This window comes from Rhodococcus aetherivorans (assembly GCF_025722975.1).
Classification (GTDB): domain Bacteria; phylum Actinomycetota; class Actinomycetes; order Mycobacteriales; family Mycobacteriaceae; genus Rhodococcus; species Rhodococcus aetherivorans.
Genome location: NZ_CP106982.1, coordinates 6,009,271 through 6,066,941 on the forward strand (window position 1 = coordinate 6,009,271; position 57,671 = coordinate 6,066,941).

At 69.3% G+C, this 57,671-nt stretch carries 49 protein-coding genes, 4 tRNA genes and 3 rRNA genes (2 of these 56 only partly in view); 27 read left to right on the forward strand and 29 right to left on the reverse strand.

Annotated elements, in window-relative coordinates; all coding sequences use genetic code 11:
• The 3 genes from OCS65_RS27505 to OCS65_RS27515 form a co-directional block, all read right to left on the reverse strand.
• Positions 1-74 carry the start of a TetR/AcrR family transcriptional regulator gene (locus OCS65_RS27505; protein ID WP_044476379.1) on the reverse strand. Its footprint begins 541 nt before the window's first position, so the window shows 74 of its 615 coding nt (coding positions 1-74); the start codon lies at positions 72-74; the stop codon falls past the left edge of the window.
• 78 nt (positions 75-152) lie between these two features.
• Positions 153-614, reverse strand: a complete 462-nt coding sequence (locus OCS65_RS27510) for an RrF2 family transcriptional regulator (RefSeq protein WP_029547065.1) — start codon at positions 612-614, stop codon at positions 153-155.
• A 116-nt stretch (positions 615-730) separates the two neighbouring features.
• Positions 731-1,729, reverse strand: a complete 999-nt coding sequence (locus OCS65_RS27515; protein ID WP_029547064.1) for a hypothetical protein — start codon at positions 1,727-1,729, stop codon at positions 731-733.
• Positions 1,730-1,824: 95 nt separating this feature from the next.
• Here OCS65_RS27515 and OCS65_RS27520 point away from each other — a divergent pair, with 95 nt between their 5' ends.
• Together OCS65_RS27520 and OCS65_RS27525 are read left to right on the forward strand one after the other, a co-directional pair.
• Entirely contained in the window at positions 1,825-2,400 is a 576-nt protein-coding gene (locus OCS65_RS27520; RefSeq protein ID WP_006944476.1) for a TetR/AcrR family transcriptional regulator, read from the forward strand.
• 87 nt (positions 2,401-2,487) lie between these two features.
• Positions 2,488-3,438, forward strand: a complete 951-nt coding sequence (locus OCS65_RS27525) for a sterol desaturase family protein (protein WP_231772125.1) — start codon at positions 2,488-2,490, stop codon at positions 3,436-3,438.
• 69 nt (positions 3,439-3,507) lie between these two features.
• Here OCS65_RS27525 and OCS65_RS27530 read toward each other — a convergent pair.
• The 3 genes from OCS65_RS27530 to OCS65_RS27540 form a co-directional block, all read right to left on the reverse strand.
• Positions 3,508-3,598, reverse strand: a tRNA-Ser gene (locus OCS65_RS27530).
• A gap of 45 nt (positions 3,599-3,643) precedes the next feature.
• On the reverse strand, positions 3,644-4,117 hold the full coding sequence (locus OCS65_RS27535) for a nucleoside deaminase (protein WP_029547062.1): 474 nt from the start codon (positions 4,115-4,117) through the stop codon (positions 3,644-3,646).
• Positions 4,118-4,657 carry a tRNA adenosine deaminase-associated protein gene (locus OCS65_RS27540; protein ID WP_029547061.1) on the reverse strand — a complete coding sequence of 180 codons (540 nt, stop codon included), beginning with the start codon at positions 4,655-4,657 and terminating at the stop codon, positions 4,118-4,120. It abuts the gene before it with no gap.
• A gap of 48 nt (positions 4,658-4,705) precedes the next feature.
• Between OCS65_RS27540 and OCS65_RS27545 the strand changes: the two genes are divergently transcribed.
• The gene (locus tag OCS65_RS27545; protein WP_044476377.1) at positions 4,706-5,668 is read left to right on the forward strand and encodes a prephenate dehydrogenase; all 963 of its coding nucleotides are present in this window, start codon (positions 4,706-4,708) and stop codon (positions 5,666-5,668) included.
• Positions 5,656-7,005, forward strand: a complete 1,350-nt coding sequence (locus tag OCS65_RS27550; RefSeq protein ID WP_231772126.1) for an amidase — start codon at positions 5,656-5,658, stop codon at positions 7,003-7,005. The genes OCS65_RS27545 and OCS65_RS27550 overlap by 13 nt, the downstream gene beginning before the upstream one ends.
• Before the next feature lie 38 nt (positions 7,006-7,043).
• Here the strand turns inward: OCS65_RS27550 and OCS65_RS27555 are convergent, their stop codons facing one another.
• On the reverse strand, positions 7,044-7,649 hold the full coding sequence (locus OCS65_RS27555) for a putative glycolipid-binding domain-containing protein (RefSeq protein WP_080688625.1): 606 nt from the start codon (positions 7,647-7,649) through the stop codon (positions 7,044-7,046).
• Positions 7,650-7,872: 223 nt separating this feature from the next.
• On the opposite strand from OCS65_RS27555, the gene OCS65_RS27560 reads away from it, so the two are divergent.
• A complete protein-coding gene (locus tag OCS65_RS27560; RefSeq protein WP_006944466.1) occupies positions 7,873-9,009 on the forward strand; it encodes a GIY-YIG nuclease family protein in 1,137 nt (378 codons plus the stop codon).
• A gap of 81 nt (positions 9,010-9,090) precedes the next feature.
• Here the strand turns inward: OCS65_RS27560 and OCS65_RS27565 are convergent, their stop codons facing one another.
• From OCS65_RS27565 to OCS65_RS27585, 5 genes are all read right to left on the reverse strand, one after another.
• Positions 9,091-9,699: a hypothetical protein gene (locus OCS65_RS27565; protein ID WP_029547057.1), complete on the reverse strand. Its 609-nt coding sequence runs from the start codon at positions 9,697-9,699 to the stop codon at positions 9,091-9,093.
• Between the two features lie 228 nt (positions 9,700-9,927).
• Positions 9,928-11,559: an IS1634 family transposase gene (locus OCS65_RS27570; protein WP_263508292.1), complete on the reverse strand. Its 1,632-nt coding sequence runs from the start codon at positions 11,557-11,559 to the stop codon at positions 9,928-9,930.
• 195 nt (positions 11,560-11,754) lie between these two features.
• Positions 11,755-11,871 (reverse strand): 5S ribosomal RNA (gene rrf / locus OCS65_RS27575).
• Between the two features lie 158 nt (positions 11,872-12,029).
• Positions 12,030-15,167 (reverse strand): 23S ribosomal RNA (locus tag OCS65_RS27580).
• Between the two features lie 298 nt (positions 15,168-15,465).
• Positions 15,466-16,987: ribosomal RNA gene (locus tag OCS65_RS27585) — 16S ribosomal RNA — on the reverse strand.
• Together the 16S, 23S and 5S rRNA genes form the textbook arrangement of a ribosomal RNA operon.
• Before the next feature lie 699 nt (positions 16,988-17,686).
• Here OCS65_RS27585 and OCS65_RS27590 point away from each other — a divergent pair.
• The 5 genes from OCS65_RS27590 to OCS65_RS27610 all read left to right on the forward strand — a co-directional run bounded on the left by OCS65_RS27590 (position 17,687) and on the right by OCS65_RS27610 (position 21,880).
• Positions 17,687-17,962: a hypothetical protein gene (locus OCS65_RS27590; protein ID WP_029547056.1), complete on the forward strand. Its 276-nt coding sequence runs from the start codon at positions 17,687-17,689 to the stop codon at positions 17,960-17,962.
• A gap of 97 nt (positions 17,963-18,059) precedes the next feature.
• Positions 18,060-19,205 (forward strand): DNA cytosine methyltransferase, encoded by a 1,146-nt coding sequence (locus OCS65_RS27595; RefSeq protein WP_029547055.1) that lies wholly within the window; start codon positions 18,060-18,062, stop codon positions 19,203-19,205.
• A 17-nt stretch (positions 19,206-19,222) separates the two neighbouring features.
• Positions 19,223-19,648: a very short patch repair endonuclease gene (locus tag OCS65_RS27600; RefSeq protein WP_006932816.1), complete on the forward strand. Its 426-nt coding sequence runs from the start codon at positions 19,223-19,225 to the stop codon at positions 19,646-19,648.
• A gap of 18 nt (positions 19,649-19,666) precedes the next feature.
• The gene (locus OCS65_RS27605; RefSeq protein WP_050034394.1) at positions 19,667-20,440 is read left to right on the forward strand and encodes a sulfite exporter TauE/SafE family protein; all 774 of its coding nucleotides are present in this window, start codon (positions 19,667-19,669) and stop codon (positions 20,438-20,440) included.
• Positions 20,441-20,527: 87 nt separating this feature from the next.
• Positions 20,528-21,880 carry an MBL fold metallo-hydrolase gene (locus tag OCS65_RS27610; protein ID WP_043796745.1) on the forward strand — a complete coding sequence of 451 codons (1,353 nt, stop codon included), beginning with the start codon at positions 20,528-20,530 and terminating at the stop codon, positions 21,878-21,880.
• Between the two features lie 79 nt (positions 21,881-21,959).
• Here OCS65_RS27610 and OCS65_RS27615 read toward each other — a convergent pair.
• The 3 genes from OCS65_RS27615 to OCS65_RS27625 form a co-directional block, all read right to left on the reverse strand.
• Positions 21,960-22,032 (reverse strand) — tRNA-Arg (locus tag OCS65_RS27615).
• 58 nt (positions 22,033-22,090) lie between these two features.
• A tRNA-Ser gene (locus OCS65_RS27620) sits at positions 22,091-22,182 on the reverse strand.
• Between the two features lie 76 nt (positions 22,183-22,258).
• Entirely contained in the window at positions 22,259-22,966 is a 708-nt protein-coding gene (locus tag OCS65_RS27625) for a dienelactone hydrolase family protein (protein WP_263508296.1), read from the reverse strand.
• Positions 22,967-23,029: 63 nt separating this feature from the next.
• Between OCS65_RS27625 and hisC the strand changes: the two genes are divergently transcribed.
• Together hisC and OCS65_RS27635 are read left to right on the forward strand one after the other, a co-directional pair.
• Complete coding sequence (hisC, locus tag OCS65_RS27630) at positions 23,030-24,115, forward strand: histidinol-phosphate transaminase (protein WP_029547050.1); 1,086 nt, start codon at positions 23,030-23,032, stop codon at positions 24,113-24,115.
• Between the two features lie 106 nt (positions 24,116-24,221).
• Entirely contained in the window at positions 24,222-25,907 is a 1,686-nt protein-coding gene (locus OCS65_RS27635) for a bifunctional metallophosphatase/5'-nucleotidase (RefSeq protein ID WP_263508299.1), read from the forward strand.
• Between the two features lie 9 nt (positions 25,908-25,916).
• Here OCS65_RS27635 and OCS65_RS27640 read toward each other — a convergent pair whose 3' ends face one another.
• The 4 genes from OCS65_RS27640 to OCS65_RS27655 all read right to left on the reverse strand — a co-directional run bounded on the left by OCS65_RS27640 (position 25,917) and on the right by OCS65_RS27655 (position 29,090).
• Positions 25,917-26,888, reverse strand: coding sequence for an alpha/beta hydrolase (locus OCS65_RS27640; RefSeq protein ID WP_043796747.1), 972 nt, complete (start codon positions 26,886-26,888; stop codon positions 25,917-25,919).
• 128 nt (positions 26,889-27,016) lie between these two features.
• Positions 27,017-28,327, reverse strand: coding sequence for a DUF1254 domain-containing protein (locus OCS65_RS27645; RefSeq protein ID WP_044475699.1), 1,311 nt, complete (start codon positions 28,325-28,327; stop codon positions 27,017-27,019).
• Between the two features lie 179 nt (positions 28,328-28,506).
• Positions 28,507-28,591 (reverse strand) — tRNA-Ser (locus OCS65_RS27650).
• 10 nt (positions 28,592-28,601) lie between these two features.
• On the reverse strand, positions 28,602-29,090 hold the full coding sequence (locus tag OCS65_RS27655) for a MarR family winged helix-turn-helix transcriptional regulator (RefSeq protein ID WP_006932792.1): 489 nt from the start codon (positions 29,088-29,090) through the stop codon (positions 28,602-28,604).
• A gap of 96 nt (positions 29,091-29,186) precedes the next feature.
• Between OCS65_RS27655 and OCS65_RS27660 the strand changes: the two genes are divergently transcribed.
• On the forward strand, positions 29,187-30,173 hold the full coding sequence (locus OCS65_RS27660; protein ID WP_006932790.1) for an NAD(P)H-quinone oxidoreductase: 987 nt from the start codon (positions 29,187-29,189) through the stop codon (positions 30,171-30,173).
• A 14-nt stretch (positions 30,174-30,187) separates the two neighbouring features.
• Here the strand turns inward: OCS65_RS27660 and OCS65_RS27665 are convergent, their stop codons facing one another.
• Positions 30,188-31,396, reverse strand: coding sequence for a cysteine desulfurase-like protein (locus OCS65_RS27665; RefSeq protein ID WP_029547046.1), 1,209 nt, complete (start codon positions 31,394-31,396; stop codon positions 30,188-30,190).
• A 155-nt stretch (positions 31,397-31,551) separates the two neighbouring features.
• Between OCS65_RS27665 and OCS65_RS27670 the strand changes: the two genes are divergently transcribed.
• The 4 genes from OCS65_RS27670 to glfT1 are packed head-to-tail and all read left to right on the forward strand — an operon-like array spanning position 31,552 to position 34,786.
• Positions 31,552-32,139: a bacterial proteasome activator family protein gene (locus OCS65_RS27670; RefSeq protein ID WP_029547045.1), complete on the forward strand. Its 588-nt coding sequence runs from the start codon at positions 31,552-31,554 to the stop codon at positions 32,137-32,139.
• 38 nt (positions 32,140-32,177) lie between these two features.
• Entirely contained in the window at positions 32,178-33,053 is an 876-nt protein-coding gene (gene wzm / locus OCS65_RS27675; RefSeq protein WP_006932781.1) for a galactan export ABC transporter permease subunit Wzm/RfbD, read from the forward strand.
• A 12-nt stretch (positions 33,054-33,065) separates the two neighbouring features.
• Positions 33,066-33,890, forward strand: coding sequence for a galactan export ABC transporter ATP-binding subunit Wzt/RfbE (gene wzt / locus OCS65_RS27680; protein ID WP_029547044.1), 825 nt, complete (start codon positions 33,066-33,068; stop codon positions 33,888-33,890).
• Positions 33,887-34,786, forward strand: a complete 900-nt coding sequence (glfT1, locus tag OCS65_RS27685) for a galactofuranosyltransferase GlfT1 (protein WP_043796752.1) — start codon at positions 33,887-33,889, stop codon at positions 34,784-34,786. The genes wzt and glfT1 overlap by 4 nt, the downstream gene beginning before the upstream one ends.
• Positions 34,787-34,834: 48 nt before the next feature.
• Here glfT1 and OCS65_RS27690 read toward each other — a convergent pair whose 3' ends face one another.
• The gene (locus tag OCS65_RS27690; protein WP_029546562.1) at positions 34,835-35,998 is read right to left on the reverse strand and encodes an IS30 family transposase; all 1,164 of its coding nucleotides are present in this window, start codon (positions 35,996-35,998) and stop codon (positions 34,835-34,837) included.
• A gap of 151 nt (positions 35,999-36,149) precedes the next feature.
• On the opposite strand from OCS65_RS27690, the gene OCS65_RS27695 reads away from it, so the two are divergent.
• Positions 36,150-37,004 (forward strand): TylF/MycF/NovP-related O-methyltransferase, encoded by an 855-nt coding sequence (locus OCS65_RS27695; protein ID WP_050034391.1) that lies wholly within the window; start codon positions 36,150-36,152, stop codon positions 37,002-37,004.
• A gap of 4 nt (positions 37,005-37,008) precedes the next feature.
• Here OCS65_RS27695 and OCS65_RS27700 read toward each other — a convergent pair whose 3' ends face one another.
• Positions 37,009-38,520: a glycosyltransferase family 39 protein gene (locus tag OCS65_RS27700; RefSeq protein ID WP_050034390.1), complete on the reverse strand. Its 1,512-nt coding sequence runs from the start codon at positions 38,518-38,520 to the stop codon at positions 37,009-37,011.
• Positions 38,521-38,523: 3 nt separating this feature from the next.
• A complete protein-coding gene (locus OCS65_RS27705; protein WP_065923188.1) occupies positions 38,524-40,425 on the reverse strand; it encodes a glycosyltransferase in 1,902 nt (633 codons plus the stop codon).
• Positions 40,426-40,630: 205 nt separating this feature from the next.
• On the opposite strand from OCS65_RS27705, the gene OCS65_RS27710 reads away from it, so the two are divergent.
• Complete coding sequence (locus OCS65_RS27710; RefSeq protein ID WP_263508307.1) at positions 40,631-42,877, forward strand: hypothetical protein; 2,247 nt, start codon at positions 40,631-40,633, stop codon at positions 42,875-42,877.
• Here the strand turns inward: OCS65_RS27710 and OCS65_RS27715 are convergent.
• Positions 42,864-43,703: a glycosyltransferase family 2 protein gene (locus OCS65_RS27715; RefSeq protein ID WP_065923189.1), complete on the reverse strand. Its 840-nt coding sequence runs from the start codon at positions 43,701-43,703 to the stop codon at positions 42,864-42,866. The two genes, OCS65_RS27710 and OCS65_RS27715, sit on opposite strands and share 14 nt — an antisense overlap.
• 165 nt (positions 43,704-43,868) lie before the next feature.
• Between OCS65_RS27715 and OCS65_RS27720 the strand changes: the two genes are divergently transcribed.
• Positions 43,869-44,870, forward strand: a complete 1,002-nt coding sequence (locus tag OCS65_RS27720; RefSeq protein WP_029547039.1) for a glycosyltransferase family 2 protein — start codon at positions 43,869-43,871, stop codon at positions 44,868-44,870.
• Positions 44,871-44,872: 2 nt separating this feature from the next.
• Complete coding sequence (locus OCS65_RS27725) at positions 44,873-45,841, forward strand: NAD-dependent epimerase/dehydratase family protein (RefSeq protein WP_029547038.1); 969 nt, start codon at positions 44,873-44,875, stop codon at positions 45,839-45,841.
• On the opposite strand, the gene rfbB is transcribed toward OCS65_RS27725, so the two are convergent.
• Complete coding sequence (rfbB, locus tag OCS65_RS27730; protein WP_006932756.1) at positions 45,799-46,815, reverse strand: dTDP-glucose 4,6-dehydratase; 1,017 nt, start codon at positions 46,813-46,815, stop codon at positions 45,799-45,801. The two genes, OCS65_RS27725 and rfbB, sit on opposite strands and share 43 nt — an antisense overlap.
• 64 nt (positions 46,816-46,879) lie before the next feature.
• On the opposite strand from rfbB, the gene rfbA reads away from it, so the two are divergent.
• The 3 genes from rfbA to OCS65_RS27745 are packed head-to-tail and all read left to right on the forward strand — an operon-like array spanning position 46,880 to position 48,824.
• Positions 46,880-47,752 (forward strand): glucose-1-phosphate thymidylyltransferase RfbA, encoded by an 873-nt coding sequence (gene rfbA / locus OCS65_RS27735; protein ID WP_006932754.1) that lies wholly within the window; start codon positions 46,880-46,882, stop codon positions 47,750-47,752.
• 2 nt (positions 47,753-47,754) lie between these two features.
• Entirely contained in the window at positions 47,755-48,342 is a 588-nt protein-coding gene (locus OCS65_RS27740) for a dTDP-4-dehydrorhamnose 3,5-epimerase family protein (protein ID WP_065923190.1), read from the forward strand.
• The gene (locus tag OCS65_RS27745) at positions 48,339-48,824 is read left to right on the forward strand and encodes a GtrA family protein (RefSeq protein WP_006932750.1); all 486 of its coding nucleotides are present in this window, start codon (positions 48,339-48,341) and stop codon (positions 48,822-48,824) included. The genes OCS65_RS27740 and OCS65_RS27745 overlap by 4 nt, the downstream gene beginning before the upstream one ends.
• A gap of 77 nt (positions 48,825-48,901) precedes the next feature.
• On the opposite strand, the gene OCS65_RS27750 is transcribed toward OCS65_RS27745, so the two are convergent.
• Positions 48,902-49,324 (reverse strand): GtrA family protein, encoded by a 423-nt coding sequence (locus OCS65_RS27750; RefSeq protein WP_006932748.1) that lies wholly within the window; start codon positions 49,322-49,324, stop codon positions 48,902-48,904.
• 206 nt (positions 49,325-49,530) lie between these two features.
• Between OCS65_RS27750 and OCS65_RS27755 the strand changes: the two genes are divergently transcribed.
• Genes OCS65_RS27755 through OCS65_RS27765 form a run of 3 tightly spaced genes read left to right on the forward strand, consistent with a single transcriptional unit; the run spans position 49,531 to position 53,705 of the window.
• On the forward strand, positions 49,531-50,955 hold the full coding sequence (locus OCS65_RS27755) for a decaprenylphosphoryl-beta-D-ribose oxidase (RefSeq protein ID WP_006932747.1): 1,425 nt from the start codon (positions 49,531-49,533) through the stop codon (positions 50,953-50,955).
• The gene (locus tag OCS65_RS27760) at positions 50,955-51,752 is read left to right on the forward strand and encodes a decaprenylphospho-beta-D-erythro-pentofuranosid-2-ulose 2-reductase (protein WP_043800442.1); all 798 of its coding nucleotides are present in this window, start codon (positions 50,955-50,957) and stop codon (positions 51,750-51,752) included. Before OCS65_RS27755 ends, OCS65_RS27760 begins: the two co-directional genes overlap by 1 nt.
• Positions 51,753-51,791: 39 nt before the next feature.
• The gene (locus OCS65_RS27765) at positions 51,792-53,705 is read left to right on the forward strand and encodes a galactan 5-O-arabinofuranosyltransferase (RefSeq protein ID WP_263510388.1); all 1,914 of its coding nucleotides are present in this window, start codon (positions 51,792-51,794) and stop codon (positions 53,703-53,705) included.
• A gap of 60 nt (positions 53,706-53,765) precedes the next feature.
• Here the strand turns inward: OCS65_RS27765 and OCS65_RS27770 are convergent, their stop codons facing one another.
• From OCS65_RS27770 to map, 3 genes are all read right to left on the reverse strand, one after another.
• Entirely contained in the window at positions 53,766-54,185 is a 420-nt protein-coding gene (locus OCS65_RS27770; protein ID WP_006933312.1) for a DoxX family protein, read from the reverse strand.
• An 82-nt stretch (positions 54,186-54,267) separates the two neighbouring features.
• Positions 54,268-57,042 (reverse strand): FAD-binding and (Fe-S)-binding domain-containing protein, encoded by a 2,775-nt coding sequence (locus OCS65_RS27775; protein WP_065923191.1) that lies wholly within the window; start codon positions 57,040-57,042, stop codon positions 54,268-54,270.
• A gap of 72 nt (positions 57,043-57,114) precedes the next feature.
• Positions 57,115-57,671 carry the 3' portion of a type I methionyl aminopeptidase gene (map, locus tag OCS65_RS27780; RefSeq protein ID WP_006933310.1) on the reverse strand. Its footprint extends 211 nt past the window's final position, so 557 of the gene's 768 nt are visible here — the last part of the coding sequence; the start codon falls outside the window, past its right edge; the stop codon is at positions 57,115-57,117.

Here is a 57,671-nt window from a genome sequence, read left to right on the forward strand (position 1 = left end):
AGCGCTGCCCGCGTGGCGGCCTTCTTGCGGTCACGCAGTCCGGGCGGATTGGTCACGTCTTCCACGGTACGCATCTTGCAGAGCCCTGCAAATTTGCAGAGAACTGCAAGAATATGCGGTTGCCCACACCGCCCCGGGCGTTGTGGCAGCGCTCACGTGCGCCGGCGTTCCCAGGCGCCCGGATCGGCGGTCAGGTCGGCCACGAACCGCGGAAGATCGTCCGCGACGACGTCGGCGAGGGTGACCTCCTCGAGGACGGCCCGCAGATTCACCCGCACCGCGATCCATACGTCGCGCAGGCGTTCGGCCGGGCCGGTGTAGACCACATCCTCGGGCCGCTCGCCGCGCACCGACGCGAGCGGGCCTTCCACGGTGCGAATGATGTCCGCGATGGAGATCTCGTCGGCCGGGCGGGCCAGCCAGTACCCCCCTTCGGGGCCGCGACGGCTGTGCACCAGTCCGCCGCGGCGCAGATCCCCGAGGACCGCCTCGAGGAACTTGTGCGGGATGCGCTGCGCCCGGGCCAGGCCCTCCGCCTTGGCGGGCGCCTCGCCGGCCGCCGCGAGTTCGAGCAGGGTGCGCACGGCATAGTCCACCCGGGCGGTGATATGCACGTCGCACTCCTCGGTTCGCGCCTGGCCGCCGGGCGCCGGCGGACACACGATTCCTACCAAACCGGAGGGAAAGCGCGCGACGCGGCCGCGGTCATGCGACGACGGTGCAACTGCGGTCATGCGACGACGGTGCGACGACGTGCCGACGCCGCGCACAGTGCGAGCCCGGCGACGACCCATGCGCTCAGCACCAGCACCGCCGTCCCGCCGCCGTGCCCGTCGAAGAAGGCCACCGAACGGACCAGCGTGCCGGCGGCGCCGGGTGGCAGCAGCTGACCGAAGGTGCCCCACCCCTGCGGCAGCCACGCTGCGGTGGTCGCGAAGCCCGACAGCGGGTTGCCGACGAACATCATCAGGACCGCCCCGGCACCGAAACCGGGCAGCCCGAAGAGCGACTCGAGGCCGAGCAGTGGCAGCGAGACGGCGGCCAGGCCCAGCGTGAGCGCTCCGGCGGTGGCCCAGTAGTTCCCGGTCAGGCTGCCGAACCCGAACTGCAGGACGGCAGTGAGGGTCAGCCCCGCGAGCACCGCGAAGCCGACCGCGCCGAACACGCGCAGGCCGACCCGCCGGGGGAACAGCCGGACGAGGGCGATCGCGGGCACCAGACCGCCCAGGACCAGCGGCAGGGCCAGCGAGTTCAGGCCGGCCCCCGCCGGGTCGTCGGCCGGCAGCGGCACGACGTCGCGCACGGGAACGGGTCGGCCGACGGCCTCCGACAGGCCGGTGGCCGTGGCGGTGAGAACCTGAGCGACGGGGGCGCCGCCGGCCCCGGCGACATACATCGCGGGCCCGTCCGGCCCGACGGCGAGGCCACCGACGACCTCGCGGTGCTCGATGGCGCTGCGCAGCGCCTCCGCGTCGGCGTACCGTTGCGGCGCGAACGCACCGGGCCGGGCACCGGAGAGGCCGGCCTCGATCTGGGCGACGGCCTGGTCCGGCCCGGCGATGCCGATCTTCAGCGCGTGCGGGCCGCTGTTCACGGCGGGCGCGGCGAATGCGAACAGCATCAGGGCGATGACGGCGGTGAGCGCGAGCACGACGCCGGCGACGCGTACCGCGTCCGGCGGGGCGTGCCGCGCCGTGGAGGTGTCCGGGGAGGAGGTCGGGGCAACCATGACGGCTCCTTGAAGTGGAGGATTGTTCTCCGTTTATGTGGAGTATATTCCTCCGGTAGGAGTGGGGTGTCAACCCGCCGAACACAGGAGATCCCATGCGCGCCGATGCCGCCCGCCGCCGCGAGGCCCTGATCCTCGCGGCCCGCGACGTGCTCGCCGAACGCGGGCACGACGCACCCCTCGATGCCATCGCCGAGCGCGCCGGCGTCGGCATCGCCACCCTCTACCGCAACTTCCCCACCCGCGACGATCTCGCGCACGCCGTGGCCCGTCGCACCCTCGACGAGGCGGGCGCGGCGGCGGATCGCGCCCTCGCCGCGATGACGTCGGACCCCGAACGTGCCTGGGCCGAATTCGTCGACACCGCCGTCCGGCTGCGGCTCGGCGCCCTGATCCCGGCTCTCATCGTCGAGAGCTACCGGGAACTGCCCGACGACGTCCTCGAGATCCGGGAGGGCACCAAGGCGCGCGTCACCGAGCTCGTCCACGCCGCACAGCAGGCCGGCCTCGTCCGCGACGACGTCCAGCCGATCGAGGTGATCATGGCGGTGGCCCGGCTGACCCGCCCCCACGTGCGGTTCGTCGACGACGTCGTGCCCGCCCTCGTGCCCCGGATGATCGCGATCTACCTCGCCGGCCTGCGTCCGGACGGGCGGCCGCTCCCGCAGTGACCGCCCGGCGGCCCCTCGCCCGCCGTAGTGACCGTCACCACATTCCGGTAGATTGGACGCCTGTTCACATCACTCCCGGAGGACCGAATGTGGGAGACCCTGACGGCGTCCTGGGCGTCGCTGCTCGAGCCCCTGCACGACCCCGTCGCGTTGGCCATCCCGGCGTTCCTGCTCTTCCTCGCCCTCGAATGGGCCGCCGCCCGCACGCTCGAGCACGTCGAACCCGGCGACGACGGGCACACCCGTCCGCCGCGCGGCGGCTACGAGGCCATCGACGCGCGCACGAGCATCTCCATGGGATTGGTCTCCATCGGCACCAGCGCCGCCTGGAAGGTGCTGGCCCTCGTCGGCTACTCGGCGATCTGGGTGTACCTCGCACCGTGGCACCTGCCGGCGGACGCCTGGTACACGTGGGCGATCCTGATCCTCGGCATCGACCTGCTCTACTACTGGTACCACCGGACAGCGCACCGGGTGCGGCTCGTGTGGGCCACCCACCAGGCACACCACTCGAGCGAGTACTTCAACTTCGCCACGGCCCTGCGCCAGAAATGGAACAACAGCGGCGAGATCCTCATGTGGCTGCCGCTGCCCTTCCTCGGCATCCCGCCGTGGATGGTGTTCGTCGGATTCTCCGTCTCGCTCGTGTACCAGTTCTTCGTGCACACCGAGCGGGTGGGCACGCTGCCCCGGCCCGTCGAGTTCGTGTTCAACACCCCCTCACACCATCGTGTGCACCACGGGTGCGACCCCGAATACCTCGACCGCAACTACGGCGGCATCCTGATCCTGTGGGACCGCCTGTTCGGTACCTTCCGCCGCGAGACCCACCGCCCCACGTACGGACTCACCAAGCCCGTCGGCACCTACAACATCTGGCGGCTGCAGACGCACGAGTACCAGGCCATCGCCCGCGACTGGCGGGCCGCCACGAGGTGGCGCGACAAGCTCGGCTATACGTTCGGCCCGCCCGGCTGGGCGCCGCAGCGACCGACCACCGTCGCGAGTGCGCAGTTGTCGTCACGACACGCCGGGTGAAGCGACCGGAACTGCGCATTCGACGAACGAAAACGGCCCCGATCCGGTCAACCGGATCGGGGCCGTTCTTGGCGGTGGCGGAGGGATTTGAACCCTCGGACGGGGGTTACCCGTCACACGCTTTCGAGGCGTGCTCCTTAGGCCGCTCGGACACGCCACCGCCCACGACTTTACCGGATTCGGTCCCGGAGTTGAAATCCGCAGGTCACCGGCGTTCGGCGAGACGCTGGGCCCGGAAGAAGCCTTCGAGCACCGCCGCGCATTCGTCCTCGAGCACGCCGCCGCGCACCTGGGGGCGGTGGGTGAGCCGACGATCACGCACCACGTCCCACAGCGACCCGACCGCACCCGTCTTCGGCTCCCATGCCCCGAATACCACGCGGTGCACCCTGGCCAGCACCAGCGCGCCCGCACACATCGTGCACGGCTCCAGCGTCACGGCCAGCGTCGTGCCCTCGAGCCGCCAGCCGTCGCCGTGCACCTTCGCCGCCGCGCGCAGCGCCAGCACCTCCGCATGAGCCGTCGGATCGCCCGTGGCCTCCCGCGAATTCGCCGCACGGGCCAGCTCGGTCCCGTCCGCATCGAACAGCACCGCACCCACCGGCACGTCGCCGGCCGGCGCCGCGGCGGCCGCCTCCAGCGCGGCCCGGATCATCGCCTCGTCGTCGCGCAGGCCCATCTAGGGGCGCAGCTTGTCCAGCGTCGTGGCGAGGACGTCGTCGAATCCCAGCCGCTGGGCGATCTCCTCGATCTGCTCGTCCGGATACAGATCGGACTCGGCGGCGATCACCGCCAGCACCGGCTCCGGCAATCCCAAGTCCGCGAGAATCCCCAGATCGCCCTCCTCCCACGGCTCGATGTCGTCGAGCTCGTCGGGGTCGATATCCGGGATTTCGATGTTCAACGCGTCGAGCACGTCGGCGGCGATGTCGTAGTCGATGGCCATGGTCGCGTCGGACAGCAGCAGACGCGTGCCCGACGGGGCGGGCCGGACGATGACGAAGAACTCGTCGTCCACGTTGAGCAACCCGAAGATCGCGCCGGTGCTGCGCAGCTCGCGCAGCTCCCGGTCGGCCACCTCGAGGCTCGTCAACACCGCCGCCGACAGTGCCTTGCACTTCCAGCGACCGTCCTCCCGCGTCACGGCGACCCCGAACCCGTCGAGGTCCTCAGTCGAACTCACGGAAGGGCTCTTGTTCCCCGCACGCTGCGCAGCCATGGGCGCAACGGTAGTCGGCGCAGTCCCGTGAATGAAGTCCAGCGGGCGATGTGCCAACCTGTTCGGGTGCCCACCTCCGCGTCCACCCCGCCCGTGTGTGTGCTCGGCCTCGGCCTGATCGGCGGATCGTTGCTGCGTGCGGCCGTCGCCGCGGGTCGCGAGGCCTGGGGATACAACAGGTCGGCGGAGCCCGTCGAGGCCGCGCGGGCCGACGGATTCGACGCCTCCACCGACCTGCCGGCCACGCTGCGGCGCGCCGCGGAATCCGACGCCCTCGTCGTCGTCGCCGTGCCCGTGCCCGCGGTGGACGCGGTGCTCGCCGCCGTCGCCGAGCACGCCCCGCACGCCGCGCTGACCGACGTGGTCAGCGTCAAGTCGCAGGTCGCCGCCGCTGTCGCCGCCCACGGGCTGTCCGCCCGCTTCGTCGGCGGCCATCCCATGGCCGGCACCGCCGAGTCCGGCTGGTCGGCGGGATTCGCGGAACTGTTCCGCGACGCGGTGTGGGTGGTCACCGTGGACGACGGCACCGACCCCGTGGTGTGGACGCAGGTCGCCGATCTCGCCCTCGACTGCGGTTCCGTCGTCGTGCCCGCCGAATCGGGTGAGCACGACGCTGCGGTCGCCCGCGTCTCGCACCTGCCGCACCTGCTCGCCGAGGCACTGGCGCTGTCCGGGGCCGCCGGAGGCGACCTGGCGCTGGGCCTGGCCGCCGGCTCGTTCCGCGACGGCACCCGCGTCGCCGGGACGGCACCCGCGCTGGTCGACGCGATGTGCGAGGGCAACGCCACGGCGCTGCTCACGACCCTCGACGAGACCCTCGAGGTGCTGCGCCTCGCCCGCGAGCGACTCGCCGACGGCAGCACCGCCGAGCTGACCGCCGCCGGTCACGCCGCCCGGCGACGATTCGAGCAGCGCGCACGGCGGCCCGTCACCGGCATCGTCCCCGGCGATGCCGACTGGATCGCCCGGCTGCGCGAGGCCGGCCGCCGCGGCGAGGTGTGGACGCGGTGACACTGCGCGACACCACGGCGGCACTCGCGAAAGGCGAACTGACCGCCACCGGCCACGTCCGGCAGGTGCTGGCCGACCTCGACGCCCTCGACGGCACACCGTGGTCGAACCTCGTGGCCGCTCGCAACGACGCCGCCGCCCTCGAGTCCGCCGCTCGCGCCGACGCCGAACTCGCGGCCGGCAACTGGATCGGCCCGCTGCACGGTGTCGCCGTCGCCGTCAAGGACAACATCGACGTCGCCGGGATGCCGACGCGGTGCGGCAGCAACGTCCTCGCCGACGCACCGCCGGCCGCACGGGACGCCAGGATCGTCGAGCGGCTCCGCGAGGCCGGCGCCGTCGTGGTGGCCAAGACGCACCTGCACGAGTTCGCGTACGGGCCGAGTGGCCTGGTCAACGCGTCCGGACCGGCCCGGCACCCGCACGATCCCACCCGGATCACCGGCGGCTCGTCCTCGGGGTCGGCGGCGCTCGTCGCCAAGGGCATCGTGCCGCTGGCGCTGGGCACCGACACCGGATGCAGTGTGCGGACCCCGGCGGCACTGTGCGGCGTCGTCGGCCTCAAGCCCACCCGCGGCGCGTTGCCGGTCGACGGGGTGTTCCCCCTGTCCACCACCTTCGACCACGTGGGCCTGCTCGCCCGCGACGTCCTCGACGCCGGACTGGCGTGGGGTGCGCTGCCCGGAATCGCACACCTGCGCACGCCCGTCTCGGGTCTGCGGGTCGGGCGGCTGCGCGGCGGCCTCTGGGACGTGCCCGACGCCACATTCGAGTCCGCGCTCGACGACGCCTGCCGCACGCTCGCCCACCTCGGTGCGGAGGTACGGGACGTGACGCTGCCGGAGACCGACGACCTGCTCGCCGTGTATCCCGTCGTCACCGGCTCGGAGGCGTACGAAACCCATCAGCGCTGGTTCGAGAACGACCCGGACCTCTACCAGCCGGCCACCGCGGCGCTGCTCGCGGCTCAGCGGGACCGTCCGGCGACGGACTACGTGCGGGCCGTGCGAACGGCCGCCCGGCTGCGCCGCGACGTCCTGCGCCGGCTACGCCGCGACGACGGGCTCGACGCCCTGATCACCGTCACCACCCCGCTGCGATCGGCCGCACTCGACAGCGACCCCGCCGCGCTCCGGGGGCCGCTATTGCAGATGTGCATCCCGTTCAGCGTGCTCGGCGTACCTGCGGTGTCGGTTCCCGCGCCGGGCGGCGGAGACTTTCCCATCGGCGTACAGGTGATCGGATTGACCACCGGGACCGGCGGGCACGGCAGTCACCCCGGAGAGTCCACGGCCCTCGCACTGGCGATGGCAATGGAGGGCAGCGCCCTCTCCTGAAACTGCGAGGGCAGCGCCCTCTCCTGAAACAGCCCGGCCTAGATCCGCCCCGCCAGACCGGGGTAGTCCACGACGAAACCGTCGCCGTCCACCGTCACCGAGGAGCTGGAGACCGGGGACAGGACGTGGATGCCGTCGGCCGCGCTGCTGTAGACGAGGGTGGCCTCCTCGATGCCGAGGTCGAGCAGGTTCACGTAGACGACCGGAACCTCGAGTTCGTCCGCGCCGGACTGCAGCCCGTAGCGGCGGATCGGCAGCGCATTGAAGAACGGGCTGAGGATGACATCGACGTCGAGTGCCCCGCCGAACGCCGAACGCTGGTGCTGGGTGCCGTTGTCGACCATCCAGATGCCCTCCTCGGACCGGCTGATCGACATGTGCCTCTCGCCGGCGGCCACGGTCGTGCGCACCGACAACCGGCGCGTCACACCGTTCTCGTCGGTCACGAGGTCGTACGACGCGCTGAACGCGGGGTGCTCCGCGCACTGCGCGCCGACGATGCGACCCGCCGCCTTGATGCGACTGCCGCTCAGTTGGACACGCACCGACTCCATCCGAGGAACGTCGTACGCCCGCCACGTCAGAATCGCGGGCCAGTTCGATGCTGGGCTCGCCGCAGACCGCGCGGCATCGGGGACTGGGATGCTCACGTGTCTACGTTAAGCGACGAGCCACCCCCAGGGAGCAGGGGTGCCGTGAATCGTGCCCTTCGTGTAGCCGACGACTATGGCGAACGTGGCGATCGTCACACCACGGGCGCGTGTCCGCGGCACCAAGACGCGGTTGCCGGGCGGTGACCACCGGCGTTGTGCAGCGCGTTTGAGCACGCAACCCGCTACCCGCAAGAGACTGGCCTACAGTCGCCTCATGCGTACCGTGTGGACAGTTCCTCAGAACATCGCCCAGATCCTCCTGGAGTCCCCCGAGATCCAGATGTTCCTGACCAGCAACGAGCTGCCCGATACCGCCGCGGACCCTCGTCAGCGCCTCGCCGAGTTCACTCGTGCGCTCGCCGCCCTGGCCCGCCACACCGGACGCGCCTTCGGCTCCGTCGATGCCGCCAACCGCGAACTGTTCGGCGGCTCCGCCGGCACCGTACCGGTCGCCTTGCGCCTCGCCGTCCTGCGCGAGATCGTCACCGACGTCGACGACCGCACCCCCACCCCGGACCCGCTGCCGGCGATGGTCGTCGAACAGCTCGGTGCCTATGTGTACGCCCTCGTCGATCCGCGCGACCACACCGTCCTGCACGTCGGACAGGGCCGCGGAAACCGCCTGTTCGCCTTGACCTGGACGGCACTCGGCGAAAACCACAAGCTCACCGCCGGCGGCGAGGCCCCGCCCGCCCACACCCCCGAAGCCGACGCGGCTGTGCACCGGATCCGTGCCGTCTACGACTCCGGCTACTCCGTGGGCCACTACGTCGTGGCCGACCGGGTGGCCCCGGCGGTCGACGCCGACCACGCCGCCGGCTTCACCGCGCAGGCCCTGGTCTCGGTGCTGGGGCTGCTCGAACCGCACGACGGCGAACTCGTGCTGACCAACCTCGTCGGCGCGACCGAGGAATCCGACCGGGTGGCCCACCCCATCGAGGAGCTGATACGTCAGTACTCCGCGGAGGCCGCACCCGAGCTGCCCACCCCGTGCGTCGTGCTGCGGATCACGGATGCGAAATCGGCTTCCCCCGAACAGGTCCGAGGACTCGCCGACCGTCCGTGGCCGGCCGGAGCCGCGGCACGCAGGGTCGACGGACTGCCCATCCTGGTGGTGGCGGACAACATCGTGCGCGGCGCCTACCGGGCCACCGGCTGGGAAGCGGCATCCCGCACCGAGGACAACGGCGGCACCATCCTCTACCGCTTCCTCGGCGACGCCGATCCCGAACTCGAGAAGCTCTTCGTCGACACCCGTCTGACGCCGGATCGGCTGGGACTCAAGCGCTGGCCGTCCCACGGCTGGGCGCCGCGGCTCACGCGGGCCCTGCCCCACCGGCCGAGGCCCTGACACTGCGGAACGGTTGACACTGCGGGGCGGTCCGGGCCGTGCCACCACGGCCCGGGCTTCCCTACTGTCGGTTGAGCCGGCTCACCTGCCACTCGGGGTGAGAATGGGCTCGTGCAGGTCGTAGTAGTGCACGTCGCCGAGCAGGCGCATCTCCTCCTCCAGAAGCGGCCGCAGATCGTCGGGAATCTCCATCCGTTCGTGGGCCCGTGCCTCCTCCTCGGACGAGAAGTACACCGTCTCGACGTACCCGTCGTCACCGTAGGTGGCGAGCGTGCCGCCGATGATCTCGGGCCGCAGCTCATGCACCCGGTCCTGACCCTCGGCGAGCAGACTCTTCATCCGCCCGAGATCGGGGCAGTGCCCCTCCATGACCTGTACGAATCCTGCAGTGTCCGAGCCACCTTCCATCCACACCTCGACGTCACGGCAGTCGTGGACGGTGATCTCCCCGTCGAAGCACTGCTCGGCCTCGGCCCACCACGCGCCCTGCTCCGGACGTTCGCTGTTGCGGCGGGCCGCCTCCTCCGACTCGAACCGCGCCACCGACACGAAGGTGCCGTCGTCGCTGAATCCCGACGTGCTACCCAGATAGCCCACTGCGCCCGGGCGCAGCTCGTCCGTCCACCGCTGCAGGCAGGCCTTCAGTCCCTGCTCGTCGCGAACCGTCCCCTGCCAGACCTGAATGAACATCACTATCGCCTCCACGTGCGGGACAAGCCCGCACCCAACGGCTTCCGTGGCCGACCCGTTGCCGTCCACCGTCGGCGTCACCCGACGGCCGGCAATCGCGACCACCGTAGATTCAATGATTCGCCTGTGCCGGAGCACGGACAAGAGGGAGCGGGACCGGAACATGCGGAAATGCCGGAAGCCCCCCAACGATGTTGGGGGGCTTCCGCCTGAGTTAGGACATTTGGCTTAGTGTCCCGATTCGAAGCCGAGACGGGTGAGAATCTCCAGTTCAGCAGCAGGGATCTGCGGCGGAAAGTCCTGGACGGCGCCGTTGATGGCGATGGTCGAGGTTCGTAGCGGCCGCAGTTGCTTGACCAGCCTCGCGATCGCCACACCGGTGTGGTCCTGGGCGCAGCGGGCGACGGCCAGAGCGGCGAACACGATGGTCAGGTGCGCCTCGATGGCGTCGCGGGTGCGGTGGAACATCGGCCGTGCCCGCAGATCGGTCTTCGACATGCGAAACGACTGCTCGACATGCCACAGGTCGTGGTACTTGCCGATCACCTCGCCCGGTTCCATGAGCGTGACCGGGATATTGGTGACGTATCCCTTCAAGCCGACCAGCGATCGAGCTCGTGCCAGCGCGGCATCATCGAGTCGCTGACCTGCGGTGGTGGTCTTGACGAAGCGCGTCGCCTTCGACTTCTGGGTGCCCTCGACCACCGCCCGCGCCCTCGCCTCCTGGGCATTGAGAGTCTGGTTGTCGCGCACGGCACGTTTGCGGGTGTACTGCCAGATCGCCCGCCACGAGGTGGGATGCCGAACCGGATCCCAGACCGGTTCGGCCCGCCTTTTCACGGTGTTGACCACGCTGCGGGCGTGCCGGGGGGTGACGGTGTCGATGATCTGCCCATCGGTGAACACATCACCGTGCCAATGGAAATGGGACGTCAGATCAGCGGGCGCCTTCGTCACCCGGGAGCCGACGATGAACTTCAGGCCGGCCTCGTCGAGAGCGGTGAGATTCGCCGCCGACAGCATGCCGGCATCGGCGGCGATGACCATCTCCACGCCCTCGAGGTCGTGCCGGGCTTGGAACTGACGCACCATGGGGACCAGGGTGTGCGTTTCGGCCTTGTTGCCCTCGAAACAGGCGATCTCCAGTGGGAACCCGGTGCGGTCGACGAGCAACCCGACCACGATTTGTGGATCGACCCGGCGCTCTTTGGAGTAGCCGACCTTGCGCAGGTCGTCTTCCTTCTCGGCCTCGAAGTACAAGGTGGTCACATCGAACAGCAGCAATCCCAACCCGCCGGTGCTGGCCGCGTACTCGAAGCAACGGCGGGCGATCCGGTCGCGGTAGTCGCCGGTGATGATCTGCGCGAGGTGGCGTTGAATCGTTTTGTACGACACCGGATCAGCGCCGAGATCGTCGAGGACGCGCAGGGCATCGATCTTCGAGGTCGGTTCGACGATCCGGGCGATGACCAGGTCTTTGAACACCGCGTCGTCGATGATGTCGAAGCCGAGCCCGTCGTAGACGAAGGTGAGCACGTCGTAGAGCAACCGGGCGCTGGTGCGCACGGTTCGTCCCGCCCCGGCGAGCTCGCCACCCTTGCTCGTCGTCGGGCCGGGCAGTTGGCCGGTCCGCCAGTCGGCAACATCGGCGATCTGCTCGACGGGCGTCGGCACATCCAGCTCCAGCACGCCTTGATCGCCGTGCAGCAGGTGTCGGGCTCGTTCGAGCAGAATGCCCAGCTCGACGTCGGTATGCGCGGACCCGACGTGAGCGAGGATCTCGTGCCGGCCGCGGTGTTTGCGCACGACCTGCACCGCTACCGCCCCGGATGCGGTGCGCACTTTCCGCACGAATGCCACGGCCCGAACCTACCTGCTTAGTGTCCCGATCCGCTTCGTCGACGTCGTGAATGCGCAGGTGGAAGCCTCGGCAGGTGTTCTACCCGCCAGTAATGTCCTAACTCAGGCCGGAGCACGGACAAGAGGGAGCGGGACCGGAACATGCGGAAATGCCGGAAGCCCCCCAACGATGTTGGGGGGCTTCCGGTAACGGGTGTTCGGCGGTGTCCTACTCTCCCACACCCTGTCGGGTGCAGTACCATCGGCGCTGGAGGGCTTAGCTTCCGGGTTCGGAATGGGACCGGGCGTTTCCCCTCCGCTATGGCCGCCGTAACTCTGCGAAACGACCCATACCCACTCGCTTCGCTCGTGAACGATCGAGTGAACGCTGTTCCCCCTTGTTCCGGGGGCTTCGCCTTCACTCGATTCACGAAAAGCGTGTGAATCGGGTGTGTTGTTTCAGATACCGCACAGTGGACGCGTAGCTTCTTTGTGGTAAGTCCTCGGCCTATTAGTACCGGTCACCTGCATGCGTTACCGCACTTCCAGTTCCGGCCTATCAACCCGGTGGTCTGCCGGGGGCCTTACCCCCTCGAGGGGGTGAGAAACCTCATCTTGGAACAGGCTTCCCGCTTAGATGCTTTCAGCGGTTATCCCTTCCGAACGTAGCCAACCAGCCGTGCCCCTGGCGGGACAACTGGCACACCAGAGGTTCGTCCGTCCCGGTCCTCTCGTACTAGGGACAGCCTTCCTCAAGTTTCTAACGCGCGCGGCGGATAGAGACCGAACTGTCTCACGACGTTCTAAACCCAGCTCGCGTGCCGCTTTAATGGGCGAACAGCCCAACCCTTGGGACCTACTCCAGCCCCAGGATGCGACGAGCCGACATCGAGGTGCCAAACCATCCCGTCGATATGGACTCTTGGGGAAGATCAGCCTGTTATCCCCGGGGTACCTTTTATCCGTTGAGCGACACCGCTTCCACATGCCGGTGCCGGATCACTAGTCCCGACTTTCGTCCCTGCTCGACCTGTCGGTCTCACAGTCAAGCTCCCTTGTGCACTTGCACTCGACACCTGATTGCCAACCAGGCTGAGGGAACCTTTGGGCGCCTCCGTTACATTTTGGGAGGCAACCGCCCCAGTTAAACTACCCACCAGGCACTGTCCCTGAACCCGATCAGGGTCCGAGGTTAGAGGTCCAATACGATCAGAGTGGTATTTCAACAACGACTCCACCCACACTGGCGTGCGGGCTTCCCAGTCTCCCACCTATCCTACACAAACCGAACCGAACACCAATACCAAGCTGTAGTGAAGGTCCCGGGGTCTTTTCGTCCTGCCGCGCGTAACGAGCATCTTTACTCGTAGTGCAATTTCGCCGAGTCTGTGGTTGAGACAGCAGAGAAGTCGTTACGCCATTCGTGCAGGTCGGAACTTACCCGACAAGGAATTTCGCTACCTTAGGATGGTTATAGTTACCACCGCCGTTTACTGGGGCTTAAATTCTCAGCTTCGCGGAGTGAACTCCGCTGACCGGTCCTCTTAACCTTCCAGCACCGGGCAGGCGTCAGTCCGTATACCTCGTCTTACGACTTCGCACGGACCTGTGTTTTTAGTAAACAGTCGCTTCTCTCTGGTCTCTGCGACCACCCCCGGCTCACGGAGCAAGTCCGGTCACCGGGACTGGTCCCCCTTCTCCCGAAGTTACGGGGGCATTTTGCCGAGTTCCTTAACCACAGTTCTCTCGATCGCCTCGGTATTCTCTACCTGACCACCTGTGTCGGTTTGGGGTACGGGCCGTGTGAAAGCTCGCTAGAGGCTTTTCTCGGCAGCATAGGATCATGGAATTCGCCTCATTCGGCTACGCATCACCTCTCAGGCTGTGTGCGACACGGATTTGCCTGTGTCACGCCCTACGGGCTTACACCGGTACAACCACTGACCGGCCCCACTACCTTCCTGCGTCACCCCATCGCTTGGCTACTACCACCGAAGGTCCCGTGCAGCAGGCTCTCGGCTCCCGAAGGAACTCGATCACCCTTTGGACGGTTAGTACCGATGATTCACCAGGGGCGCGTTCACACGGGTACGGGAATATCAACCCGTTGTCCATCGACTACGCCTGTCGGCCTCGCCTTAGGTCCCGACTCACCCTGGGCGGATTAACCTGGCCCAGGAACCCTTGGTCATTCGGCGGACGAGTTTCTCACTCGTCTTTCGCTACTCATGCCTGCATTCTCACTCGCGCAGCCTCCACACCTGGATCACTCCGGCGCTTCCCCGGCTGCACGACGCTCCCCTACCCACCCGCACCACTGCCGGACGATCCGTGGACCCTCCGGGGTGTTGTGCGAGTGCCGCGGCTTCGGCGGTGTACTTGAGCCCCGCTACATTGTCGGCGCAGAACCACTTGACCAGTGAGCTATTACGCACTCTTTCAAGGGTGGCTGCTTCTAAGCCAACCTCCTGGTTGTCTCAGCGATCCCACATCCTTTTCCACTTAGTACACGCTTAGGGGCCTTAGCCGGCGATCTGGGCTGTTTCCCTCTCGACTACGAAGCTTATCCCCCGCAGTCTCACTGCCGCGCTCTCACTCACCGGCATTCGGAGTTTGGCTGATTTCGGTAAGCTTGTGGGCCCCCTAGACCATCCAGTAGCTCTACCTCCGGTGAGAAACACGCGACGCTGCACCTAAATGCATTTCGGGGAGAACCAGCTATCACGGAGTTTGATTGGCCTTTCACCCCTACCCACAGCTCATCCCCTCAGTTTTCAACCTAAGTGGGTTCGGGCCTCCACGACGTCTTACCGTCGCTTCACCCTGGCCATGGGTAGATCACTCCGCTTCGGGTCTAGAACATGCCACTACAGACGCCCTGTTCGGACTCGCTTTCGCTACGACTACCCCACACGGGTTAACCTCGCGACATGCCACTAACTCGCAGGCTCATTCTTCAAAAGGCACGCCGTCACCCCCAGCAGACCAAACTGCTCGAAGGCTCCGACGGATTGTAAGCGCACGGTTTCAGGTACTATTTCACTCCCCTCCCGGGGTACTTTTCACCTTTCCCTCACGGTACTAGTCCGCTATCGGTCACCAGGGAGTATTCAGGCTTATCGGGTGGTCCCGACGGATTCACAGCAGATTTCACGGGCCCGCTGCTACTCGGGTATTCGAATCGACAGTCACCGCGTTTTCGTCTACGGGATTCTCACCCTCTACGACAGGCCGTTCCAGACCATTTCGACTAACACAGGCGATTTCTCACTGTCGGCCGGCGCGGCAGCACCGACACATCGAACCCCACAACCCCGAACACACAACCCCTGCCGGGTATCACATGTATCCGGTTTAGCCTCTTCCGTTTTCGCTCGCCACTACTCACGGAATCACATGTTGTTTTCTCTTCCTGTGGGTACTGAGATGTTTCACTTCCCCACGTTCCCTCCACACGCCCTATATATTCAGGCGCGGGTAACACGACATCACTCGTGCTGGGTTTCCCCATTCGGAAATCCTCGGATCACAGCTCGGTTGACAGCTCCCCGAGGCATATCGCAGCCTCCCACGTCCTTCATCGGCTCCTGGTGCCAAGGCATCCACCGTACGCTCATAAACACTTACAACAAAGATGCTCGCGTCCACTGTGCAGTTCTCAAACAACACACAACAACCCCTACCGCAAGAAAACCATGTCCTCTTGTTTCGCGGATCATCGTCGCTGACAAAACACTCGCGTGTTCTCTCAGGACCCAACAGTGCACCGATATAACCACCGCAGAAGGACACTCGGGTCCTTCCCGCGCGGTGATGACTGTCAGCGTTCCACCCATGAGCACCACCGGATTACGTGTGAATCCGAAATGGCTCTGCCTCGCTCCCCCGGCACCTGTGTGCTGGTCCGAGCAAGGAGTTGCTCCTTAGAAAGGAGGTGATCCAGCCGCACCTTCCGGTACGGCTACCTTGTTACGACTTCGTCCCAATCGCCGATCCCACCTTCGACGGCTCCCTCCCACGAGGGGTTAGGCCACCGGCTTCGGGTGTTACCGACTTTCATGACGTGACGGGCGGTGTGTACAAGGCCCGGGAACGTATTCACCGCAGCGTTGCTGATCTGCGATTACTAGCGACTCCGACTTCACGGGGTCGAGTTGCAGACCCCGATCCGAACTGAGACCGGCTTTAAGGGATTCGCTCCACCTCGCGGTATCGCAGCCCTCTGTACCGGCCATTGTAGCATGTGTGAAGCCCTGGACATAAGGGGCATGATGACTTGACGTCGTCCCCACCTTCCTCCGAGTTGACCCCGGCAGTCTCCTGCGAGTCCCCAACCGAATTGCTGGCAACACAGGACAAGGGTTGCGCTCGTTGCGGGACTTAACCCAACATCTCACGACACGAGCTGACGACAGCCATGCACCACCTGTACACCGACCACAAGGGAAACCCCATCTCTGGGGCGGTCCGGTGTATGTCAAACCCAGGTAAGGTTCTTCGCGTTGCATCGAATTAATCCACATGCTCCGCCGCTTGTGCGGGCCCCCGTCAATTCCTTTGAGTTTTAGCCTTGCGGCCGTACTCCCCAGGCGGGGCGCTTAATGCGTTAGCTACGGCACGGATCCCGTGGAAGGAAACCCACACCTAGCGCCCACCGTTTACGGCGTGGACTACCAGGGTATCTAATCCTGTTCGCTACCCACGCTTTCGCTCCTCAGCGTCAGTTACTGCCCAGAGACCCGCCTTCGCCACCGGTGTTCCTCCTGATATCTGCGCATTTCACCGCTACACCAGGAATTCCAGTCTCCCCTGCAGTACTCAAGTCTGCCCGTATCGCCTGCAAGCCCGCAGTTGAGCTGCGGGTTTTCACAGACGACGCGACAAACCGCCTACGAGCTCTTTACGCCCAGTAATTCCGGACAACGCTCGCACCCTACGTATTACCGCGGCTGCTGGCACGTAGTTGGCCGGTGCTTCTTCTGTACCTACCGTCACTCGCGCTTCGTCGGTACTGAAAGAGGTTTACAACCCGAAGGCCGTCATCCCTCACGCGGCGTCGCTGCATCAGGCTTGCGCCCATTGTGCAATATTCCCCACTGCTGCCTCCCGTAGGAGTCTGGGCCGTGTCTCAGTCCCAGTGTGGCCGGTCGCCCTCTCAGGCCGGCTACCCGTCGTCGCCTTGGTGGGCCGTTACCCCACCAACAAGCTGATAGGCCGCGGGCCCATCCTGCACCGGAAAACCTTTCCACCCCGGAACATGCATCCCGAGGTCCTATCCGGTATTAGACCCAGTTTCCCAGGCTTATCCCGAAGTGCAGGGCAGATCACCCACGTGTTACTCACCCGTTCGCCACTAATCCACCCAGCAAGCTGGGCTTCATCGTTCGACTTGCATGTGTTAAGCACGCCGCCAGCGTTCGTCCTGAGCCAGGATCAAACTCTCCGTTGAAGACTCACAATCAAACCCCGAAGGGCCGATCAGTCATAGACATCGAGCCAAATCACCAGCAAAAAACTCAAACCAGCAAAAAACACTGACCACCACAGACGGAAGAATGCGGCAGCCAGCAACGATCATCTCACGACACCTCATCGGCTTGACACCATGGTCGGCGTCTGATCTGATCGCACCAAACAAAATATTTGGCACTGACATTCATCGGCACACTGTTGAGTTCTCAAAGAACACGCGCACACCATCGCTACGCACTTTTCAGTGCTTCACTCCGGGGCAACCGTTCCAGCCTAACATCGGGGGCTTTCGGAATCAAAATCCGCGGCCGATCCGATCTCAGGAGCGATTGGAAACCCTACCAGAAGGTTTTCAATCGGGTTAATCAGGCGCCTTCGTCCAACCTCGTTTTCCCGGGCCCCTGCGGGCCGGGTCGGTGTCCGTGTCGCTCTGACCTGGAATAAGTTACGTGATCATTCGACCCCGCGCCAAATCGCCAGGTCAGGACGGGTGTTTGCCCGCGAGGACGGCTGTTTCCGCGACACGGAACCATCCCCTGTGCCACTGCGTCTCACCTTCCGAGGCGTCCGCCTCGTGGCAGTCCCCGCGCGGACCGTAGCCGGCGTGCGCACTGCGTGGCACCGTCGTTGTCGTTCCGCGGCGCGCGTCCCCGATCACGTCAGGCATAGGAGACCCATGAGTGGCTTTCCCGCAGAGATCGTCCCGCCGGGCCGGGCGGACGGACCCGGCTCGGGGTCCCCCGCGGCAGCGACGTGCGCGGCGGCCTGCCAGGACTACCTCGCCGCGCTCGACGAGCTCCTCCTCGGGATCGGCGACCGCGAGGCCGGCGACTGTGCGGGTGACGTCGCACCGAGCGTGGCCCGCCGGATCGAGGCCGTGGTCCGGATGAAGGCCGTCTTCGAGTCGATCGCGTCCCCCGAGGCACACGTCTCGCTCTTTCGGCGGACGTGATCATTGCATCTCGCGTCGCGGCACGGGCCGCCCGAATTCTCGAGTAACGTGCTCCGTGAGCAAAGCGAGAAAGGGTGCCGTGACGTCGACCGGGAACATGGTGGGTTTGTTCGCCGGTATCGGCGGACTCGAGCTCGGCCTGGCCGAGCACGGCTGGCGCACCGAACTGCTCTGCGAGATCGACGCCGGAGCCCAGGCCGTGCTCCGCGCCCGCTTCGCCGATGTACCTCTGCACACCGACGTCACCCGCCTCCGTTCCCTGCCCCAGGCAACCGAGGTCGTCACCGCGGGCTTTCCGTGCCAGGACCTGTCGCAGGCCGGCAGGACCGCCGGCATCACCGGCTCCCGGTCGGGCCTCGTCGACGAGGTGTTCCGGTTGGTGCGGCGCAAGCAGGGCCCGCGATGGCTGCTCATCGAGAACGTCCCCTTCATGCTGCAACTCGGACGCGGCGCCGCGATGCGTCACATCACCGATGCGCTCGAGGATCTCGGGTACGCGTGGGCGTACCGGGTCGTCGATGCCCGCGCGTTCGGACTCCCGCAGCGCCGGCAGCGGGTGCTCATGCTCGCCTCGCGCACCGACGACCCCCGGACGGTGTTGTTCGGCGAGGACGCCGGCGCCCCCGCGGAAGGCGATCCCGGCACCCACCCGTGCGGGTTCTACTGGACCGAAGGCGTGCGCGGTCTCGGCTGGGCGGTCAACGCCGTGCCCACGCTCAAGGGCGGCTCCACGGTGGGCATCGCGAGTCCGCCGGCAGTGCGGCTGCCGTCGGGCGAGATCGTCACTCCCGGTCTGATCGACGCCGAACGGCTGCAGGGCTTCGACCCCGACTGGACCGCACCCGCCATCCAGGCGCCCGGTGTGCGGACCGGGCATCGGTGGCGACTCGTCGGCAATGCAGTGAGCGTGCGCATGGCCGCGTGGGTCGGTGGACGGCTCGGGCGGCCGATCGACTACTCCCCCGACCACCAGACCCCGCTGCGGCCCGGCGACCCCTGGCCGAGTGCCGCCTGGGGCGCGCGGCGGCGGGCTTTCCGGGTGCACGAGTCGCACTGGCCGGTGCAGGAACCGTACGAGGATCTCGCCGGATTCCTGGAGGACGCGCGCCTGCTGTCGGCGCGGGCCACCGCCGGTTTCCTGCGGCGGGCCCGGTCCGGGAACCTGAGATTCGTGCCCGGCTTCCTCGACGACGTCGAATCCCACCTGGACCGCATGGGCGGCTTCCCCGAGGCCGCGGCCTGAGGACGGAGCCGACCCCCGTGCCCTCCACCGATCCGCAGACCAGCGCCCGGATGAGCCGGCAGCGGCGCAGGGACACCGTCCCCGAGGTGGCCCTGCGCCGGGAGTTGCATCGTCGCGGGGTGCGCTACTTCGTCGATCGTGCTCCCCTGCCGGGGATCCGTCGTCGCGCCGACCTGGTGTTCCCGCGCCGCCGCGTTGCGGTGTATGTCGACGGGTGCTTCTGGCATCGTTGCCCGCAGCACGCCACCGATCCGAAGAACAACGCCGAGTGGTGGGCCGCCAAGCTCGCCGGGAACGTGGCCCGGGACCGGGACACCGACGCGGCGCTCGCCGCGGCCGGATGGACGGCGGTGCGGATCTGGGAGCACGAGGACCCCGCGGAGGCCGCGGATCGGGTGCAGGCCGCATTGTTCGCGGCGGGACCGGGTACTGCCGATTCCTGACCGGCGAAGGAGGAAGCGGTGCAACCGGCGATCGCGCTCGTTCTCGGAGCGGTCATCGGGGTCCTGCTCGGCCTCCTCGGGGGCGGCGGATCCATCCTGGCGGTCCCCGCCCTGGTGTACGGCCTCGGACTCGACTTCCGCCAGGCCATCCCGATCTCGCTGATCGTCGTCGGGGCCGCAGCCCTGTCCGGGGCGATCCCCAAGGCTCGGGCCGGGCAGGTCGACTGGCGGCTGGCCGCGGTGTTCGCCGCGGCCGGCATCCCCGCGACGTTCGCCGGCACGGCTGTGGGCACGCTGCTGCCGCAACCGGTGCTGCTGGTGGGCTTCGCCGTCGTGATGGTGGTCGCGGGGATCCGGATGCTGCGCGAGAGCGACGACGCCGGGACCGCGTGCAAGACCGGCGACTTCGGCATCGACTGGAAGCGATGCGCGCCGAGGGCGATCCCGGCCGGCCTGGGGGTGGGCTTCTTGACCGGCCTGTTCGGCGTCGGCGGCGGCTTCCTGATCATCCCCGCGCTGGTGATGCTCCTCGGATTGGAGATGGGCGTCGCCGTCGGGACCTCCCTCGTCGTCATCGTCGCCAACTCGGCGGCCGGGCTGATCGCGCATCTCGGGGACGCCGACATCGACTGGTCGATCACGGCGGCGTTCGCCGGGGCCGCGGTCGTCGCGTCGCTTGTCGCCGGTCACCTCGGCACGCGCATGGAAACCGGACGGCTGCGGCGGTGGTTCGCCTATCTCGTCTTCGTCGTGGCCGCGTACGTGCTGGTGGACACACTGTTCCTGCGCTGAGCCGAAACTCTTCCCGCACTCCACGCATTCTTCGTACGCCCCGGGGTATCCGGGGGCATAGTGGAAGTACCGTGGAAAGGCATCGACATGGACGTATCGATCATCGAAACCTCGAGCCTCGGCGATCGCAGCTATCTCGTCACCGAGGCGGACGTCGCCGTCGTCGTGGATCCACAGCGGGACATCGATCGAGTGCTCGCGCTCGCCAACGACCGCGGAGCGCGCATCACCCATGTCCTCGAGACCCACATCCACAACGACTACGTCACCGGTGGGCTGGAACTGTCCCGCGCCGTCGAGGCCGAGTACATCGTTCCAGCCGGCGACGACGTGGACTACGAGCGACGTGCCGTCCACGACGGCGACCTGATCGACGCCGGTCCCATCCGGCTGCGGGTGATGCACACCCCCGGGCACACCCACCACCACGTCAGCTATGTGCTGCTCGACGCGACCGGCGGCACGCACGGGATCTTCACCGGCGGGTCGATGCTGTACGGCTCGACCGGCCGCACCGATCTCGTCGGCCCGCAGTACACCGAGGAACTGACCCACGCACAGTTCCGCTCCGTGCGACGGATCGCCGACGAAGTGCCGGCCGACACTCCGGTGTATCCCACCCACGGCTTCGGCAGCTTCTGCTCGGCGACCCCCACCAGCGGCGACTCGTCCACCGTCGGGCAGCAACGCGACGTCAACCCGGCGCTGACCCGCGACGAGCAGGCCTACGTCGACGAGCTCATCGCCGGACTCAATACCTACCCCGCGTACTACGCCCACATGGGCGTGATCAACAGGGCGGGTCCGTCGCCGCTCGACCTGTCTGCGCCGGAGCCGGTCGACCCGGCCGAGCTGCGCCGGCGCATCGACGCCGGTGAGTGGGTCGTCGATCTGCGCGAGCGCACCGCCTTCGCCGCGGGACACCTGGGCGGCACACTCGGCTTCGAGCTGTCCACCTCCTTCGTCACCTACCTGGGGTGGCTCTACAAGTGGGGTGCGCCACTGACCCTCATCGGCGAGAGCGACGAGCAGATCGCCGACGCCAAGCGCGAACTGGTCCGCATCGGCGTCGACGAACTCGCCGGAGCGGCCGTCGGCGAGATCCACACCCTGGTCAACGGACACGAACTTCGGTCGTACCGCGTCTCGGACTTCGCGGAGCTGACCCGGGAGATCGACAGCGAGCAGGTCCGGGTCCTCGACGTGCGCCAGAAGGACGAGTACGAGGACGGCCACGTGCGCGGAGCGGTCAACATCCCGCTGCACGACCTCGCCGAGCGGCTCGACGAGGTACCCCGCGGGGAGGTGTGGGTGCACTGCGCCTCCGGCTACCGGGCATCCGTCGCCGCGTCCATGATCGACCGGATCGACCGCACCGTCGTCCTCGTCAACGACGACTTCGAGAAGGCGTACGACCAGGGTCTGATCGGCACGTCGTAGGTCCTGCCCCATCGTCGGGGCCGGGGGGCCGCCACGACGCGAGAGCCCCTCACCACAATGGGTGAGGGGCTCTTCGTTGTGCGCCCGAAGGGATTCGAACCCCTAACCTTCTGATCCGTAGTCAGATGCTCTATCCGTTGAGCTACGGGCGCAGTGCGTGTATGTAGTTGTTTCTCATATTCAGTTGTCGCCGGCGACGCTGCACCGACGTGGCGGAGGCGAGAGGATTTGAACCTCCGGTCCCCCGTAAAGGGGACAACTCATTAGCAGTGAGTCCCATTCGGCCGCTCTGGCACGCCTCCCTGGGGGGTTTCGATTCTCTCGAACCGCCGGGACGAAAGATTACACACGTTCGGACGGCAAACGCAAAACGCCTGGTCAGCGCAGGTGCGCGTCGAACCAGTCGAAGATCCGGCGCCGTGCGTCGATGATCGCCGCCTCGGCCGGGTCGGTGTCCGGATCGGCGGTGTCGTGCTCGACCGGCGGCTCGTCGGGGCGATGCGCCAGGCCGGGGTAACCGATGACCAGGGTCGGTGCGTCGGCCTGTCCGGCAGCCTCGCGCAGCTGCTCGACGTCGCCGGTCGGGGTGGTCGGGTCGTCCTCGCCGTACAGACCGAGCCACGGCGCCTGCAGGTTGCGCACGGCCTCGACGAGTGCGGGAACGTCGGGCCGCAACGGCTGCACGATGCCGTGCGCCGCGACGGTGACCGCGGCACCCACCCGCCGATTGGCGGCGACGATGAGCGCCGCCGTCCCGGCGTCGTCGAACCCGATCACGCCGACCGCGTCCGGGTAGACCCCACTGCGTACCAGCCAGTCCATCGCGGCATCGACGTCGTCGAACAGGTTCTGCCCGAACACCTCGTCGTCCTCGGTGAACTCGCGGTGGAACAGATACGGAGCCACGACCAGCCAGCCCTCGGCAGCCAGAACCTCCATGAACGCCAGCAGGGCCGGCGGAAACACACGGGATTCGTGCAGCACGACGATGCCACCGCGGATGGCACCCTCCGGCCGAAACACGGTCAGCGGTACCTGCCCCGACCCGTCCGGCAACCGGGCCGCGGCAGTGTGGATTCCCGACATACCGTCCACGATGACACGACCCACCACGACCGTGCACGCAATCGCCGGGCGCATAATCGGCTGGTGACCCCACGGACCCGCCCCGACCTCACCTCGATCCCGTCCTATGTGCCCGGCCGCAGTTTCCCGGGCGCGATCAAGCTCGCCAGCAACGAGACCACCGTCGGTCCCCTGCCCAGCGTGCGCGACGCGATCGCCGAGGCGGCGTACACGGTCCACCGGTATCCGGACAACATGGCGGCCGTGCTCATCGGCGCGCTGGCCGGGCGGCTGGGGGTGAAGCCGGAGAACATCGCCGTGGGCAACGGCTCGGTGAGCCTGTGCCAGGAACTGGTGCTCTCGACCTGCAACGACGGCGACGAGGTCGTGTTCTCCTGGCGGTCGTTCGAGGCGTACCCGGTGGTGACGGCGGTGGCCGGCGCGAAGTCGGTGCCGGTGCCCAACACCCCGGAGCACGGCCACGACCTCGACGCGATGCTCGCCGCGATCACCGACCGCACCCGGGTGGTGTTCGTCTGCAACCCCAACAACCCGACCGGGGCGCTGCTGGGCAGAGCGGAGCTGGAACGGTTCCTCGACGCGGTGCCGCCGCAGGTGCTCGTCGCGCTCGACGAGGCCTACTTCGAATACGCCCGCCCGAAGCCCGGCGAGGAGCAGGCGGACGGGATCGCGCTCGCCGCCGGCCGGCCGAACGTCGTGGTGCTGCGGACCTTCTCGAAGGCCTACGGCCTGGCCGGCCTGCGGGTCGGCTATCTCGTCGGCGACCCGTCGGTGATCAAGGTCCTGAACAAGGTGCACACCCCGTTCAGCGTCAGCTCGCTCGCACAGCAGGCGGCCATCGCGTCCCTGGCGGCGGCCGACGAACTGCTCGAGCGCACCGACAGCGTGCTCGCCGAGCGCGACCGGGTGCGGACGGCGCTCGTGGACGCCGGCTATCCCGTGCCGGAGAGCTACGCCAACTTCGTGTGGTTGCCGCTCGGTGACCGGTCGGCGGCGTTCTCCGAGGCGTGCGCGGAGGCCGGTGTGCTGGTGCGCCAGTACGCGGACGACGGGGTGCGGGTGACCATCGGCGATCCGCACGAGAACGACGCGTTCCTCGCATTTGCGACCGGCAAGGGCGTCGAGATCGCGGAAATCTCGAAGCCCTGACCTGCGCAGGAACGCCTACGAGACCCAACCGTTATCGCCGGGTGGCGATCGCGTGACCATCCGTTGGCACACTCGTCCGGTCGGCTACGGAAGTTGGAGTGTGCGGATGGGTTCAGGCGTGGCACGCCGGTGGACCCTGTCCGCGGCCCTGCTGACCGGCGCGCTGTGGACGTCGCTCGCCGTGGCCCCCGCGACCGCGATCCCCCCGGACGCCCTGCCGCTGCGGCTCATCGCCTTCCGCGACCTGCACGGCAGCCTCCTCCCGCCCCAGGGCCCCCGCAGCGAGGTCGTCCGCTCCGACGGCGCATCCGTTCCGGCGGGCGGCGCCGCATATCTCGCCGCCTACGTCCGGCAGCTGCGCTCGCAGGCGGACAACTCGGTGCTCTACTCCGTCGGCGACACCTGGGGCTCGTCCCCGATCGAGTCGGCGATGTTCCACGACGAACCCACCGTCGACCTGCTCAACGGCCTCGACGTGACTGCGGCCGCCCTCGGCAACCACGAGTTCGACAACGGCTACGCCGAGTTGCAGCGCCTGCGCGACGGCGGCTGCCACCCGGAGGGCTGCCGGTACGACGAGGAGTACGCCGGAGCCACCTTCCCGCTGATCGCGGCGAACGTCGCCGACGCCGACGGCAGCCCCGCGGCCCTGCCGTTCACCGTGGACTACGTCGACGGTGTGCCGGTCGGCGTCATCGGCATCGCCCCCCACGACACGCCGCAGGTGGTGCGCGGCGACGACATCGCCGGCCTGCAGTTCACCGACGAGATCACGGCCGTCGACCGCACCGCCGACGCGCTCGATGCCCTCGGCGTCCGCTCGATCGTCCTGCTCTACAAGGGCGCGTTGACGCCGCCCGCCGGGACCGACCCGTGCGACGCCACCGCCGGGCCCGCGCGCAGCCTCGCCACCCGGGTGTCGCCGAAGGTGGATGTCATCGTCACCGCGGACGGCGACGACAGTTTCAACTGCAGCTACCCCGACCCGGCGGGCAGTCCCCGGACCGTGCTGCAGGGCGCCTCGCACGGGCGCATCATCTCGGTCGCGGACCTGACGATCGACCGGGAGAGCCGCGACGTGCTGCGCGACCGCACCCACGCGTTCAATCAGATCGTGACGCACGACATCGCCCCCGACCCGCGCACGCAGCAGTTCGTGGACCGGGCCGTCGACGAGTCGCGCGACGTCGCCGAACGCGTCGTCGGCCGCATCGCCGCCGACCTGACCCGCGATACCGCGCCCAGCGGCGAGTCGGCCCTCGGCAACCTCGTCGCGGACGCGCAGCTGGCGGCCGCCAAACCCGCCGGGGCGCAGCTCGCGCTCACGAATCCCGGTGGAGTGCGCGCCGACCTGCTGCATTCCGGTGACGGGGTCGTCACCTACGGCGACGCCTACGCAGCCCAGCCGTTCGGGAACCGGCTGCAGGTGCTCGAGCTCACCGGTGCGGAACTGGTCGGGATCCTCGAGCAGCAGTTCCAGCAGGACGGAACCGGCGCGGGCCGCGAACGGATCCTCGCGCCGTCGCACACCCTGCGCTACGTCCTCGACCGGGCCGCGGCGCCCGGCAGCCGGATCCGGGATGTCACGATCGCCGATCGGCCGCTCGATGCGGCCGCGGCCTACCGGGTGGTCGTCAACGGGTTCCTCGCCGAGGGCGGCGACGGATTCACCGGGTTCACACAGGCGCGACGGGCGACGGGGGCGGGTGCCGAGCTCGACGCCCTGAACGACTACCTGGCGCAGCACGCGCCCGTCCCGCCGCCGGCCACCGACCGCATCGCGCTGCCCTGACGGAACCGCTCAGCCGAGACCGAGGGCGCGTTCGAGCGTCGGCCAGGCGGTGCGCAGGTCGTCCTGCCAGTAGGGCCACGAATGCGTGCCGTACGGGCGGTAGACGATGGTGGCGGGGATTCTCAGCTCCCGCAGCCGCCGGTCGAAGCCGATCGTGCACACGAAGGCGCCGACCTCGAGCGGTCCGCCCACGTCGAGAGCCTCCGCGTCGGGGCCGACGTCGTACGGGCCGGGCAGGCCGTTGCCGGTGCTGATGAAGATCTCCTTGCCGCGCAGCCGCTCGGCCAGGGCGTACGGGTCGTGTGCCGCCCACGCCGGATCCCCCGGTGCACCCCACATGTTGTCCGGATTGCCGCCCTTGTAGGCGACGGTCCCGCGCACCGCGTCCTGCGCGGACGCCTTCGACGTGTCCAGGCAACCGCTCAGCGCGGCCACGCCCCGGTACAGGTCCGGATTCCGGGCGATCAGGCTCGCCGCCCCCGTCGCGCCCATCGACAGTCCGCCGATGGCGTTCACTCCGTTGCCCGCGAAGCGGGCGTCGATCAGCGGCGGCAGTTCCTTCGTCAGGAAGGTCTCCCACGCGTTCACCCCCAGAACGGGGTCCGGCGCGAGCCAGTCCGTGTAGTAGCTGGCGGTACCGCCGATCGGCAGCACCACGTTCACGTTCTTGTCGGCGACGAAGTCGACGAGGTCCGTGCGCTGCGTCCACGTGCTCTCGCGGTAGTCCGACTCGGCGCCGGCGCTGACGCCGTCGAGCAGGTAGAGGGACGGGCGCTGCCCGTCCCCGGCGGGGTGCAGGACCTGCACCTGGACGACCCGCTGCATCGACGGCGAGTACACGAACACCGCCGAGCGTCGAGCGGTGAGGGACTCCACCCGATCCACCCGCGCGGATGCCGCCGGCTCGGCGGACACGACGGACGTCACGGACAGTGGCAAAACGAACGCCGCGACGAGCGTCGCGACCACAGCTCTGAGCATCAACTTCCTTCGTCCCCCGACTTCGGAAAATCCGATTCCACAGTACGGACCGGGGCGGGTCAAGAAAGTGGGGCTCGTCACCAACGCGGATCGCCGCCCTTGGTGACGGTGGGGCACCGCGTCGCCGGCTACGGCTGTGGGGTCGGTTCCGGCGGGGTCCACGCCCGGTCCGTCGGCAGGTACGACCGGAACATCAGCACGAATTCCCCGGGCGGCGCCGGCAGCCAGTTCGAGCCGCCCGACACCGGCGGCCGGGACGAGACCCACACGTCGAGCGCACCGTCGGGACCACGGACCAGTCCGGGCGTCCGGTCGCCGACGGCGTAGCGGTCGACCGGGTTGGCGACGAGGAACATGTCGGGGCCGTACACGGTGACGGACCAGAAGCCGCGGTCGTCCACCGGCGGCCCCTCGGGCGGGAAGCGCAGGAGGTAACCGGCCTCGCCCCGCAGCGCCGATCCGTCCGCCGCGGTGCGGGCCACGTGGTACGTCGATTCCTCCGGCACGTTCGCGCCGAGCCCGATCGTCGCGACCACCGCGCGCTGCAGGTAGTCGGTGCCGTACCGGCCCGCGGTCGCCAGCGAGCCCCACACCGCACCGGACTGCTCGCCCGAGTCGACGAGGTCCCGGATGCGTCGCTCGCCGCGGATCACCCCGGTGGCGAGTGCGGCGACGGTGTCCGCCGGCCCGGCACTCGGCCGGGCGCCGGGCCCGACCCCGAGGCCGGCGAGTTCGTCGAGCAACGGTCCGTCGGCGGGCGGTGGTGGGTTCGCGGCCAGGATCGCCGACAGCTCGTCGAAGAACTGCGGCCCCGACGCCGCGAGCGCCTGCGGGTCGGGGTTGCTTCCGCACGCGGTCGGCGGCAGCGGTGGCGGCGCATCGGCGACGGGGGCGGTCAGCACGGTGAGCGAGTACTGCCGCTGCACGGCCCGGGCGGCCTCGAGGTCGGTCTGCGCCTCGACGAGAGTCCGGCCGATCATCCAGGCGTCCCACGTGGGTGACTCGATCACGGCCGCTCCCGCCGGCAGCGGACCGTCCCATCCCGGTGGGACGACGACGTGGGCGCCTGCGGCCGATCCCGTCGCCCGGGTGCCGACGTTGGCGAAGACGTCGGTATAGATGTCGAGAAATTGGAAGTCGAAGTACCGATCCCCCGCCTCCGGGTGCGTGAGCAGCACCGGTCCTTCCCGAAGATCCAGCCACGCAATCGAATACAGTGTGTCGACGTTGGGGGCGACGACGACGCGCGAGGTGGGATCGGCCGTCGCGGACTGGTGGTGGAGCCGGTTCACCGGCAGCAGGCAGAGCATGTTCGCCCGGGTCCGCGCGAGCGTCACGGGCGCGTAGCCGTAGACGTAGCCGTCGGTGGCCACGTCGACCGCGGTCCGCTCCGGTTCCGCTGCCGGATGCGGCGCCGCGCAGGCGGTCAGCAGGCCCACCGCGAGCGCTGCCGCCGCCCGAGCTGCTGTGCCGGCCATTCCGTCAGTGTAGGAGGCGAAAACACGTTCCTGGAGCGACACTCGCCGTCGGATCCGGGCGCTCCGGTGCCACCTGCGCGCGTCCGACGACGAAGCCCGTCACCTGCACACACGCCGCAGGTGACGGGCTCTCCTTCCGGCGGAAGCGGAGGGATTTGAACCCCCGGTCGCTCTCACGACGCTCGCTTTCAAGGCGAGTGCATTCGGCCGCTCTGCCACGCTTCCGTGCCAAATCCTAACCACACCTGTCGTCGACGGCCGCCTCCACCTTGGTGAAGATCTCGGAGAGGGTCCGGATCTGCGTCCTCGTGAGCAGGTCGACGAGGTTGCGGCGCACACCGGCGACGTGCGTGGGCGCGGCCTCGGTGAGCCGGCGGCGGCCCTCGTCGGTGAGGGTGGCGAGGACGCCGCGGCCGTCCTCGAGGCAGGAACTGCGCACCACCATCGACGCGGCCTCCATGCGGCGGATCTGGTGGGTGAGGCGACTGCGGGACGACAGCACCCCGTCGGCGAGGTCGCTCATGCGCAGCGCCCCGTCGGGAGCCTCGGAGAGCAGCACCAGGATCCGGTACTCGGCCAGGGACAGGCCGTGCGCCTCCTGCAGGTCGCGATTGAGTCGATCCATGAGCCGGTGATTGCCGTCGATGTAGGCCCGCCATGCCCGCTGCTCGTCCGTGTCGAGCCAGCGCGGATCGGGACGGTCGGCATGCAGTTCGGCTGTCACGCGGGCAGTGTAGAGGCAGGCCGTCGTCTGTGTTACTCGCCGGTCAGTTCGCTGCGTGTCGCCCCTGCGTCGGCGTGTCGCGATAGCGTCGAACCCATGCGCGCAATCACGATCACCGAACCCGGCGGCTCCGGGGTCATGCAGTGGGCCGAGCAGCCCGACCCCACCCCCGGTCCCGGACAGGTCCTGATCGACGTGGCCGCGACGGCCGTCAACCGTGCCGATCTGCTGCAGCGCCGCGGCCTGTACCCGCCGCCGCCCGGGTCGAGCGACGTCCTGGGTCTCGAATGCTCGGGGGTGATCGCCGAACTCGGTGAGGGCGTGAGCGGCTGGTCGATCGGCGACCGGGTGTGCGCGCTGCTGACCGGCGGCGGCTACGCCGAGCAGGTCGTCGTCCCCGCCGGACAGGTCCTGCCCGTGCCGGAGGGCGTGGATCTCGCGGTGGCGGCATCACTGCCCGAGGTGGCGTGCACCGTGTGGTCGAACGTGGTGATGGCGGCGGGCCTGCGCCGCGGTGAGGTGCTGCTCGTGCACGGCGGTGGGGGCGGCATCGGCACCCACGCCATCCAGGTCGGCAAGGCGCTGGGCGCGAAGGTCGCGGTGACCGCGTCGGCCGGCAAGCTCGACTACTGCCGTGAGCTCGGCGCCGACCTCGCGATCGACTACCGCTCGCAGGACTTCGTCGCCGAGGTCCGAGGCCGGTTCGGCGGCGCCGACGTGGTGCTCGACAACATGGGCGCGGCCTACCTGTCCCGCAACGTCGACGTGCTCTCCCCCGACGGCCGGCTCGTGGTGATCGGTATGCAGGGCGGCGCGAAGGGCGAGCTCAACCTCGGCAAGCTGCTCGCCAAGCGCGGGCACGTCCTCGCCACGGGCCTGCGCGGGCGGCCGGAGACCGGCCGTTCCGGCAAGAGCACGATCGTCGCGCAGGTTCGCGAGCACGTGTGGCCGATGATCGCCGAGGCCCAGGTCCGGCCCGTCGTACACGCAGAGGTGCCGATCACCGAGGCCGCGCGGGCCCACGAGATGCTGGATTCCCCCGACACCGTCGGCAAGGTCGTGCTGCGCATCGATCGGCACTAGGCCGGTCGGCCCGGTCAGGAGGCGGTGAGGTTGCGCAGCTCGCGCACCAGCTGGTCGAGCTCGTAGCGGGTGGTGTACGGGGCCAGGCCGATGGTGACCGCGCCGCCCTCGTCGCTGACGCCGAGCGAGTCGAGCAGGCGGCTCGTGCCGCGGCTGACCGCGACGGTGGCGATGCGACGGTCGGCGAGATGCGCGGCGACCTTCTCGGCGGGCACCCCCGCGACGGTGAAGCTCAGCGTCGGCACGCGGCTCGACGCACGGCCGATCACCATCACGTCGGGCAGGTTGTCGAGCAGGCGCATCAGCCGCTCGAACAGCTGGTCCTGGTAGCCCTGCAGCGAACTGATCGACGTTTCGAGACGCTCGCGGCGCGTGCCGGTCGCCTCGTCGTCGAGGGCCGCGAGGAAGTCGACGGACGTGACGAGCCCGGCGAGCATCGCGAACTGATGGCCGCCGACTTCGAGCCGCTCGGGGCCGCGTGCGTGCGGATCCAGGGAGACCGCCGGGATCCGGTCGAGTTGCGCCGGGTCGCGGAACACCAGGGCGCCGACCTGCGGTCCCCCCCACGCGGACGCGTTGACCGCGAGCACGTCGGCGCCGAGTTCGTGGATGTCGACGTGCGCGTAGGGCGCGGCCCCGGCCGCGTCGACCACCATGAGCCCGCCGACCTCGTGGAGCCGGTCGGCGGCGACGCGCACGTCCGGCGCGGAACCTACGAGCGACGACGCGGCGGTCAGCGCGACGAGCCGGGTGGTGGGAGTGATCAGTTCCTCGAACTGCCAGCTCGGCAGCTCGCACGTCTCGATCTCGACCTCGGCCCACCGGACCTGGGCGCCGTAGCGGCTCGCGACGCGCAGCCACGGTGCCACGTTGGCCTCGTCGTCCAGCCGGGACAGCACGAGCCCGGTGCCGAGCCCGAGCCGGGAACTGAGCGACTCCGCGAGCCAGGCCAGCAGGACCGCCCGATCCGGTCCGAGCACCACACCCGCCGGGTCACCGCCGACGAGATCGGCGACGGCGACGCGCGCCGCCTGCAGCAGCGACGCGCTCCGACGGTTGGAGGTGTGCCGGCCCGTCGGGGACGCCGCGGCGTTGCGGAATGCCGTCGACACCGCGCGGGAGACCGCGTCGGGAATCTGCATTCCGGCCTGTGGGTCGAGATGGATCCAACCGTCGCCGAGCGAGGGAATCAACCCCCGGATCCGGGCAACGTCGTAAGCCATGCGTGACACTCTAAATCCCGGTGTCAATCGTGTGTCGTCCACGTCGGTCCCGTACGCCCTCCGAAGGTGCACGTACGGAGCGCAATGTCGGGTGAAACCTCCCGTATCGGGAACCTGACTCGGCAACGGCACCGGCGAGAGGACAAGATGGAACCATGACGCATTCGGAGAATGAGCACGTCCTCGTGATCGGACCCGACGGCAATCCCGTCGCGGTCCAGCGCGACGGTACCGCCTCCGGTGATCCGCGGGAGTCCGCCGCCGAGCCCCAGGAGAAGCCGGATGACGCCGAGTCGCTCGCCGACATGGTCGAGCAGCCGGCGAAGGTCATGCGGATCGGCACCATGATCAAGCAGCTGCTCGAGGAGGTCCGCGCCGCGCCGCTCGACGATGCGAGCCGTGCCCGTCTGCGCGAGATCCACCAGTCCTCCATCCAGGAGCTCGGCGAGGGCCTCGCCCCGGAACTGCGCGAGGAACTCCAACGGCTCGCGTTGCCCTTCGGTCAGGACGAGGTGCCGTCCGACGCGGAGCTGCGGATCGCGCACGCTCAGCTCGTCGGTTGGCTCGAGGGCCTGTTCCACGGCATCCAGACGGCACTGTTCGCGCAGCAGATGGCGGCGCGGGCGCAGCTCGAGCAGATGCGTCAGGGTGCGCTGCCGCCGGGCATGCTGGGGGGCGGACCGCGCCCCGACGAACGGCACGGCCCGGGACCGGGTGCCCCGGGTACCGGTCAGTACCTGTAGCGACGGCCCGACCACGATCCCCGGTAGGCTCGGACCTCGTGTCAGCTTCTGCCCTCGATCCCGAGCCCACCGCCGCGGACTCTCCGGTGGTGTCGGATTCGCAGACCTTCCGGCGCGGCCTGAAGGATCTGCGCGACGGCTTCGCCCAGCGCGAGCTGTGGCTCAGCCTGGCCTGGCAGGACATCAAGCAGCGCTACCGGCGCTCGGTCATCGGTCCGTTCTGGATCACCATCGCCACCGGTGTCCAGGCCACCGCCATCGGCATCCTGTACGCCGCGCTGCTGGACATTCCGCTCGACGAGTTCCTGCCGTACGTGACGGTCGGACTGATCGTCTGGAACATGATCAGCGCCTCCATCCTGGAGGGCTCGGAGGTGTTCATCGCCAACGAGGGCCTGATCAAGCAGTTGCCGTCGGCGCTGAGCGTGCACATCTACCGGCTCGTGTGGCGGCAGTTGCTGTTCTTCGCCCACAATCTCGTGATCTACGTGATCATGATCTTCGCCTTCGGAGTGTGGCGAGACCTGACCTGGACGTCCCTCGCGGCGATCCCGGCGCTGGGCCTGATCGTGCTCAACGCCGTCTGGGTGGCGATCCTGTTCGGCATCTTCGCCACCCGCTACCGCGACATCGCCCCGATCCTGTCCAGCCTCACACTGCTGCTGTTCGTGCTCACCCCGATCATGTGGACGACGCAGAGCCTCGAGGCGCAGGGCGGGCAGGCCGCCCAGCGCGTCAAGCTGGCCGAGATCAACCCGCTGTTCCACTACCTCGACATCATCCGGGCGCCGATGATCGGCCAGGACCAGCAGGCCTACCACTGGTACATCGTGCTGGCGATCACCGTGGCCGGCTGGGGACTGGCGCTGCTGGCGCTGCGTAAGTACCGGGCCCGCGTGCCCTACTGGGTCTAAGGGGCCGTCATCATGACCGAACATGTGAGCATCGAGACGCGCGGCGCGTGCGTCGACTTCCCGATCTTCGACGCGAAGACCCGGTCGCTGAAGAAGGCGTTCCTCGGCAAGGCCGGCGGTTCGATCGGCCGCAACAACTCCGACGTGGTGGTGGTGGAGGCGCTGCGCGACATCACCCTGTCGCTGAAGGAAGGCGACCGCATCGGCCTCGTCGGTCACAACGGCGCCGGCAAGTCCACACTGCTGCGGCTGCTGGCGGGGATCTACGAGCCCACGCGCGGCAGCGCCCGGATTCGGGGCCGCGTCGCGCCGGTGTTCGACCTCGGCGTGGGCATGGACCCGGAGATCTCCGGCTACGAGAACATCATCATCCGCGGGCTGTTCCTCGGTCAGACCCGCAAGCAGATGCTCGCGAAGATGGACGAGATCGCCGAGTTCACCGAGCTCGGCGAGTACCTGAACATGCCGCTGCGCACGTATTCGACCGGCATGCGGGTCCGCGTCGCGATGGGCGTGGTCACCAGCATCGACCCCGAGATCCTGCTGCTCGACGAGGGCATCGGCGCGGTCGACGCCGACTTCATGAAGAAGGCGCGGGTGCGCCTGCAGAAGCTCGTGGAACGCTCCGGCATCCTCGTCTTCGCCAGCCACTCCAACGAGTTCCTCGCGCAACTGTGCGAGCGCGCGCTGTGGATCGACCACGGGCAGATCCGCATGGAGGGCGGCATCGAGGAGGTCGTGCGCGCCTACGAGGGCGACGACGCGGCCGACCATGTGCATCACGTCATCGCCGAGCTGGAACGCGAGCAGGGGCTGCCGCAGGAGCGCTCGGCGTGAGCGAACGCATCGTCGGGGTGGTGGTCACCCACCGGCGGCGCGAGCAGCTGGCACAGTCGCTGAAGGTCCTGAGCGCCCAGACCCGGCCGCTCGACCACCTGGTGGTCGTCGACAACGCCGACGAGGAGGCCGTGCGCGACCTCGTCGAATCGTGCCCCCTGCCCACCAGCTACCTCGGGTCCAAGCACAACCTCGGCGGCGCCGGTGGCTTCGCCCTGGGCATGCTGTACGCGCTGTCGCTCGGTGCGGACCGGGTGTGGCTCGCCGACGACGACGGCCGCCCGGAGGGCCCCGATGTCCTCGCGACATTGCTCGAGTGCGCGCAGCGGCACGGCCTGGCGGAGGTGTCGCCGGTGGTGTGCGACATCGACGACCCCGACCGTCTCGCGTTCCCGTTGCGCCGGGGCGTGGCGTGGCGTCGTCACCGCAGCGAACTCGGCGACGTCGAGAGCGACGATCTGTTGCCGGGCATCGCGTCGCTGTTCAACGGCGCCCTGTTCACCGCCGCCGCGATCGACGCGGTGGGCGTGCCGGACCTGCGGCTGTTCGTGCGCGGCGACGAGGTGGAGGTGCACCGTCGCCTGGTCCGCTCGGGTCTGCGGTTCGGCACCTGCCTGCGCACCGCCTATCTGCACCCCAACGGCGCCGACGAGTTCAAGCCGATCCTCGGCGGCCGGATGCACACCCAGTACCCGGACAACGACACGAAGCGGTTCTTCACCTACCGCAACCGCGGCTACCTGCTCTCACAGCCCGGTCTCCGCCGGTTGCTGCCACAGGAATGGGTGCGGTTCGGCTGGTACTTCCTCGTCAGCCGCCGGGACCCTGCCGCGCTCCGCGAATGGGTGCGGCTGCGCAAGCTGGGCCGGCAGGAACGGTTCGAGCGGCCTGTGTGAGGGACCGACTATCGGGCCGAATGTCACATTGCGTCGATGGAGGCGGTTTCAGGCGGCCGATGCGACAAGCTCGGTGAACGCTTCGGTTGGCGTGCGCCAGCGTAGCGTCTGCCGGGGGCGGCCGTTGAACTCGTCCTGGACCTGCTGCAGGTCCTCGGGCGTGTACACCGACAGGTCGGTGCCCTTGGGGAAGTACTGCCGGAGCAGACCGTTGGTGTTCTCGTTGGTGCCGCGCTGCCACGGCGAGTGCGGATCGCAGAAGTAGACAGCGACGTCGGTGGCCATGGTGATCTGGGCATGAGCACGCATCTCGTGGCCCTGATCCCAGGTCACCGACCGCTGCATCACCTCCGGCAACGACCGCATCGCGGCGATCATCGCATCGCGGACGCCGGACACGTCGCGGACCTTCGGCAGGTGCAGCAACACCACGTACCGGGTGGTGCGCTCGACCAGGGTGCCGATCGCCGAGCGGTTGCGCGCCCCCATGATCAGATCTCCCTCCCAGTGCCCGGGCACCGCCCGGTCCTCGACCTCGGCGGGCCGCTGGGAGATGAGGATCTTGTCGGGAATATGGCGGGCACTGCTCGGCACTCGCCCCTGCGGCACCCGACGGGTGTGCCGGCGCCGCAGATACTCCGAAAGCTCTTTTCGCAGTTCGCCTTTCAGTTGCACATACACGGCCTGGTAGATGGTTTCGTGGGACACCCGCATCTCCGCTCGGTCGGGGAAGTCGACCACCAGCCTGGCCGAGATCTGCTGCGGGGACCAGCGCAGCTTCAGCTTGGCGACGACATACGCGCGCAACTCGGGTGCGGCCATCAGCTTGGCGACTTTCGGTCGCAGTGCTCGGGTCCAGGCCCGCGCGTGGGCCGACACGGCGCGGTAGCTACCGTCGCGGTTGCTGTTGCGTTCGATCTCCCGGTAGATCACCGACCGGTGCCGGCCCAGGTGCGCGGCGATCGTCTGGACCGACTCGTTGCGGGCGAGTCCGAGGGCGACAAGCTCCCGCTCGCCCAGGGACAACGACCGTCCGCCGTGCTCCCAGTGCGGGGCACGGCGGACGGTGCCGTTGGCCTCGTCCTCCCACCGGTAGCCGGTTTGTCGGCTGACACCGACCGCGGCTGCGGCCTTGGCGATCGACACCTTCGTCATGCGCATGGCGAAGAACCTAGCCTTCTTCGCCTCTCGTGCTGCTCGACCCACTGACATCTCCCCTGGTCAGGGAGCGTGTCGCATGGACCACCTGAGTCAGCCGGAACCGGCGCAATGTGACATTCGGCCGGGTGGGAGGGCGCGATTGCGCCCTATCGGCCCACTGTCTAGGTTCGGGGCTAGGTCTCGACGGGCACGGGAGGGCGCGATGCTGGGGCGTTGGCGGGCGACGACCCGGGGCAAGCTGCAGCGTGCCGTCGCCGAGGTCGTCGACCTCTCGGCGCGACGCACCCGCGAGCTGCAGGAGAACCACCACGACCGGATTCTCGCCGAGCTGACCGCGACCACCGCGGAGCTGCGGCAGGTACTGGCCGAGCTCGCACAGACCCGTTCGGAGGTGGGCCTGCTCCGGGACCGCGTCGCCGATCTCGAGCACCGGCAGCGCCGCGACCTGCGCTATGCGATGGACCGCGCCGCGACCGACACCGCCGCGGCGTTCGCGGTCGCGAACATGCCCACCGCCGCGGTCCTCGACACCCCGCACGACACCCTGCGGTTCGCGCTCGACCGGGTGTCCCGGCCCGGCCTGGCCCTCGAGTTCGGGGTCGCGTCGGGCACCACGTTGCGGATCGTCGCCGACGTGTTGGGCGCGGACCACCCGGTGTTCGGGTTCGACGTCTTCACCGGACTGCCGGAGGCATGGCGCAGCGGGTTCCCCGCCGGGGAGTTCGCGCAGGACACCCCGCCCGACGTGCCCGGCGCCGAGCTGGTGCCCGGCCTGTTCGCCGACACCCTTCCCCGCTTCCTCGCCGCACATCCCGGCGACGTCGCGTTCGTCCACCTCGACGCCGACCTCTACTCGTCCACGACGACGGTGCTCGACCTGCTCGAGGACCGCCTGGTGCCCGGCACCGTGCTGGTGTTCGACGAGTTCTTCAACTATCCCGGCTGGCAGCGGCACGAGTACAGGGCGTGGACCGAGTTCGTCGCGCGCACCGGACTCGCGTTCGAGTACCTGGCGTACACGGCCGACAACGAGCAGGTCGTCGTGCAGCTGCGGTGAACCGTCACCGCACGAAACGGATCACCTGGCTGACGTTGAACTGCCGGCGCTCGTCGATCCGGAAACCGGCATGCACGAGCCCGGCGTACTCCGGGGTCGACTCGAACCGGTGCGGTGGAAGCGTCCACCACTGATTCGACGTGTGATAGACCCGCTGTTCGGTCGTCCGCTCGGCGTCCGCGAAGAACCACACCACCTCGCACGTGGGCAACTGCCCCGCGACAGCCTGGAACGGGAGATTCTCGTCCCACAGCCAGCCCTCGGCGGCCGCGGTCCGTCCGAGCCCCAGGTCGCGGGTCCCCGCGAACGTGTCCGGGCGCGCGGTCTGCACCAGCCGCTGCGACGCCGGGTTCCATGCGGCGCCGCCGAACAGCACACAGTCGCCCGGCGCCAGCCGGCCGGCGACGTCGCGGTTGACCGTGCTGAAGTCCATGCCGCTGGGGTCGGACCACGGGGAGCGCTGCGCGACGAACGACGGCACGGTCAGCAGCACCAGCGCACCGGTGACACCGACCGTCACCCACGGCCGCACGGCCACGGCGGCGACGGAGACCGCACCGATGAGGGCTACCGCCGGCGTCGTGAACGTCAGATACCGGTCCAGGTAGACCGGGGACGCGACGAGCGAGTACGCCACGAGCATCGCCATCGGCACGACGATCCACGGCACGGCCACCGCGAGAACACCGTGCCGCTGCGCCCGCATGCGTCGCCGCACAGACGCGACGAGCCCCACGACGACCAGGACCGTGAATGCCGCCGCGAACCAGGGGGCGCCCACGAACCACTGGTACTCCCACACGATCCGCGGCAGGTTCCGGTCGAGCGGCGGAATCCACGTGGTCTGCCCCGCCTGGGCGAACGCCTCCAGCACGAGCGGGCTCGCCGCCGCCGACCCCGCCACGACCGCCCCCAGCCACGCGAGCCCGCGGCGCCGCAGGTCACCCCGCAACGCCACGGTGATCAGATGGGCCGGTATCAGCGCGACCGTGTACAGGAACAGCACCACCGACAGTGCGAGCACAGCGGCGTACGCCAGCCACCATCGGACCCGGCCCGACTCGCACGCCACGAGCAGCAGCACGGTCAGCCATACGGCGGCGGCCGCGGACGGGGCATAGCTGCGGGCCTCGACCGCAGCCCACGTCACGCGCGGCAGCAGCAGGAAGACGACACCCGCGAGCACGCCCAGCCGCCGGTCGGCGAGTTTCCAGCCCAGCACGACCACACCCCCGGCCGCGGCGCCCACGGCCAGGACGCTCGGCAGCCGCGCCGAGAATTCCGAAGCCCCGAAGACGGCGAACCAGTACCGCATCGCCACGTAGTAGAGGCCGTGGACGATGTCGACGTTACCGAGCACCCGGTCCAGGTCGACGCGGGAACGCTGCGCCACCGAGAGGGTGGCCAGCTCGTCGTACCAGAAGGAGGGCCGCCCGGTACCCAACGCTGCGACGATCGAACCCAGCAGTGCGATGAGGACAGCATCCCGCGCGCACGCCGTGGTCCGATCGGCCATCGGCTACTTCCCGTACAGGCGGGCCCAGTTCTCCCGGCTGGTCAGCTGCGGCATGGCCTCGCGATACTGCAAGGACACCGCGGGGGTCTCCTTCTTCAAGGCCTGCAGCGCGCGCACACCGCGCCGGAGCAGCGCGACGGCCCGCTCCTTGTCCCGCTTGCGCACGCGGACCCCTTCCTGGGACGCGTCGGTGACCACGGCGTGCGAGAACAGCGACACGTGCCACCAGTGCGCATCCGACGACGGGATGGCGACCGGATGCGCCGGGAGGCGACCGCGCCACTGGTTGAGGGTGCGCTTGGCCAGTACCGCCCACTCGAGGCTCTTGCGCGGGTACGGGCCGGCCGGGGTGATGAACATGTCGGCCGGACGCAGGCCCGGCACGTTGTTCGCGTTGTGGCGGATGGTCTCACCGTATTCCGCGCGCTCGCGCCGGATGGCGGCCGCCGCCTCCATGCCGCCGTCGTGCAGGAACTCGGGCCCCCGCAGGAAGTCCTCGACGGCCTTGATCAGGGTGAAGGCCATCCCGTACTGCATCGAGACGAGGTACCGGAACAGGTCGGTCCGCAACTGCTTGGCGAGTGCCTTGCCGTCGAGTTCGGTGTGCAGGGCCGCGGTGATCATGGCGTTGCGGAGGTTGAAGTAGCGGTGCCACTCGTCCCAGTCCTTCCACGCGAAATCCGCGTGCCACACCGCGGCACCGGGCAGCGTGACGGTCGCGACGCCGTTCGCCCGCGAGCGGTAGCCGTACTCGATGTCGTCCCACTGGAAGAACAGGGGCAGCGGATAACCGACCTTCTCCACGACCTCCGACGGGATCAGGCACGACCACCACCCGTTGTAGCCGGCGTCGACCCGGATGTCCTGCTGCTTCTTCAGCGTGCTCTTGTCCGCGAGCGCGTTCTTCACCTCCAGCCCGGCCTGGAGCCGCTGCAGGTCTGCGACCTCGGCCCCGACGTGGACCCGGTCGGGATGCAGCAGGTACAGCATCTGCGCGCCGACGATCGCGGGCTCGACGGTGCAGTTCGCGAACATGTTGAGCCGGACCACCGCCTCCGGTTCGCACAGGACGTCGTCGTCCATGAACACGATGTTGGCTCCGGGGTTCCGCGCGTAGCCGGCGACCTCGTACAGGCCGCGGGTGAATCCGCCGGCGCCGCCCAGGTTGGGCTGCGTGATGTAGACGAGCTTGTCGCCGAGTTCGGAGGCGACGCGCTGGAACTCCTGCCGGGTCTCCACCCGGTCGGTGCCCTGATCGATCACGTACACCGATTGCACGTCGGCCAGCGCGATCGGGTCGTCCGCCATGGCGGCCAGCGTCGCCGCGCAGTCGTCGGCGCGGTTGAAGGTGCAGATGACGACGGCGGCCGGCCGCAGGGACTTCGGTGCCGGCACCGTCCACCGGGCGTTCTCGACGGCCAGTTCGCCGGAGCCGGTGGAGATCCGTGCGAACAGGGCACCGCCGTCGACGAACCGGTCGATCGGGGTGGACACCGTCACCGTCGCGGGCGCGCCGTTCGACGACACGGTGGTCGTGGCGACGATCCGTCGCCGGCCCCGGGCATCGGTGGCGACCAGTTCGATGCGGCCGTCTCCGTCGACCTCGGCGACGAACTCGACCTCGGTGACGGCGGTCCAGCGCTGCCAGTAGCTGGCGGGGAATCTGCCGAAGTAGGTGTCCGTTTCGACACGGCTCCGGCGGCCGAGACGCACCCTGGTCCGCTCACGGTCGACGGTCCCCTTGACGGTGACGTACATGTCGTCGCTGACCAGCGGAGACGGCCCCGCGAACAGCGCACGCTGAGCGGTCGGACGGGTCGCGGGGCGCCCCGTGACGGACGAACCGTCAGCTGCGGTGCCGACCCCTCCCGTCGGTTCGATCGCAGCGAATTCGGCCTTGTCCATCCGTCGAAACACCTTTCGGAACCTTGCTGCCCCCCAGGACACAACTCGTCCCAGGCTACCAACGGACCGGGGACCGGCCGACGTCCCCGCGGATCCACCCCCGCGCCCGGCCGGTCGTCGCCCGGCCCACCCCCGTTATCCTTGGCCTCTGGCCAGCCTCGTCCCTGGCCTCCGGCCAGCCCCGTCCCCGACCTCTGGAGCACATGTGACCTCCGCCGTCGTGCCCGCGGTGACGACGCGGCGGCAGCGCCGGACGTGGGGTGCCGCAGTGGCAGCGATGGTGACGGTCACCTACCTGGTGATCCTGGCGGCCGACGATCGATGGTTCTACACCGACGACACGGAATCGGGTGCGGTACCGAACTGGATCTTCCTCGGCCGGATCCAGCGGACCGGACAGCTTCCGAGCCTCGTGCCGGAACAGTGGATGGCCGGGAACTACCCGGTCGAGGGGCAGGGCGGCCTCTGGAATCCGCCGCAGCTGCTCGTCAACCTGATCGCGCCGTCCGTCGACAATATGGTGCTGCTCTCGACCGGCGTGAAGTGGGCGTTCTCCGTCGTCCTGGCGCTGGGCGTGTACCGGATCTGCCTGGAGTACGGCGCTCGCGCGACGTGGGCGGCGGTGGCCGGCGCCGCCGTCCCGTTCACCGGGTTCGCGCTCTTCTTCGACCAGGCGACCTGGGTCACGGCCCTCACCGGCTCGGCGTGGGTGGCCCAGGCGTGGGCCAGTTCGCTCCGCTACCTGCGCGGACGCTCCGGTCCCCTGCCGGCGTTCGTGTTCCTGTACCTCGCCGTCAGCGTCGGCTACGTCTTTCCCGCGCTCGTCGCCGGGATCCTCACGGGCTGCCTCATGATCGGCGAACGGATCCATCGGCACTCGTGGCGGCCCTCGCTGCGGCTGGCGGTGGTCGCGAGCTGCGCCGCCGCGGGCGGGTTGATCACCTACCTGCCCGGGGCGCTGTCCAGCTCCGTCACCTGGCGCTCCGACCAGGGCTTCCAGAACGACAACTTCCTCACGGCACCTTGGTCGGACACCCTCAACTCCGGCATCCCCTCCGCGCTGCCGGGCATCGAAGCCTGGTTCGGGGAGGTGCAGCCGTTCCCCGTCACCTACATCGCCTGGTTCGCCGTCCCCGCGCTCGCCTTCGTGGACTGGAAGACCGTGCACCGGTCCGTGCGCAGCCTCGCCGGCGCGCTGATCTTCCTCGTCGCCATGCTCATGGCGACGGCCGGCCCCAGCGTGATGGGGCCGTTGCGCTGGCCGGCGCGGCTGCTGCCGATGTTCGCTCTCGCGACACTCGTGGTGGTGTGCGTGCTGATCAGCCGCCACGGCACGCTCCGCAGGATGCGGGTGCGGGCGGGCGCGGCGGCCACGCTCGTGCTGCTGATGACCCTGCGCTCCGGGTCCTCGTCCCCCGAGTTCATGAACCGTCACCTGCTGTGGGCGGGCGCCGTCCTCCTCGTCGGAGCCGCCGTCCTGTGGGTCGCGCTCCGCGCCGGTGAGCGGGCGGTGGCGGCGATCCTGCTGCTCTCGGCGCTGCCCGTCGTGTACTTCCAGGTGGCGTCGACGACACCGCACCCGCTCGCGTGGGATCTGCCGGCTCGGCAGTCGGTCGCGAAGGAGAACTTCCCGGACCGGCCGGGCACCACGCTGCAGCTCGCCGACCGCGAACTGGTGCTGCCGTGGACCGCGAATCCGCAGGGCGTCTACCGCTCCCTCGTGTTCGGCAATTTCGCCAAGTCCCTCGACGAGACGTACGTCAACGCCTACACCCCCATCGGCTTCGAGGAGTTCGCCTTCCACCTGTGCATGCGGCACGACGGCTCGAGCTGCGCCGACGCGTTCGGCGCCGCGTTCGCCACCGAATCGAGCACCGACCGGACGTACGTGGACCTGATGCTCGTGGATCGGGTGGTGCTGCAGCGCCGGCAGTACCCGGACGCCGACTCGGAGCCGGCGCCGCCCGGCTGGCGGTGGGTGCAGTCGCCGCCCGGGTCCGCGGACGCTGTGGACGCGGTGATCCTCGAACGGCTCGCCGGACCGATCAGCGGCCGGAACGGACGCATCTCCTTCACGGAAGGGGTCACCGCCACCTCGGTCTCCGAGGACTACGCGACGAGCCGGGTCCGCGTGAACTCGGTGGACGGCGGACGCGTCGTCTTCGGACGCCTGAACTGGCCCGGCTACTCGGCCACGCTGGACGGCCGGCCCCTGGAACCGCGCTCGGTGGACGGCATGTTCCTCGCGGTGGACATCCCCGCCGGCACCGAGGACGGCGAGCTCGTCGTGCGCTGGACACCGCCGGGCCAGGGAGCCGGGTTCGCCGGCCTGGGCCTCGGCATCGCGGGCGCCACGGCGATGCAGCTGCTGTACCTCAGAGACCGGCGGAAGGCGCGACGGGAGAATCCGGAGGAGGCCGCGGCGCCCGTACCGGCGGCTACCGTGGGCTGAGACGCGACCGGAACACGGTGTAGAACACCCGCCGCTGAAGCGCGGCGAGTTCGGCGCGGCGATTCCCCTGCCACACGTCGGCCGCCCGGAGCCCGCCGGGCAGTTGTTCGGACACCCACCGGTGATAGGCCTTCGCCTGCCGGGCCTGCTCGGCGACGAGGGCCACGCTCCACTGACCGGCACTGACCCGGAAACCACCGACGACCTGCCGCAGGGCATACAGGTCGCCGTGGAACAGCACCTTCGTGTAGGAGGCCATGTCGATCAGGTAGGGGAAACGACCGTCCCATCCGCCGGCCCGCTCGAGGGCATCGCGGCGCATCATCACGCACATCGGCTCACCGAACACGTTCGTGCCCAGCCGCACGGTGCGCCGGATCGCCTCCCCGCCCGGCACCAGGCCCGACAGTCCCTGGAGACCGCGTCCGCCGATCATCTTCGCGCCTCGCGCGTCGAGAATGTCCCGCTGCGACGCCACCGCCACCGCCGACGGGTGCGCGTCCAGGGCCGCCACCTGGGCCGACAGGGCCCCCGGATACAGCAGGTCGTCGCCGCACACCAGCTTGACGTACTCGCCCGCGGCCTCGGCCGTCACGCGCTGCCAGTTCCGGGGCGCACCACCGCCCGTCGGAGTCGACAACAGGGTCACGCGCCGGTCGCGGGCGTACTTGCCGAGCAGGTCGGCGGTGCCGTCGGTCGAACTGTGGTCGGCGATGATCAGTTCGAAATCCTCGAAGTCCTGTCCGAGCACGGACTCGACCGTCGCCTCGATGAACGGCGCATTGTTGTAGGCCGGAATCACCACGGACAGTTTCGGCCTCGTCACTGCTGCTCATCCCGTCCTCGAACGCACGCCCGGCGCTCGTGGCGGGCCGACTGACGGCGCCACCGTACATCGGCACGGCCCGCACCCGAAAACAGCCCCACCCGGCGTATACACTCCCGACTTGTGAGCAGCGACGACCGGCCGGGGGTGGGCACGCCGCACCGCGTGTCGGTCGTCGTGCCGGTCTATCAGGGCGAACACACCCTGGGTGACCTGCTCGAGCAGATCGTTCCGTGGACCGAGGTGACACTGACCCCCGGTGGCCGTCCCATGGTGGTCGAGGAGGTCCTGCTCGTCCACGACAACGGCCCCGACGACTCGGCCCGCGTCATCCGGGAGCTGGCCGCGAAGTACCCCTTCGTCGCCGGGGTGTGGCTCAGCCGGAACTTCGGCCAGCATCCGGCGACGCTCGCGGGCATGGCGTCGAGTGGCGGCGAGTGGATCGTCACCCTCGACGAGGACGGTCAGCACGATCCCGCCGCCATCGGCGGGCTGCTCGACACCGCGCTCGACGAGGGCGCGACCGTCGTATACGCCAAACCGACGAACGCGGCACCGCACGGCCTGCTGCGCAACGTGGCCTCCAAGGGATCCAAGTGGTTCCTGGCCCGGGTGCTGTCCGTGCCCGACAGCCCCGATTACCAGAGTTTCCGTCTGGTGCTGGGCGAGGTGGGACGTTCCCTCGCCGCCTACGCGGGTTCCGAGGTCTACCTCGACGTCGCGCTGGGGTGGATCGCAGGCAAGGTGAGCACGAGCCCGGTCGCCCTGCGGGAGGAGCAGGGACGTGCGTCCGGCTACCGGCTGCGCACTCTGCTGTCGCATTTCTGGCGGATGGTGCTGTCGAGCGGAACCAAGGGCCTGCGGATGGTGAGCCTGCTGGGCGTGGTCCTGGCCGTGGGCGGGATCCTGTGGGCGGTGTGGGTGCTGGTGTCCTACTTGTTCCTCGGCAACCGTTTCCCGGTGCAGGGCTGGGCCTCGACGACGGTCATTCTGCTGCTGGGATTCGGCGCCGTCCTGTTCTCCCTCGGAGTCATCGCCGAGTACGTGGGGGTGGCGGTGAAGACGGCGATGGGCAAACCGCCGTACCTGATCGTCAGCGATCCCGGCTCCGGTCCGCTGGCCCGCACACAGCGGTATCCCGACCTCGAATCGTTCCGGAGCGGGTAGCCGTGCCGGCGCCGACGTGGGTCGTCGGAAGTGGCGGACTGCTCGGCTCGTGGGTGACCCGGGAGCTGCACCGCCGCGACGTCCCGGTGGCGACGAGCGTGGTGCCCTGGGAGGAGCCGGAGCAGGCCCGCGACGTGCTGCTGGCCGACGCGGACCGGTTCGTCCGCGCCACCGGTGGTGGGCCGTGGCGGGTCGCGTGGTGTGCCGGCGCCGGGGTGAACGGCACGACGGCGGAAGCATTCGCGGCCGAGAACGCTCTGCTGCGCGACGTGCTCGACGGACTGGCGCACGCAGCCGGCGGCAGCGCCGAGCACGGGACGGTGTTCCACGCCTCGTCGGCAGGCGGTGTGTACGCGGCCGCGCCGGGCGCACCCCACTCCGAGCACAGCCCCACGGCCCCGCTCGGTCTCTACGGACACGCCAAGCTGGCCGCCGAGGCCGTCGTCACCGACTTCGCCGGGGCGACGGGCGCCACCGCGGTGATCGGCCGCTTCGCGAACCTCTACGGGCCGGGGCAGAATCTCGCCAAGCCGCAGGGTCTCATCTCCCACCTGTGCCGCGGCTATCTCACCGGGGCACCGGTCTCGATCTACGTCTCGATGGACACCCTGCGGGACTACCTCTACATCTCCGACGCGGCGGAGATGGTTGCCGACGCCCTGGCGCGGGCGGAAGCCGAATCGGGCGGGGTGAGCACCAAGATCTTCGCGTCCGGCCGGTCGGTGACGATCGGCGCGATCCTCGGCGCGTGCCGGACCGTCTTCCGCCGCCGCCCCAACGTCGTGCTCGCGTCCTCACCGCTCGCGTCGGTGCAAGGGCGGGACCTGCGGTTACGGTCGCTCGTGTGGACCGAGCTGGACCGCCGCAGCCATCGGCCCCTCCCGGCCGGCATCGCCGCCACGCTGGAAGCGACCCGGCGCACGATGGGTCATTCGGCTCGGCCGAGTGTCCGCTCCCCGGAACGGGCGTAGGCCTGCTCGGTGGCGTCCTTCTGCGGTCGCCACCAGTGCTCGTGGGTGCGGTACCAGTCGATGGTCGCGGCCAGGCCCTCGCGGAAGTCCCGGTAGCGGGGGGCCCAGCCGAGCTCGGTGCGCAGGCGGGTGGCGTCGATGGCGTAGCGCAGGTCGTGGCCGGGGCGGTCGGTGACGAAGTCGAAGTCGCCCCGATCCTTACCGCACAGCTCGAGGATGGTCTCGACGACGGTGCGGTTGTTCGTCTCGCCGTCCGCGCCGATCAGATAGGTCTGGCCGATCTCGCCCTTGTCGATGATCGTCCACACCGCCCGGTTGTGGTCGTCGACGTGGATCCAGTCCCGCACGTTCGCCCCGGTGCCGTACAGCTTGGGCCGGATCCCGTCGAGGACGTTGGTGATCTGCCGCGGGATGAACTTCTCCACGTGCTGATAGGGGCCGTAGTTGTTCGAGCAGTTCGAGATCGTCGCGGCCACCCCGAACGAGCGCACCCACGCGCGCACCAGCAGGTCCGAGCCGGCCTTGGTCGACGAGTACGGGCTCGACGGGTTGTAGGCGGTGGCCTCGGTGAACCGGGCCGGATCGTCGAGCTCGAGATCGCCGTACACCTCGTCGGTGGAGATGTGGTGATACCGCACCGAATGCCGGCGCACCGCCTCGAGCAGAGTGAACGTGCCGATCAGGTTGGTCTGCACGAACGGCGACGGATCGGCCAGGGAGTTGTCGTTGTGCGACTCGGCGGCGAAGTGCACCACCAGATCCGACTCGGCCACCAGCGCGTCCACCAGGTCCGCGTCGGCGACGTCGCCGCGGACGAAGCGGATCTTCTCGGCGACCGGGTCGAGGGAGGCGAGGTTGCCAGCGTAGGTGAGCTTGTCGAGCACGGTCACCCGCGCCTCGGGGCGGTCGGCGACGGTCCGATGCACGAAGTTCGCACCGATGAAACCGGCACCGCCGGTGACGAGCAGCCGCATGCGGCAACCCTACCGGCGGTGCGTTCGCTGGTCCGCGTCCACCCCGGATGGGAGACTGCCCGTCATGCGCGGAATCATTCTCGCCGGCGGCACCGGGTCCCGCCTGCACCCGATCACCCTGGGAGTGAGCAAGCAGCTCGTACCGGTCTACGACAAGCCGATGATCTACTACCCGCTCTCGACCCTCATGCTCGCCGGGATCCGCGACATCCTGATCATCACCACGCCCGAGGATGCTCCACAGTTCCAGCGCCTGCTCGGCGACGGGTCGCGCTACGGGGTGAACCTGACCTACCGGGTCCAGCCGGAGCCGAACGGGCTCGCCCAGGCGTTCGTGCTCGGCGCCGAGCACATCGGCACCGGCAGCGTCGCCCTCGTCCTCGGCGACAACATCTTCTACGGCCCCCGCCTGGGCACCCAGCTCACCCGGTTCGCCGACCTCGACGGCGGCGCGGTGTTCGCCTACCGCGTCTCCGATCCCAGGGCCTACGGGGTGATCGAGTTCGACTCCGAGGGCCGGGCGCTCTCGCTCGAGGAGAAGCCGGCCACCCCGAAGTCGAACTTCGCGGTGCCCGGGTTGTACTTCTACGACAACGACGTCGTCGCCATCGCCCGCGGCCTGCGCCCGTCGGACCGCGGCGAATACGAGATCACCGACATCAACCGCACCTACCTCGAGGCCGGCCGGCTCCAGGTCGAGGTCCTGCCGCGCGGCACCGCCTGGCTCGACACCGGCACCTTCGACTCGCTGCTCGACGCCGGCAACTACGTCCGTACCATCGAACAACGCCAGGGCCTGAAGATCGGCGCCCCCGAGGAGGTCGCGTGGCGGCGCGGCTTCATCACCGACGACGACCTGCGCGCCCTGGCCGCGCCGCTGGTCAAATCCGGCTACGGCAGCTACCTGCTCGACCTGCTCGACCGGGAAGGACACTGACGGTGCACTACCGCGAACTGAAGATCCCCGGCGCCTACGAGATCACCCCCCGACAGTTCGGCGACGACCGCGGCGTCTTCTACGAGTGGTTCAAACAGCCCACCTTCACCGACGCCGCCGGACGCGCCCTCGACCTCGCCCAGGCCAACTGCTCGGTCTCCGCCGCCGGGGTGCTGCGCGGCATCCACTACGCCGACGTCCCACCCGGGCAGGCCAAGTACGTCACCTGCCCGGCCGGCGCGGTGCTCGACGTCGTCGTCGACCTGCGCGTCGGCTCCCCCACCTTCGGGCAGTGGGACGCGGTGCTGCTCGACGACGTCGACCGCCGCGCGATCTTCCTCCCCGAGGGCCTCGGCCACGCCTTCTGTTCCCTGGCCGACGGCTCGACCGTCGTCTACCTGTGCTCGACCGGCTACAACCCCGACCGCGAACACGAGATCGACCCCCTCGACCCGCAGATCGGCATCGACTGGCCCACCACCGGCCGCGACGGGCAACTGCTGCACTACCAGCTCTCCGACAAGGACCGGGCGGCCCCCTCGCTGGCCGACGCCGTCGCGGCCGGGTCGCTGCCGCGGTACCTCGGGTGAGCGCGCAGCCGGTGCCCTCCCCCGATCCCGTCACCGAACCCGCCGGCGCACCCGGCGGGATGTCGGGGGCGCCGGGCCCGCTCATGCGCCTGTTCAAGAACCAGGCCGTGGCGTTCCTGCTGGTGGGGGCCTTCAACACCGCGCTGGGCACCGCTTGGTTCATCGTGTGGCAGCTCGCCGTCGGCGACACCCTCGGCTACCACGTCGCGATCGTGGCGGGCTACGCCTCCAATGTGCTGTGCGCCTTCTCCACCTACCGCTACCTCGTGTTCCGCGTGCGCGGTCACTTCCTGCGTGACCTGTGGCGGTTCGTGACCGTCAACCTGAGCGCGTTCCTGCTGAACCTCGCGCTCATGACGCTGGCGGTGTCCGTCCTCGGATTCCCCCCGATCCCCGCGCAGATCGTGATCACCTTCGTGACCGCGACGGCGAGCTTCTTCGGCTACCGGGACTTCTCCTTCCGCCGCGCCAAGCACGACTGAGCGACCCGAGCGAATGGACCATTTCGTCGGACCACGGAGGTGAGCGATACATTCGCTCGCCCCCCACGGCCGACCGATCAGCGCAGGCGGAAGATCACGGCGCGCTGCACCACGAAGTTGATCACGGTGGCCGTGCCCTGCGCGACGACGAATGCGAGCGGCACGCGCCACCACTCGGCGGGCAGCGCGTCGTACAGCACGTAGTTGATGCCGACCTGCACGGCGTAGGTGACGGCGTACAGGATCACCACCGCGACGAACCGGGCCCGGCTCGGTTCCGCCCTGAAGGTCCAGCGCCGGTTGATCAGGTACGCGGTGGTGGTGCCGGCGACGAACGACAGCGACTTCGCGACGTTGACGTGCAGCCCCACGGCCAGCAGCAGCACGTAGAGACCGAAGTCCACGATCGCGGACAGCCCGCCGGTGAGGACGAACCGCACGATCTGCGTCTTCAGGTCGAGCGCCTCGTCGGCGGTGCTGTCGGTGAGGGGGATCTCCACCGGCAGGGGGGCGTGGTGCTCCGGTTGCGTCTGCCAGTGCGGGTGCTGCGGGTGCTCGGACACGGCGACAGCCTATGCGAGCGGCGCGAGCGCTCCCGCTCCGCGACGGAACGCACCGGGACGGTTCCGGCAATCCGGACGCCGGGGCGGGGACGTCGCCACCGACACACTCTCGCTGCTGCGACCGGCGGGTAACCTGTACGGCGATGTCCACGACAGCTGCAGAGCCGGCCGCCGCGCCGCTCCCCACCCAGACCCGCACTCTGACCGGCTGGGGGCGCACCGCCCCGACCACCGCGGAGGTGCTGTCCACTCCCGACGTCGAGGTGATCGCGCAGGCGGTCGCCCGGGTCGCGGAGCAGAACGAGTCCAAGCCGTCGCATCTGCGCCGCGGTGTCATCGCCCGCGGCCTCGGCCGCTCGTACGGTGACCCGGCGCAGAACGCGGGCGGGCTCGTCGTCGACATGACGGCGCTGGACCGGATCCACACGATCGACCGCGAATCGCGTCTGGTCACCGTCGACGCGGGCGCCAACCTGGACCAGTTGATGCGCGCGGCGCTGCCGTTCGGCCTGTGGGTGCCGGTGCTGCCGGGCACCCGGCAGGTGACCGTGGGCGGCGCCATCGGCGCGGACATCCACGGCAAGAACCACCACAGCGCCGGCAGCTTCGGCAACCACGTCCGGTCGATGGACCTGCTCACGGCCGACGGCCAGGTGCGCACCCTCACCCCGAACGGCCGCAACTCCAAGCTGTTCTGGGCGACGGTCGGCGGCATGGGCCTGACCGGCATCATCCTGCGCGCCACGATCGAGATGACGCCCACCGAGACGGCGTACTTCATCGCCGACGGCGACGTCACCAGCACCCTCGACGAGACGATCGCGCTGCACAGCGACGGCAGCGAGGCGAACTACGACTACTCGAGCGCCTGGTTCGACGCGGTCGCACCGCCGCCGAAGCTCGGCCGCGCGGCGGTCTCCCGCGGTTCGCTCGCGAAGCTCGACCAGCTGCCGAAGAAGCTGCAGAAGAACCCGCTGAAGTTCGACGCGCCGACGCTGCTGACGTTCCCGGACATCTTCCCGAACGGCCTGGCCAACAAGTACACCTTCAGCGCCGTCGGCGAGCTGTGGTACCGCAAGTCCGGCACCTACCGCGGCAAGGTCCAGAATCTGACGCAGTTCTACCACCCGCTCGACATGTTCGGTGAGTGGAACCGCGCCTACGGTTCGAACGGCTTCCTGCAGTACCAGTTCGTGGTGCCCACGGAGGCCGTCGAGGAGTTCAAGAGGATCATCGTCGACATCCAGAAGTCGGGGCACTACTCGTTCCTCAACGTCTTCAAGCTGTTCGGCCCGGGCAACAAGGCGCCGCTGAGCTTCCCGATCCCGGGGTGGAACATCTGCGTCGACTTCCCCATCAAGGCGGGCCTGAACGAGTTCGTCCGCGAACTCGACCGCCGCGTCCTCGAATTCGGCGGCCGCCTCTACACCGCCAAGGATTCGCGCACCTCCGCCGAGACGTTCCACGCGATGTACCCGCGCATCGGCGAATGGATCAAGATCCGCCGCTCGGTCGATCCCACCAACGTGTTCGCCTCCGATATGTCCAGAAGGTTGGAACTCCACTGATGATCAACGCCGTCGGCAACCCCCAGACCCTGCTGCTCCTCGGTGGCACGTCCGAGATCGGCCTCGCCATCGTCGAGGAGTACCTGCGCAGGGCGCCGGCCCGCGTGATCCTCGCGGCTCTGCCGAACGACCCGCTGCGCGACGACGCCGTCGCGCAGGTGAAGGCCGCCGGGGCCACCAAGGTCGACGTGATCGACTTCGACGCCCTCGACACCGGCAGCCACCCGAAGGTGATCGACCGAGCCTGGGACCTCGCCGGAAACGGTCGCTCCGCAGGCTCCGCTCCTGCCGGCGACGTCGACGTCGCGATCGTCGCGTTCGGACTGCTCGGCGATGCCGAGGAGCTGTGGCAGAACCAGGCCAAGGCCGTGCAGATCGCCGAGATCAACTACACCGCGGCCGTATCCGTCGGCGTGCTCGTCGGCGAGAAGATGAAGGCGCAGGGCTACGGCCGCATCATCGCCATGTCCTCCGCCGCGGGTGAGCGGGTGCGCCGCTCCAACTTCGTGTACGGCTCCACCAAGGCCGGTCTCGACGGCTTCTACCTCGGGCTCGGCGAGGCGCTGCGTGAGTACGGCCCCCGTGTCCTGGTGATCCGGCCGGGGCAGGTCCGCACCCGCATGTCCGCCGGGGTGAAGGAAGCCCCGCTGACGGTGAACAAGGAGGACGTCGCCAAGCTCGCCGTCTCCGCGTCCGAGAAGGGCAAGGAACTCGTGTGGGCTCCGGGCGCCTTCCGCTACGTGATGATGGTGCTGCGGCACGTCCCGCGCGCGATCTTCCGAAAGCTGCCGATCTAGGCTGCGGGGGTGTCCGACCCAGCCGTACTCTCCTCCGACGTGGCCCCCTTCCGGCGTGCGCTCCGCACCGCCGGCGAGGGGGCCGCTGCGGTTCTCGTCGCCGCGATCGTCGCCGCCGTCGGCCTGTTCGCGTTCGCGCGCGTGCAGTGGCCCGCCTTCAACTCGTCGAACGTCACGCAGGCCGTCACGACGGTGCTGCAGGTGGGGGCGCTCGCCGTGCTCGCCGTCTCCGTCGTGCTGCACCGGCGGCGACGGTGCACGCCGTTCGCGCGGGTGCTGTCGTGGGCCGGCCTGTCGGGCCTGGTCACCGTCACCCTCGGGATGCCGCTGGCCGCGACGAAGCTCTATCTGCACGGCATCTCCGTCGACCAGGAGTTCCGCACCGAGTACCTGACACGGCTCACCGACTCCCCGGCCCTGCGGGACATGACGTACGCGGACCTGCCGCCGTTCTATCCCGCCGGCTGGTTCTGGGTGGGCGGCCGCTTCGCGAACCTGCTCGGCATGGACGGCTGGGAGGCGTTCAAGCCGTGGTCGATCGTGTCGCTGGCCGTCGCCGCCGTCGGCGCGCTCGTGTTGTGGACCGCGCTGGTGCGGGTCGATCTGGCCGTGCTGGTCACCACCGCGACCACCGCCGTCGTCCTCGCCTACGGCTCCCCCGAGCCGTACGGCGCCGTCATCGCGCTGCTGCTCGCGCCCGCCCTCGTCATGGCGTGGGGGGCACTGTCGCGCCCGGTGCGTCCTTCGGGCGGCTGGAGCAGCCCAAAGGGCGCACCGGGCGGCGGAGCCGCCGTCGGGACCGGGCTGTTCCTCGGGCTGGCGGCCACGTTCTACACGCTCTACCTGGGCATCGCCGCGTTCGCCGTCACCGTGATGGCCGTCGTCGCGGCGGTGCTGGCACGACGCGCGGCCGGCACGTGGCGCGCCGCGGTCCCGGTGCTCGTGCGGTTCGTGGTGATCGGTGCGATCGCGGCACTCGTCGCGCTGCTCGTGTGGGCGCCGTTCGTGCTCGAGGTGCTGCGGGGCGGGTCCACCGCCGGATCCGGCACCGCGACGCACTATCTGCCCGAGACCGGGGCCCGGCTGCCGCTGCCGATGTTCCACGGTTCGCTGATCGGGCTGCTGTGCCTGCTCGGCACGGTGTGGCTGGTCGGGCGGGCCACGTCGTCGCGGCGCGCGCAGGCCCTCGGACTCGGCGTCGTATCCGTGTACCTGTGGTACCTGGCGTCGATGGCGCTGACCGCGCTGGGCAACACCCTGCTCGCCTTCCGCCTCGAGGTGATCCTGCTCGTGCTGCTCGCGGCCGCCGGCACGTTCGCATTCGTCGACTTCACCCGGTGGATCGTGCTGGCCACCAGCGAGAACCAGCGGGTGCGGTGGTCCCTGATCGCGGTCGGCGCGCTGGGCGCGGTCGCGTTCACCCAGAACATCCCGCAGGTCCTCGCGAGCGAGATCACCGTCGCCTACACCGACACCGACGGCGACGGTGAACGCGCCGACCAACGTCCGCCCGGCGCCGGCGCCTACTACGCCGAGCTGGACGAGGCGATCACCGCGGCGCTGGACCGGCCCCGCGACGAGATCGTCGTCCTCACCGCCGACACCACCTTCCTCGCCTACCACCCCTACCTCGGATTCCAGGCGCTGACGTCGCACTACGCGAATCCATTGGCGGACTTCGAGGCTCGCGCCGCCGCGATCGAGGACTGGGCGTCGCTCGAGACGGCCGACGAGCTGCTCGCGGCGTGGGACGAGTCGCCGTGGCGGGGCCCCGACGCGATCGTATTCCGGCAGGGCGCCGAGGGTTACACGCTCCGGCTCGCCGAGGACGTGTACCCCAACGACCCCAATGTGCGCCGCTACACGGTGACGTACCCGAAGTCGCTGTTCGACGATCCGCGCTTCACGATCTCGGAGATCGGGCCGTTCGTCGTCGTCACCCGCACCGGATAGCCGCAGTCGTCCGCGAACCCGACGGTGTTCGCGGACGACCGGCAACGGTTGCGAGGGGGCTCAGGCGCGGCGCAGCGGCATCACCGACCGCACCACCGGATCGCGCAGGTACAGCCCGGCCCACACGAGGACACCGACGTACACCGGGAAGAGGATGGTGCTGAAGAGCGGCATCTCGTTCAACATGTTCGTCGCCACGGCGCCGCCGAGGTAACCGGTCAGCAGCACCGCCCCGAGGATCGACGTGGCCGGGACCAGGTACAGCGCCAGGCACACGAGCAGGACGACGCCGATGACGTAGTTGAGGTCCGGGTCGAAGCCCAGATCGATCATCGCCTCCCGGGCCTGGTCGACGTTGAGGATGTGGATCGTGACGTCGAACAGCAGGAACAGCACGACGAGGCCGGTGAGCACGAGGCCGGCGATGCGGAACTTCCGGTCGGTCGTGCGCTCGGTGGGGCGGGTGGTGGTCGAGATCATGACGGGCTCCTGGGGTCGCGGGGTGGTCTCGCTACGGACTGACCGGCCGGCCCGGAAAAACTCATCGCCGTGGATCGTCGGCTCACAGCCTGGACGCGAGCAGCTGCGCGAGGTGTACCCCTCGCCGGTCGGTGAGGTCGGCGATCTGGGTGCGGCAGGAGTAGCCGTCGGCGAGCACGACGTCGTCCGTGCCCGCGGCGGCGATCGCGGGCAGCAGCTGGTGCCCGGCGACGGCGACGGAGACGTCGTAGTGCCCGGGCACCACGCCGAAGTTGCCGGCGAGACCGCAGCATCCGCCGAGCCGGGTGACCGTCGCGCCGGCCCGGCGCAGCAGCGCGGCGTCGGCGCCCCACCCCATCACGGCGTGGTGGTGGCAGTGCGGCTGGGCCACCACCGTCGTCCCGGACAGCGACGGCGGCTCCCAGTCGCCGAGCAGCTCGGCCAGCGTCACCGTCGACTCGGCGACGACGCGCGCCGGCTCGAACCCGAGCAGCTCGACGGCGTCGGAGCGCAGGACCGCGGTGCACGACGGTTCGAGCCCCACGATCGGCATGCCGGCCGGGAACAGGGCGGAGAGGGTGCGGCCCAAGATCTTCCGGGCGGCATCCAGCTGACCGGTGGTGATCCACGTCAGGCCGCAGCACTGTTGCCGGTCGGTCACGCACACCCGTCGGCCTGCGGCCTCGAGCACCCGCACCGCGGCGATCGCCACCTCCGGGGTGAAGTACTCGGTGAAGGTGTCGACGAACAGCAGGACGGGCTCGCCGTCCGTGCGACGCTCGGCGGCCGTGTCTGCGAACCAGCGGCGGAACGTGCGCGGCGCGAACTCGGGCACGCGGCGGCGCCGGTCCACTCCGGCGAGGGTCAGCCCGGCGGCCGCCACCCCCGGCACCTTGCCCAGCGCGTTCACCGCGCGCGGCGCCCGGCTCGCCAGCGCCGCCCAGCGCGGCAGCCGCCCGAGGGTGTAGTGCGTGACGGGACGCACGCGGCCCTGGTAACTCTGGTGCAGCACTTCGGATTTGAAGGTGGCCATGTCCACACCGGTCGGGCAGTCGGAGGCGCAGCCCTTGCACGCCAGGCACAGTTCGAGCGCCTCGTGCACCTCCGGTGAGCGCCAGGATCCGGTGACGAGGGTGCCGTTGAGCATCTCCTGCAGGACCCGGGCCCGGCCGCGGGTGGAATCCTTCTCCTCCCGCGTCGCCAGGTACGACGGGCACATCACCCCACCGAGGCCGGCGGTGTCGGCGCGGCACTTGCCGACGCCGGTGCAGCGGTGCACGGCCTGCGTGAAGTCGCCGCCGTCGCCGGTATACCGGAACGCCAGGCCGTCCTGGACCCGTTGCGCGGCCGGGACTCTGAGGTCCCGATCCGAGGGGACGGGATCGACGAGCACGCCGGGATTGAGCAGGCCCTCGGGGTCGAACACCGCCTTGACCGCCCCGAACAGCCGCAGCGCGGTCGGCGAGTACATCAGGGGCAGCAGTTCGCTGCGCGCCCGGCCGTCGCCGTGTTCGCCGGACATCGAGCCCCCGAACGAGGCCACGAGTTCACCTGCCGCGAAGAGGAATTCGCGGAATATCCCGGGTATCTCGAGCGGCACGTCGAGGCGGATGTGGATGCAGCCGTCGGCGAAGTGCCCGTACGGATAGCCGGTGACGCCGTAGCGGGTCAGCAGCGACTCGAACTCGCGCAGGTACTCCCCCACCCGCTCCGGCGGGACGGCGGCATCCTCCCAGCCGGAGTGGGCGGGCAACCCGGCGGGGCTGCGCCCGGACAGCCCGGCCCCGTCCTCCCGGATCCGCCACAGTTGCGCGGCCTTCCCCGGATCGGTCACGATCAGCGAATCCACCGCCGAGACGGCGTGTTCGAGAGACGACGCCCGGGCGAGCACCTCGCCGGCGTCGTCGCCGGACAGTTCGACGAACAGCCACGCCGCCCCGCGCGGCAGCGGCGGCACCGCCGCCGGGCCGCGCCGCGCACGCACCACGTCCACGATCCGCGAGTCGAGTCCCTCGCACGCGGTCGGGGTGAAGCCGAGCAGCGCGTGGGCGGCGTCGCCGGCCGTCGCGATGTCGGGGTAGCCGAGGGCCACCAGGACGCGCACCGCGGGATCGGCGACGAGCCGCACCGTCGCCTCGGTGACGACGCCGAGCGTGCCCTCGCTGCCGACGAGGAAGCGCAGGACGTCGAACCCGTTCTCCGGCAACAGGTGTTCGAGGGCGTAGCCGGACGCCTGCCGGCCGAACCGGCCGAACTCGGTGCGGATGGTGGCGAGGTGGTCGAGCACGAGGCGGCGCAGCGATTCCAGGACGGGGGCGTCGTCGGGCAGCGACAGGTGCCGGCCCGCGCCGGTGAGCACCTCGAGGCCGAGGACGTTGTCGGAGGTGCGACCGTAGCCGAGGGTGCGGGCACCGCAGGCGTTGTTGCCGATCATCCCGCCGACGGTGCAGCGGTTGTGGGTGGACGGGTCGGGCCCGAAGCGCAGTCCGTACGGGGCGGCCGCGCGCTGCAGTTCGGACTGGACGACGCCGGGCTGCACCGTCGCGGTGCGGGCCTCGGGGTCGATCTGCAGGACACGGCCGAGATGACGGCTGAAGTCGAGCACGACGCCGGGGCCGACGGCGTTGCCGGCGACGGACGTTCCGCCGCCGCGCGAGGTGAACGGAACGCCGTGCCGGCGGCACACCTCGAGCACGGTGGCGACCTCGTCGATCTCACGGGGCCGCACCACCGCCTGCGGGGGCACCCGGTAGAGGGAGGCGTCGGACGAGTACAGGGCCCGGGTGGTGGTGTCGTCGAGCACGTCGGAGATGCCCGCGCCACGCAGGGCCTCGCCGATCGCCGTCGCCCTGGCCATAGGCCGATGCTAGTGCCTACCGGGGTCGCTTCGTCGCGGGTCGGACCGGCGCACCCGCGGATCGATACGTCCTCAGCGCTGGGTGAGGACGACCGGTCCGTCCTCGGTGATCGCGACGGTGTGCTCGCAGTGCGCGGCCCGGCTGCCGTCGGCGGTGCGCAGCGTCCACCCGTCCGGGTCGTGCCGGTAGGCGTCGCCGCCCCCGGCGTGCAGCATCGGCTCGATGGCCAGCACCAGCCCGGGCCGCAGCCGCATCCCGCGCCCGGCCCGGCCCTCGTTGGGCACGTGCGGGTCCTCGTGCATGCGGCGGCCGATGCCGTGGCCACCGTGGTCGGCGAGCATGCCGTAGCCGCGGGAGCGGACGTAGCCGCCGATCGCCGCGCCGATGTCGCCGAGGCGGTTGCCCGGCACGGCCGCGGCGATGCCGCGCGCGAGGGCCTCCTCCGTCGCGGCGATCAGGGCGAGGGCCTCGCGGTCGGCGGCGCCGACGGTGAAGCTCACGGCGGCGTCCCCGCACCAGCCGTCGAGCACGGCCCCGCAGTCGATGCTCACCAGATCGCCGTCACGCAACCGGTAGCCGCCGGGAATGCCGTGGACGACGCCGTCGTCGACGCTCGCGCACACGACTC

Excerpts from the sequence above, each read along its gene's own strand:
- OCS65_RS27515 (WP_029547064.1), bottom strand. The coding sequence starts at position 1,729 with ATGGTTGCCCCGACCTCCTCCCCGGACACCTCCACGGCGCGGCACGCC.
- OCS65_RS27520 (WP_006944476.1), top strand. The coding sequence starts at position 1,825 with ATGCGCGCCGATGCCGCCCGCCGCCGCGAGGCCCTGATCCTCGCGGCC.
- OCS65_RS27525 (WP_231772125.1), top strand. The coding sequence starts at position 2,488 with ATGTGGGAGACCCTGACGGCGTCCTGGGCGTCGCTGCTCGAGCCCCTG.
- OCS65_RS27535 (WP_029547062.1), bottom strand. The coding sequence starts at position 4,117 with ATGGGCCTGCGCGACGACGAGGCGATGATCCGGGCCGCGCTGGAGGCG.
- OCS65_RS27540 (WP_029547061.1), bottom strand. The coding sequence starts at position 4,657 with ATGGCTGCGCAGCGTGCGGGGAACAAGAGCCCTTCCGTGAGTTCGACT.
- OCS65_RS27545 (WP_044476377.1), top strand. The coding sequence starts at position 4,706 with ATGTGCCAACCTGTTCGGGTGCCCACCTCCGCGTCCACCCCGCCCGTG.
- OCS65_RS27560 (WP_006944466.1), top strand. The coding sequence starts at position 7,873 with ATGCGTACCGTGTGGACAGTTCCTCAGAACATCGCCCAGATCCTCCTG.
- OCS65_RS27565 (WP_029547057.1), bottom strand. The coding sequence starts at position 9,699 with ATGTTCATTCAGGTCTGGCAGGGGACGGTTCGCGACGAGCAGGGACTG.
- OCS65_RS27590 (WP_029547056.1), top strand. The coding sequence starts at position 17,687 with ATGAGTGGCTTTCCCGCAGAGATCGTCCCGCCGGGCCGGGCGGACGGA.
- OCS65_RS27595 (WP_029547055.1), top strand. The coding sequence starts at position 18,060 with ATGGTGGGTTTGTTCGCCGGTATCGGCGGACTCGAGCTCGGCCTGGCC.
- OCS65_RS27610 (WP_043796745.1), top strand. The coding sequence starts at position 20,528 with ATGGACGTATCGATCATCGAAACCTCGAGCCTCGGCGATCGCAGCTAT.
- OCS65_RS27625 (WP_263508296.1), bottom strand. The coding sequence starts at position 22,966 with ATGTCGGGAATCCACACTGCCGCGGCCCGGTTGCCGGACGGGTCGGGG.
- OCS65_RS27635 (WP_263508299.1), top strand. The coding sequence starts at position 24,222 with ATGGGTTCAGGCGTGGCACGCCGGTGGACCCTGTCCGCGGCCCTGCTG.
- OCS65_RS27640 (WP_043796747.1), bottom strand. The coding sequence starts at position 26,888 with ATGCTCAGAGCTGTGGTCGCGACGCTCGTCGCGGCGTTCGTTTTGCCA.
- OCS65_RS27660 (WP_006932790.1), top strand. The coding sequence starts at position 29,187 with ATGCGCGCAATCACGATCACCGAACCCGGCGGCTCCGGGGTCATGCAG.
- OCS65_RS27665 (WP_029547046.1), bottom strand. The coding sequence starts at position 31,396 with ATGGCTTACGACGTTGCCCGGATCCGGGGGTTGATTCCCTCGCTCGGC.
- OCS65_RS27670 (WP_029547045.1), top strand. The coding sequence starts at position 31,552 with ATGACGCATTCGGAGAATGAGCACGTCCTCGTGATCGGACCCGACGGC.
- wzt (WP_029547044.1), top strand. The coding sequence starts at position 33,066 with ATGACCGAACATGTGAGCATCGAGACGCGCGGCGCGTGCGTCGACTTC.
- OCS65_RS27690 (WP_029546562.1), bottom strand. The coding sequence starts at position 35,998 with ATGTCAGTGGGTCGAGCAGCACGAGAGGCGAAGAAGGCTAGGTTCTTC.
- OCS65_RS27695 (WP_050034391.1), top strand. The coding sequence starts at position 36,150 with ATGCTGGGGCGTTGGCGGGCGACGACCCGGGGCAAGCTGCAGCGTGCC.
- OCS65_RS27700 (WP_050034390.1), bottom strand. The coding sequence starts at position 38,520 with ATGGCCGATCGGACCACGGCGTGCGCGCGGGATGCTGTCCTCATCGCA.
- OCS65_RS27705 (WP_065923188.1), bottom strand. The coding sequence starts at position 40,425 with ATGGACAAGGCCGAATTCGCTGCGATCGAACCGACGGGAGGGGTCGGC.
- rfbB (WP_006932756.1), bottom strand. The coding sequence starts at position 46,815 with ATGCGGCTGCTCGTCACCGGCGGTGCCGGTTTCATCGGTGCGAACTTC.
- rfbA (WP_006932754.1), top strand. The coding sequence starts at position 46,880 with ATGCGCGGAATCATTCTCGCCGGCGGCACCGGGTCCCGCCTGCACCCG.
- OCS65_RS27755 (WP_006932747.1), top strand. The coding sequence starts at position 49,531 with ATGTCCACGACAGCTGCAGAGCCGGCCGCCGCGCCGCTCCCCACCCAG.
- OCS65_RS27760 (WP_043800442.1), top strand. The coding sequence starts at position 50,955 with ATGATCAACGCCGTCGGCAACCCCCAGACCCTGCTGCTCCTCGGTGGC.
- OCS65_RS27770 (WP_006933312.1), bottom strand. The coding sequence starts at position 54,185 with ATGATCTCGACCACCACCCGCCCCACCGAGCGCACGACCGACCGGAAG.
- OCS65_RS27775 (WP_065923191.1), bottom strand. The coding sequence starts at position 57,042 with ATGGCCAGGGCGACGGCGATCGGCGAGGCCCTGCGTGGCGCGGGCATC.